Raw genomic sequence first — 57,671 nt, 5'->3', positions numbered from 1 at the left:
ACAAAAAGCTGGCGGAAATACCATTTCCCTTCCTTCACATCCGGGATGTCGATGACCCATGCACGTTTACCCGCTATCGCCGCCTCCTTGAAACCCGTAAGCATGCGTCCGCCGCTTATGACCGCCGTTTCATTCGGTGCCGAACGCCATATCACCGGTGCGTTCGCCGTGCCGCTGTCCTCCGGTGTAAAGAGGAGTGTTTCCGTCTGAAAATACATACCACCCTGCAATTCAACGACCGCAGGCGCATCGCCCTTTTTCGGTGCTGTGCGGAAAGCATCGCGCGCTTTCTGCGCTGTTGCGAACGGCTTTTCTTTCGTCCCGGGATTCGCATCGGAACCGGTGGGCGATACGTAGAATATCCCCGCAGTGGTATCGACGGGTACAGCCGCGGATCCGTCCATCGCTGCTGCGATCTCGCTGTCGGACAATGCGCGTGTGAAGAACTGCATCTCATCCATGCGCCCTTTGAAGAATCCCGGCTTTGTCGCCGATTCCGGATCGCCGCCCCAGGCATCCATGCCGATCCATATCCCTTCCTGATTGAAAGCAAGCGGCACGTTCACCGCATGTGTCTTGACGAGCGATCCGTTGATATAGAGCCGTACCGCTTTGGCGCTTTCTATGACCGCAGCGCAATGCGTCCATGTGCCGGGGTTGATCTGTGTCTTGTCCGAATTGCAGATGTACGACCATTTTCCGCTTTTATCGCATGCTTCGAAGACAAGGAGCTTTCCGCGTATCGTGAGTGCCATGCTCGTTGCATTGTTCGAGGTCCGTTTTACCACGAGCGGACGCCTGCCGGTGACCGAATCCGGATTGACCCAGAGCATGACGGTGAACGAATCGCGATTGAAGACGGCCTGTTCGCCTGGGGCAAGTGCAATGACGGCGTGTGCGGATGTGCCCTCAAAGGAGAGGGCCTTGCCGAATTTTCCTTCGGCAAGCGTTACTCCGTTCGCTTTCGTTACAAATGCCCCGATGCTCGAGCGCACCTTGATCGATGTCCCTGACACTTCATCACCGGTCCAGTGGATATCCGCCGCGCACAGTACCATTCCCGAACAGACTATTACTGCGATGAATGCTTTCATACTACCCTCCCTATGTTTCACTATTGCTAACGGGAATATCCCCGATGTTCCATCTCTGCGGTGACCGTTCCGACATCGACTGCACGAAGTGAACGCGCGCCCTTTGCCACCTGCTGAGCGGCAATAGCGGCCGCTTCGCCCATGGCGAAACAATCGGCGATGATGCGGTAACTTGCGAGCGCCTCGTGTTCGCCCCCGATGCATCTGCCGACGACCATGAGATTCTCTATGCCGCGCGGCAGGAGCGATCGGTACGGGATATGATACGGCGTAACCTTTTCAACGATGATGCACGGTTCCGCTTCCGTGCATTTATGTATATCGATCGGCTGGGTTACTGTGAAGAGCCCGTCATCGAAACGCGCGCCGCGCACCGTGTCATCCTTCGTTACGGTGTAATCGCAGGTGATGCGCCTACTCTCGCGTATGCCGGGCAGCGGCATGAACGGGCCGAACTCGATGTCGCGCATGGACGTCGTCTTTTTTAGCGCGTTGAAAACATCGACCGCCTGCGCGCGCAGTGCGATAAGCGCATCCGATATCCCCTCGGCTGAAACGGGGTCATACCCGCACACATGCATGGTGCCGTTCGTCATCGTGCTTTTCGTGCCGGTCTGGTTCTTCCACGTGCCGTGCACATACGGAAGCATGAAATCGGGTGACGTGTCGCGCACTTCTTTCGCAATGTCCTCCATCGATATCGTGCCTGCAGTATAATTGATGAACGTATGGCTGAGCGATATCGCCTGCATGGCGCCGTCCTTCGCGCGCCCCTTGGTGAATTTCGCTCCTGCCTGCGCCGCCGCATCGCCATCGCCGGTTGCATCGATGACGACGCGTGCTTTTACGGCGATGCGCCCTTCCTTCGTTTCTATAAAAACGCCGGAAACCGTTCCGTCGTTCTGTATCACGTTCGCCACCGTTGCGCGGTAAAGTACCCGTACGTTCGCCGCGGCAAGGAATGTGTCGAGATACGGCGTTACACGGAATTGATCGTAATTGCACATGGTCTTATTCCGCACCATGACGCCGTCGCGCTCGAGCAGCTCGAAGAATTCGCGCGTAAAGCCGCCCTTGTTCGTGAAATCGTTCGACCAGCCGAGCTGCGTAACGAGCCCGCCCGGCGCGCATGATTGTTCCACCATCACGGTGCGAAGGCCCATGCGTCCGGCGCACACCGCCGCGGCGACGCCTGCCGTTCCGCCGCCGGCTACGACGACATCGACGTCGTATTTCACCGGGACGTCGCGCTCAGGTTCTTTCACATATGTCATTGCATCGCTCCTCGTATCATTCGATGGACATCTTCAGATTGTCGAAATACGCACTGCCGTCCTTAATCAATCCTGCGGTGATCCCTGCCCAGGACACCGATCTGAAATGAGCGTGCAGGAACGGGAATGACTTGTTCAACTCACCGCCGTCGTACTTGAGCAGAAGTGAAAATTCGCCGCTGCCGATGGTGAATGCAATCTCCACATGCACCCATGTCCCCGGGCGAATGTCCGCCACTTTTGTGTCGCATACGAGCACACCCCCGTCGGCATTGCAGTCAAGCCGCGGCCCTGTCTCATCCACGGAGCCTTTCCCGCGCACTTCGAAGCGATAACTGATCGGCTCATCGGGGCTGATCATCGCATCGAATGACGCGCGGAACACCCCGCGTTCGATATTCCTGTACGCGACGAAAAAATGCGGATTATATGATTTTGAAATATCCTTGCGGTCTATGCATTTGAGCGAGCGTCTCCCGCCGAATGCCGCCTCTTCGCTGACCATGAAGGTAGCCGCCCCTTCCTTTCGTATCGTGAGGTCGGCAGGTTCCGTCCCCGCGGGCATCGATTCGAAATCGAGGTCAATGCGTGGGCGGCGCGACGGTGAATTCGGGTCTTCAACAGGCAGACGCGAGCGAACGGTGAATCTTTTCGCGAGCGAGCGCCACGTCTCATCGCCGTACACGCCTGCTTTTCTAATCTCATCATCGAACGGCACGAAACCGAGCTTTATTGCAGCGGAGGATGTATCGACGGTGAAATCGAATTTTTTCGGATCGCGGCAGCCGGGGTCAGTGATGAGTGAATCGTGCTCGTAGCCGAGCTTCTGGAATTCCGCGAGAGAATATCGCGAGAAGAAGCGCATGTTTGCGTCGCCGTTTATATTCCAGTAGATGTTCTTTGACAGCTCCGGCGGCATCGGACCTGCCTCCCACGACTCGCCGATGGCTGTGGTATTCGATGCGATAAAGATATTGTTCGACGCGGCGAAATGATTGAGCCCGTTCCTGAGTATCGCTCCGCGCCAGATGAAGCCGTTGCGGGTGAATGCACCGATATTGTTGCGGAACACATTGTTCGATCCGCGGTTCTGGAAATACGACGACCAGTCGATATTGTACGCGATATTGTTCTCCACAACGGCAGCGCGCGACTGCTCGTCGAGATAATAGCCTGCGAAACCTGCGTGTATGAACGGATACGCTACCGTATCGTGTGTAATGTTGTGATGCACCCACGTGTCGAGTGGACCGAATTGATAATACCCCGCCGCATCGCCGTGATAGCCAAGGCCGAGATAATGCATGTAATTGTATGCTATCTCATGACCGCCGGAATGATCCTCTCCCTTGTACGTCCACCGCGCATCGGAGGCTATCGCATCCCAGTGCACATCGAATATTTCGTTATGGGTGATCTTCGAGTACGAGGCGAAGCGATTGAGTATCCCGTAGCAGCCGTGCCATATCGTTCCGAGGCGATGCACGATGCTGTTATCGACAATATTCGATTGTACGCGTATGAGTTCCTTTTTTTTCGACTGCTCAAGCATCTGCAGAGTCTTGAGATCGGTGATCCCTATTTGTATACCGCCGGCACCCATGTCCCAGATATGACAGCGGACGATGGTGTTCTCCTGACACCCGGTGTCGAGCTCCATCGCATATTCGCCGAGATGCGCTATCTCGCAGTTGGAGAATATCGAGCGGCGCATATTTTTGGCATAGATAGCTGCGCTCAGGAACATATGTCCCTGCCGGTACACGCCGTTATGCTTTTCCATATCGCCGTCGGTGTGAGCGAACATGAGATCGCGGAATTCCAGATGCGCGACGGGCTTTGCTGCATCGGATGAAACGATCTCCATGATGGTCGTCATGAGTTTCGGCGCGATCACCTCTGCTTTCGACATATCCTCAGTCGCTTCCGGATAATAATAGAGCGTGCCTGACTTCCGGTCGAGATACCATTCTCCGGGCGTGTCGAGCGCTTCGAATACGTTCGCCACGTAGTACCTGAAATTCTTCTCCCAGAAATCAACGGGGCGACCGTGCGTGCTCTCAAATTTTACGATGCCCTTCTCTGTGTCAACGGACGCTATCGCATGAATCGTCGGTGTCCATGAGCCGATGAGAACGATGTCCGCATCGGCAAGATTCCTCCACTGCGCGTCGATATCCCCGGGGTAGAACACGAACGCTTTGTTGGATGCTTCCCCGTATGCGCGTCCTTTGGCGCGAAGCATCACCTGGTCCTCATTGGGCTTGCGCGCGCGTGTTTTCCCCACACCGTTCACGTACAATGAATTGAAAAACCATTTTCCGGAAGCAACATCGGGTACGGATATCTCATAGAACGGTTTGCCCGCGATCTTCTTCCATGTCCCGGTGATCGGCATGCCGCCGCTTACGACGGCGCGTTCTCCCGCAAGCGATCGATACACTACCGGCGCGTTCTCAGAGCCGGCATCTTCCGCCGTGAACACGAGTTTTTCAAGAAGACGATAGGTGCCCCCGGAAAGCCATACGGTTACCGCCTCGCTCCGATTCTTATGCTTTTCGGCGCGTGCTGCCGTCTGCGCGCGCACAATCCCGGCGAACGGTTTTTCCCGCGTGCCGGGGTTAGCATCGCTGCCGGTCGGTGCAACGAAGATATCGGCGGCGAACGCCGCTGCGGATGCGATGGTGATGAACACGATCAGTTCTTTTTTCATGCCGCTGCTCCGTTTCACATTGTTGCCCCTTCGAAAATATGGGATGCAAGTTCTATCGTTTTCGGGCGGGGCGTTGTCTCGAAGAACGATATTATCGCATCGATCATTTCCTTTGTTCTCACGCCGACGCGGCTTACCTCGGGGAAATACACACGTTCCGCGTACATGGCGCCATCCATGAGGAATCCGATATCCTCGGGTATACGGATGCCGACGGCGCACATGCGGCGATAGAGCAGTTCGCAGTACGTCGAAAGTCCGAGTATGACATCCGATGAACGCACGATGCGGCGTATCATATCATCGGTGATGCTGTTGTACAATGAGCGGGCCATATCATAGGTATAGAGCTGACGGTCGACGGCCGCTATCGATGTGCAGCTGAACGTGATCGCGAGGAATTCCTTCGCGATGCGTTCGTAGATATCCTGACGGTGCTTCTGCACATCGGTCGCGTACAGGAATACGCCGGTCACCCGCCGCCGGCCCTTTTCTGCGCAGTAGGAGAACGTGGTGCGTGCCGCCGCTTCCTCGTCGCGGAGAAGATAGTGCCGGTGCTTCGACGGTATGCGGTAATTGATCTGCAGTGTCGGGATATGCGCCGCGAGCGATTCTATCTCATTGTACTTCTCATTCCCGAGGACGATAAGCCCCGCATAGAGCGAGCTGTCGATGTTCTTGAGAATATGCCCCTTGGTCACGTGCGAGTAGAAGTGGAAGGAGAGCGTCCTGCCCTCGCGGCTCAACACATCCTGAAGACCCGCTATGATCTCCTGATAGTAGGGGTAATAGATCATTTCCTGATCCTCTGCGCAGATGATGACGGCAAGCCGCTTAAGCCCCCGGCGCATGTTCGACGCGAGTATGTTCCCGCGGTACCCGAGCGTCCGCGCGGTCCTGAGGATGGCGCGGCGTGTTTTTTCCGACGCCCGCGATGTATTATTGTCCCGAAGCACGGTAGCCACCGTGGTGTAATGCACGCCGACGCGGCGCGCGATATCCTTGACTGTCACCGATTCCCTGTGCATGTGTTAGTCTAACGTTAGACTAAATGAGTATACGCCATCCGGGCTGCTTTTGTCAAGGCGCATCCCGCCAAAACTTCTATTGACACGCTCGGGGTGTAGGATATAGTTTCCGTATGGATCTCGAAAAAATAAGCCGTATATTCCGTTCGATGGCGCGTGCGGCAAAACTCGTATTCGACGCGTCACCCGCCCTTGCACTTCTTGCGCTTGTCACGAACATGGTCATCGGTCTCGTGCCGCTCGTAACCGTCTATTCGACGAAGCTCTTCATCGATCATATCATGCTCCTCGTGAACAACCCGCAGGGGATACGCTCCCTTGCCGACCTTGTTCCCTATCTTATCGTGCTCTCCGCCGCCTGGTTCACCGGGCGATGGCTGGATGCGGCGAATAATCTTCTCACCGCGCTCATTCGTTCCCGCGTCGATATACACTGCAATTTCCTCATCATGCGCAAATGTGCCTCGTTCGATATGGCGTTCTTCGAGAACCCGGAGCATTTCGACATACTGCAGAACGCGCAGCGCGGCGCCTCATCGAGCGCATGGTCGATACTGCAGTACCTCATCAGCATTGTCCGGCAGACGCTCACGCTCACGTCATTCCTGTTCGTGCTGTTCAGGCTCCACTGGGCGGCCGTCATCCTCGTGGTGGTGATAACCCTTCCCCAGGCGTTCCTCGGCGGATATTTCGCGCGCCTGCGCTGGAAGATGCAGCGCGACCGTACGCCTGATGAACGTCTGCGCTGGTATTACTCCCATATACTTACCGACCGCGGTATTGCCAAAGAGATACGCACCCTCGGGCTTGCCGAGCTCTTTCTCGGCCGCTATCAGGAAAGCGCCACCCGCTTCTGGAAACAGGAGACCGAGCTCAGTATACGCGAACGCCTCGTCGATTCCGCGTTCACGCTCATCGAGGTCGCGGGCTCGGCACTCGTGTGGGCGTACATAGCCATGCGTGTCATATCGCATACGCTCACCATCGGTGATATCGTCCTCTTCACGAGCGCCGTGGAAAGCTGCCGCGGTAATGCGCGCGGTATATTCACTTCAGGCGGGAATATCTACGGGCAAAGTCTTTTCCTCGATAACCTCTATGCGCTCCTCGACATCACCAATGAAAAAATAGGCGGTGCGCTCCGCGGACCGAAGGGGAAGCCGCGATGGGGAACGCTCATCGCTCCTGAAACGCTCGTGAAGGGCGTTGAATTCCGCAACGTCTCGTTCCGTTATCCGGGAAGCGAACGTATGGTGTTCTCGAACCTCAACTTCCGTCTGCTCCCGGGGCAATCGACCGCACTTGTCGGGAAGAACGGCGCAGGAAAAACGTCGCTCGTGAAACTGCTTGCGCGGCTATACGACCCTGCCGAGGGCGTCATCCTTCTCGAAGGGAAAGACCTCCGTACCTACAGCATCGAAAGCGTTCGGAAATTCTTTTCCGTCGTATTCCAGGATTATGTCCGCTACAGCCTCACCCTGCGCGAGAACATCGCCCTCGGCGATCTATCGCACGCGGACGACAGCGCGCGTATCGAACATGCCGCATCGCATGCGGGCATCGCCTCGCTCGTAGGGCGCCTGCCGAAGGGATATGATACCTGGCTCGGGCGGCTCTTCGGCACAACGGGGAATTCGGCCGACCTTTCCGGCGGGGAATGGCAGAAGATAGCGCTCGCTCGCGGCTATATGCGCCAAAGCCCGGCACTTGTGCTCGATGAGCCGACCGCATCGCTCGATGTGTTCGCCGAGGCGGAGATCTTCAAGGGATTATCGCATGTCTCCGAGGGGAGGATGACCGTCATCGTGTCGCATCGCTTTTCCACCGTGCGCACCGTGGACAATATACTCGTCTTCGATGAGGGGCGCATCGTGGAAGCGGGGAGTCATGATCGTCTCATGAAGAAGAAAGGCGTGTATGCATCGATGTTCACTGCGCAGGCATCGCAGTATCGCTGACGGTATTGGTGCTTAAGGACGGAGCCACTTCGTCCTTGTGATATGCCGCAAGCGTACCTTCCATCCATCGAGCAGCCTTTTCCATCATGGCATCGAGCTCTTCTTTGGGGAAAGCACCGTCGGGACGGAGCGGCGGCGGGCATATCGGTTCGCCGAACACCTGACGTATCCGCGGGCGATGCTTCTTCTCAACACCGTTCTTCTCGCGTTTCGTGAGAACATAGACCATCGGCAGTATCGGCGCCTGATGCATGTATGACATGTAGAATGCACCGGGTTTGAATTTGAATATCTCCTGGCTCATATAGCAGAGATCCCCCTCGGGGAGAACCAATATGCTATGCCTTCTCCTGAGCGCTTCGCCGACCGAATTAGCTATCATCTTGAATCCGAGGGAATGGTTCGGAATGGGAAAAGCCCTGAGGAGGCGCAGTATCCGCCGGACTATGGGAACCTCGAAATTCCTCTGGGCTACCGAGGTATAGAGATGCCGCGGGAAGAACGTATAGCTCGCGAATACCGTATCGAAGTAGTGGCAGTGATTGGAAATGACTACGCATCCTTTTTTCTTGAGTATGCGCAGATTCTCCCTGCCGCTCACCGTGAGCCCGAAGTAGAGAGCGCTCAGTGTCGCGAGCACATAACAAAATAGAAAACACGGCAGTACAAGAAGCTCGAACCACCAGTCGAAATAGATGTAGGTGAACTTCTGCGCAAAGTCAATCTTCATCTTGTTGTTCTTTACGACGAAGAGCTTTTCTTTCGGTATCGAGCGCCGCTGGCTGTTGTCTTTCATCGCCCCTTTTTCCCGCCCCGTGTCGTATGGTGGAATTGCTGTGTACCCGCTTCCGGGGCAAGTACGCCGGCCCCGCCGCTGTTCGGAAGCTGCTTTGCATATTTGCTTGTCCGCAGGACTTCCGCGTACATCGCTTCCATCTCATCAAGACATTTTTCGAAGCGATACTTTTCCGCCATTTCCAGTGCTTTTTTCCGCGAGGTCTTAAGCTCACCACGGTGCTCATACCAATAGTCGATCTTCGCGGCGAGGCTGTCCGCATCATCGAACGTAAAGATGAAGCGTTTGTCAAGTGCGAATTGCGGCGCAGCGCTGTACCTGGAATCGCCGATAAGGCAGGGAAGCCCGCAGCCGATGGCCTCGAGGCAGGAAAGGCTCTCGAGCTCCACCATGGAAGCGTGGACGTACAGATCGGCAGTGTTCAGATACTCAAGCTTCTCTTCATGCGTTACATACTGAACGAACGGTTTTACCGGGAGTTCCGCGCCGTTCTTGATCAGTGTTTCAGACATCTCTCCCTTGCCGCAGAGCAAGAGCTGTATCTTGTCGGCGTATTTCGAGCGCTTCACTCCTTCGACCAGGAGCGTTTGCCTTTTTTCAAGCGCATGGCGGCCGACATTCATGAGCACAAGCTTATCGCCGAACCATTTCGGGCGGGCGTGTTTCTTTGCGGCATAATCCGCCGGTATGCCGTTGGACACCACTTTCAGTGTTTTCCTGCAACCGCTTTTCCTCAGATGATCGGCCGCGAACTGCGACGGGCATTGCGTGAGGGGCACCCGATTAAAAAGGAAAAAGTTGAAAAGCTTCCCGATCACGAATTCAAAGAACCTGCTTTCTTTGCCCATGGCCCCGAGAATGTTCTGCGGCTGCACGTGGTAGGCGCCGATGACGTTTTTCTTCATTGATCTCGCGATCTTGGCAGCGCCGTGCCCGAGAAAGAACGGGAACTGTATCTGGACCAGATCAACATCTGAAAATGCTTTTCTAAGGACATTTTTATCGGCGAGGCCGAACTGAAAGTCCATGTTCGCCTGCGATTCCTCGGTGCCGGGCATGTAAAATCCCTTCACCGGGAAAAAGTTCTTTTTTTCAAGGGATTTTGTCGCGACAATATTGAATTCATGCCCTCGCTTTTTGAGCCCTTCGACCAGGCGCATCGTGGCGACGCATCCGCCGTTCCCCTTATTATACGCATCAACAACCATTGCGATCTTCATGATTTCTTCCTCGGAATTCCGTTCCATTTGACCGGCATTCCCATGAGATGATTTTATACCTATTCCATGCTATGCCGGCCATGGTATCTGATTCTGAAAAGTGGACAATACCCCAAAGGGGGTAGTTTTCATCTATCCCTGATGGGGTAGGACATTCCTCACTGCTTCTCGTCGGGTGAGAAATCGAGGAATTTCGTGATGATCTTGAGGCGGGTGTTCACACCCATTTTTTTATAGATATTCTTCGTATGCGTTTTGATCGTGCCGGCGGCTATCGGAAAGCGAGCGGCGATCTCCTTCGTCGAGTATCCGGTGAGTATCTCCTCGACGATCTGCTCTTCGCGAGGGGTGAGATTGAAGCTCGCGAAGAATCGCTTCTTCTCCTTCGGGGAGATGGCCGACAATCTGTTCTCGCGGCGCACTTCCATGAAATAGTACACCGAATAGATGTAGAGGAATGTGACGCCGGCGGCGAATATGAGCGCCTCGGGACGGAACGGATCACGGACGATAAGGTTCCAGTAGAGCGCATGCCCGCAATAGGCGATGCCGGGCGTCAGGAGCGAGAGCACACGCATCCACCGCTTATTATTGTGATACATGCGTACGATGAGGAATGAAATGCTCGGCGCTATCCAGATGAACGAGGTGAACGTCCTTGAAAAAACAAGGAGCAGTATCGGTATCACGATGAACGATGTCGTCGCATTGAAGAAATACGCTGCATGCGCTACCCGATGCGACGCACCGAGCGCCTTCACGATAGCCAGCGGGATAAGGAATGTGACAAGTCCGAACGCTGCGATCGATGCCGGGAACCATGCCGGGTACATGAGTTGGTCGTTCAGCCCGGGAAAAAAATGGAACAGGAGCAGGCTCAAAATAGAAAGGAAGAGCGCGGCAAAGAGCGTGCGAAAACGGAAATTCTTGTGTATGCTTTCTTCAATGCTGAACACGGTCGGCATCCTTGCCGGCACTTGCAGGAAGTACCGGCATGAGCGAATCAGCTATCGTCGTCCCCGTAAGCTCGGTACGCGTCCAGCCGATGAACGGGAGATAGAGCTCGAGCAGTATGGGTATATCGACGCGCGTCATAACGGTCACCCGCTGCGAGAGGAAGCCCGACCGCATGGATAATTCGTATATCTCCTCTTTCTTCCCGCCGATAAATTTCGTGTAGTTGGTTACGAACGAAAAATCGGCTGGATAGACATCGATGCTGTCCAGATCAAGAAAGCGCAGTGTTGCGTTCGTGCGTTCCGGCCCGATCTTATCGGCATACCGTCCGCCGGTCAGATAATCGTATGCATCGGCGTTCACCACCCGTGTTTCAGTGGATGTGCCGCGTATGATATGAATGACGACATTGGAACCGAAATTCGTCGCGTACATATCGTATTCATATCCCGGGAATGTGGTACGCGATACATTGCTGTAGGTGACGAGCATGTGTTTCTTATCGAGCGTGAAATATGATGTGCGGTCCAGCGTGAAGGTGAGGAACAATATCGGCATAACGGCATTTATCTTCACGATATAATCAGCCTCGCCCCCCGGGCGATGGGTGATGCGCACATGGTTGGAACCGATAATGCTGCCATTATATGCGATCTTCATCCGATATTCTTCGCCCGTACCGAAGGCGGACATACCGGTGAAAAGCAGCACGGCAGGCACCGCGAGACGACTGAAGATCAAGGCGAGCTGACGATACATACGGCCGTTTCTCCTCATCAACAGGGTGCGCCAGTATACCCCGATTGGATATATCGTCAATACCGGGGCATGCCGATTATGATGTTCTTCCATAATAAGGCCGCAGAAAAAGCGCTTAAGCTGCCGGTGTGCAGGCCGATAATCGACAGTGTAGTCGTTCTCGGAGGGTAGTTATGCGTCGGCTTTGCCTTATCATCATTCTCACGATAATACCAGCATACGTTTTTGCGCTCACGCTCACGCTCAGGCAGCATATCTCCGTTTCCGGCGATGTCAGACTTCTCGATGCATTCCATTCCGACGGCGACATCGCGAACCCGGTGCTCATGCCGAGGCCGACGACAACGACGACGGTAACACTTGCATTCCTGCTTGCACAGGTCAATCGCGAGCTTTCCGGCATCGACCTTGATGCGGTCGGGTCCCGTATCGTGATCTCACCCGGTGCATCACGAGCCTCAGGGTCCGAGACGCCGCCCGCAGCAGCTTCCGCCGCACCCCGCAGCATATCGACAGGAACGGATATGCCGACGCGTGACGATGCGAACACAACAGATACCGATCCCTGGAGAGCATTCGTTGCCGATAAACTCCTCGATGCTATCGTCCCGGGTGGCGCGAAGAAAAGCGAGTTCCGCGTCAAATTCCTCTATAAGCTCCCCGTGATAACGATGCGCAACGATAATACGCTCTCGTTCGTGTTCGGTCAGGGAAAAATGGTCGGCACACAGCGCATACGTGTGGACGTGCTTTCGCGCGACGGCAAACGCGAGAACTGGTTCGAAACGCTCGTGGAAGTGTATACCGTCAAGACCGTGCTCACGGCAAAGGCGTATATCGATAAGAACACGGCGATGACGAGCGACCTCTGCGAGGCCAGGGAATATCGCTCTGACCGCATACCGGCGGACAGCGTGACCGATGCGGCCGAGCTTGCAAATCGCATGACGAAGTATTATATTAAACGTGATAATATCGTGCGCCGCTTCCACCTCGCAGATACGATCGCGGTGCACAAAGGGGATACGGTTGACGTGCACATGAACGACGGCGCGATAATGCTTTCCGTGAAAGCGACCGCGCTCGCCGACGCCGGCGAGAACATGCGCGTGAAGCTCATGAACCCGACGACGAAACGCGAGTTCGCCGGCATCGTGCGAAAGGGCATCGTCTACGTCAGCAGATAGTCCGCATGAAAGATGTTCTCATCATCGAGGATGAATCGTTCGCCGGCAACCTCCTCGCACCGCTCAAGGCTGCGGGGTTCGTCGCCGTAGAGAAGAACGACCCGCGCGAAGCGGTGCATGAACTTGAAAAGAACCGCTACGCCGTCATCATAGCCGATGTGAACCGCATATCCGAGCTTTCCGATTTCTGGCGGGAGAAGCTCGTTGAGGCGGCGCATGTGCCCATCGTGCTTACCTGTGACGTATCGCGCATCGAGGATACGCTTTTTCCCATAAAGCAGAATGTGTACGACCTCATCGTCAAGCCTTACGATTTCGACGAGGTCAAGCGCGTCGTTGCCGCGGCGCGCGATATCTATCTCAAGCGCGAACAGAAAAAGGACATCTTCCCCTACCTCACCGCGAGCTTCAGTTTCGACTTCCCCTCGCGCGTGAAGAGCGTGGGGCTTTTCTCCACCTATGCGGCGGATATGTTCGCCCTCCACGGCCTCGGGCGTGCCGGGAGCGGTTTCTCCGTCGCCTGCGAAGAGGCCATGATGAACGCGCACTTGCACGGCAATAAAAGCGATGAAAAGAACCACATACGCGCGAACATCGCCATCGATGCGGTGCGCGTAACGGTGACGATAGAGGATGACGGTGAAGGTTTTCAATACGCCTCACGCGCGGCGGACGAACGGAAAGCGCCGGATATCTATCGCGGGAGCGGTCGGGGCATCGCCCTCATCGAGATGTACACCGACGAATACCGCTATGAGAACGGCGGGCGGCGCATCGTATTGATAAAAAACAGGAAGTGAGCTAGAATATGCCCCGTTCGAGGAGTGCGCAATGATAACGGTGATTTCGGTGAACGGGATATCGGTCGTCGCGCTGGGCGGGAATGTCCTTATCGACGATGTGGATATCCTTGAGGCAAAGCTCAATGACGCCTTCGACAACGGTTCGCGAAAGTACATTGTGGATTTCAGCGATACGGACTATATCTGTTCCTATGGGCTCGGCGTCATCGCGCAGCTTCTGAAAAAGGTCTTTGAACAGGGCGGCGTGGTGCGCTTCTGCGCCGTCGGCGGCAAGCTCAAGGGCGTGTTCGAGACCATGCAGTTCACCTCCATCGTCGGCATCGATGCGACACGCGATGCCTCATTCGCTGAAATGAAATAACAGGAATTCCCGTGGGCATCATCATCACCATCATCGATATCGTACAGTACATCGTCATCGGGGGGCTCTATCTCTATTCGCTCCTCTGGCTCGCATGGATAATCATGAGCTGGCTTCAGGCCTTCGGCGTCGTGCAGATCAATCCCGACAATACGCTCATACGCATCGTGAGCGCGGCTACCGACGGCGTCATCGACCGCGTGTTCGGCAGCATTCGTGAGAAGCTCATCATCGGCGTGATAGATATATCGCCCTTCATATTCCTCTTCGTCGTTGCGAACATACTGCCGCAGGTGCTTACCTGGCTGTTCATGCTCCTGAAGCGCGCTATCATCTCCGGCGGTTTCGGCGGCTGATAACAGCATTCCGAATCGCCGCACCTTAAACATTGAGACTGTCGCGAAAAGAGAGAACAAGGGGTCATGACCTTGTTCTGTTCCTTTCTCTCGCTTTGTTACACCATTTCTACATATACTCGTGCGTACGCCATTTTCGCAATACTCTCCGTTTTCGATCATTTCGCGCTTGACATTATTTTTTTACAATAGTATACTCGAATACCCTTTTCAGGGGCACCTCAATACCGCGGGGTGGAGCAGTTGGTAGCTCGTTGGGCTCATAACCCAAAGGTCGTAGGTTCAAGTCCTACCCCCGCTAATCGGTCGTGGTCTGGAAGCGTTCGGGCCACGGCCGTTGTTCCCGTGAATGCGGCGGGGTAGCTCAGTCGGTAGAGCATCGCTCTCATAAGGCGAGTGTCAAGGGTTCGAGTCCCTTCTCCGCTAATAACCTTAAAAAAAGCAGGTGATTTACAGTGGCCAAAGTCGTCATCAACGAAGGCGAGTCGGTCGAATCAGCGGTCAAGCGCTTTCGCCGTCAGTGCGAGAACGAAGGCATTCTCCAGGACATCAAGGAGAAGCAGTTCTACAAGAAACCCTCGCTCGAGCGCAAGATGAAACGCGAGAAGGCGGAAAAACGCCTGAAGCGCAAGATCAAGAAAGAGCGCCGGTTGGGTCTCTCGTAGTTGCCCCTCGGCTCCCACCTCGACATGCTCGGGGCAACGGCTCGGGGCACGGTTCAATTCCGCTCCGGGCACACAGCTTGACGTTCTCTGAAACAAAAGAAGAAGCAGGATGCATGAACGCGGCGGGCCAATGGTCCGCTGAGGAAAGTCCGCACCTCAAAAGGGATGGGCGCAGGCTAACGGCCTGACGGCGTGAGCCGATGGAAAGTGCAACAGAAAACAGACCGCCGGAAACGGTAAGGGTGCAATGGTGCGGTAAGAGCGCACCGCGCACGGAGCGATCCGTTGCGGCATGGTAAACCCCGCCCGAGGCAAGGTTAAACAGGACGTTCGGTATCCTTTCCGTAAGTCCGGGTAGACCGCATAGATAAATGTTCATGCGCGACAGAATGCGGCTTACAGTCCTGCTTCTTCTTTTTATTTATCGTGATATCGGCACCGCCGCCTATCGCTTTTATCTCGAATGTCCGGCCGGCGTTCGTGCCGCTGAATAGTTTTTTTTCCTTCGGGCCGGGGAGCTCAATGCCCTTGAATATCTCCCCGCCGGGAAGACGTGTTATCGATTCGAATACGGCGCCGATGACTTGTTCTTTTGGGAGACCGACGAATTTTATGAATGCATTGTTGCAGTAATCGACGAAGCCCTCGCGGCTGACGTGGAGCATCATCGTGTTGACAACGAATGATATCTCTTCCGGCATTGCCCACCCCTGTCTCAACTCAACATAGAACACGGCAGCCGATCGCGACGGAACAACTGTTCTCAGTATACTCCCCGGGAGCACCCCGTCAATGGCTTACGACACGAGTGAAAGGATTCAGCCCCGCTTGCGCCACTCGCGCGGTGTCATTCCCATAATGCTTCGGAATAACGACGAAAAACGCGCTGCGGCCGGAAAGCCGTATCGACGCGCAATTTCCTGCACCGTGGCCCCCCCATAGCGCAGATCTATTTTCGCGAGCTCCATCTTCTGCCTGATGATGTGGTCATAGGGCGATGTCTTCAGACGTTCACGGAATACGCGGCTTAAATGCTCGCGGGACACCGACAGCCGCGCTGCCAGTTCGGACGATGTAAAAAGCCGTCCGGCATCCGCATTGAGCAATTCGAGCGCACGCCGGATGAGTATATCGCCGGCGTCGTGTGCGAGCGACGCCCCGGTGGATGCGGCGAGTGCGATGAGCAGATCGAAAGCGATGCGCGCACTTTCCGATGCGCTCTGCTGTATCGTACGTACCGCCCCGGGATTATACGTGCGCATACTGCGTATTATCGGGGACGTTCTCGGGAGGGAGAACACGCGGCCGAAAGCGCGATTAAGCCCGGCGACCATATCGCGATAACCGCCGCCCTCGAACGAGGCCCAGAGCACTACCCACGGCGTGCGGAATTCCTTCGGATACCAGTACACATACGAGGGGTCGTTATGATTGACGAGGAATCCTTCACCTTCGGACAATGATCGCTCGCCCCGCTCATCTGAGAACATGCCGCTGCCGGATATCGTATACTGGAAAAGCGAAATTGTATCGCTTCTATCTTTGCCCGCGTATCGATACGGGGTACCGGTCACCGTGCTTTCATAGATAAGCCGGGTGCGGGGAAGCGCTATATCCCCCGCGGTCGCTATATGTACGCCCCAGTGATGAATGACCATATCACATATCCATACATATTATCACGATATGCACCTATTATTCGATAAATATAAAGCTATTATATATCACATATCAAGAATTTCAAGGAGTTCCCCATGCAAGCAGCAGCGGAACGAACAAGTATGTTCACCATAACCGAAAGTGAACGCGTGTATCTGCGCGATCTGGCGAAAAAGTACCGCGACTATGCCGCGCTTCCCGTGATGGCCGAACGTGAAAAGCGCTGGTATGCGCATAATTCACTATCGGCCGGCAGCCCCATGATAGTCATGGAAGTCGGTTCTTTTGCCGCCGATTTCCTGCCTGCGCTCCGCTGTGAAAGCCCCGAGGCAGCGCGTATCGAGCGTAAGCTCATCGAACCGATACTCAATCACGAGCTCATCGACGATGATAAGGTCATCTCGCCATGGCTCGCCATTGATGAAGCGGATATTTCGTTCAAAGAATTCGATCTGAACATATCGCGCTCACGGGTAAAAGACGCGCGCGGACTCGAACTCGGCTATCACGATGAAAGTCCCATCACCGACCTTATCCGCGACTTTCACATCCTCAAGCCGTCCGTTTTCTCAGTGAACCGAGAAATGGCGGCACAGCGTATGGCCTTCGCTGAAGACGTTCTCGGCGATATACTCCCCCTTCGGCGTACCAATCGCATACTTGACTGGTATCTGGGGATTTCCGCGAAGTGTATACGGCTCATGGGCATGGAGCGCTATTGCATGGCGCTCATAGACACGCCCGATGCCGTACGCGATCTCTATCGCTTCCTTCGCGACGATGCGCGGCGCTTCATTCGCTGGCTCGAGTATGAGGGCCTCCTTACGCTCAACAACGGCAATCAGTACGCGGGTGCCGGGAGCTACGGCTTCACCGATGAACTCCCGAAAGACGATGTATCAGCCGGGGTGAAACTTTCTGACCTCTGGGTGAACATGAACTCCCAGGAAACGATATCCGTGTCGCCGTCCATGTACGCTGATCTCATCTTCCCCACATACCGCGAGCTTGCCGCCGAATGCGGGCTTGTCTATTACGGCTGCTGCGAGCCGGTGCACACCATCTGGGACGATTGTCTTTCAAAGCTCCCGAATCTCCGCAAAGTATCGATATCGGCATGGTGCAACGAGAACTTCATGGGCGAGCGGCTTCGCGGTTCACGCATCATCTACTCACGGAAACCCGACCCGACGCTCATCGGTGTCGGTGCCTTTGACGAAGCGCGATATCGTGAGCATATGGCGAAAACACTGACCGCGGCCAAGGGCGGTACGCTTGAGGTTGTATTCCGCGATGTGTATTCCATCTCCGGAGAGAAAAGCCGCCCGGGAAAAGCGGTGCGCATACTCCGCGAGCTTATTGAGAAGCACTGGCGCTGAAGTATATCCGACCTTGACATCGGCCCAGATGAAGTCTCGTTGTTCATGGGCGTACAGGGAATATCGCATGTTGTTTTCGCGGCATTCGCCATGCGCGTTTTGACATAAATTCATATTAATGCTATCATGCCGATAGTATTAATTCGTTTTTTATGTTCGGGGCGATGCAGAAATGCGTATGCAATTGCACGCCGTTGCGTTACGACGCGCCACAATGGGTGCAAGGAGCATATCGCATGAATGCTGCGGCAAAAAAAATGCTGGACTCGTTTGACTTCAAGAAGCTTGTCAAAAGCAGATGGATGGTGGCCTTCACGCTGACCGTCCTCGAATTCATCCTGTACTACGGCTACATTATCCTCATCTCGGTAAATAAACCGCTGATGTCTCAGAAGATAGCCAAGTTCACCACTATCGGCATACCCATCGGCATCGGCGTTATTGTGCTGTCATGGATATTCACGTTCATCTATATCATTTGGGCGAACAATGCCCATGACCCCGAAGTCAAACGTTTGAAAACCAAGCTTGTCAAAGGATAACACTATGAAAAAGGCATTCTTCGTCATACTTGCCGGCATATCATCGCTTTCTCTGTTCGCAGATGCCGCCGCCGCCGCCGCACCAGCGGCGAAAGCTACCACGCTCGGCTCTCCCACGCTCCCCTCCATTCTGTTCTTTTTCGGTATCGTTGCCATTACACTTGTGATAACCTATTGGGCGGCGAAGAAAACGAAAACATCCTCCGAATATTATGCCGCGGGCAGAAGCGTAAGCGCCCTCCAGAACGGGCTCGCATTGTCAGGCGACTATATGAGCGCCGCATCGTTCCTCGGCATCGCCGGTCTTGTCGCCCTCAAGGGATATGACGGCATGATATACGCTGTCGGCTGGCTTGTCGGCTGGCCCGCGCTCATGTTCCTCATTGCCGAGCCGCTCCGCAATCTCGGCAAATTCACGTTCACCGATGTCGTAGCATTCCGCCTGAAGAACACCCCCATTCGCATAGCCGCGGCTTTCGGCGGCATTCTGACCGTCCTCTTCTACACCATCGCACAGATGGTCGGCTCGGGCAATCTCATCAAGCTCATGTTCGGTATTCCGTATGAGATAGCCGCCGTCATCGTCGGCATCATCATGCTTGCGTATGTGCTCTTCGGCGGCATGATCGCCACCACCTGGGTACAGATAATCAAGGCGGTGCTCCTCGTCCTCGGTGTATCGGTGCTCGCTTTCATCGTTCTCGCGAAATTCCATTTCAATCCCGGCGAGCTCTATGGCGCCGTAGCGACACAGTACGGCCAGGCGGCACTTGAGCCCGGCGGATTGATATCAAATCCGATCGATGCGATATCGCTCGGGCTCGCGCTCATGTTCGGACTGCTCGGGCTTCCGCATATTCTCATGCGCTTTTACACCGTTCCCGATGCGAAGGCCGCCCGCAAGTCGGTGCTCTACGCTACCGGCTTCATCGGGTACTTCTATATAATCATCCCTATCGTCGGATTCGGCGCTGCTGCGCTTGTCGGAAGGGATATCATCTCGAAGATAGACAAGGGCGGCAACATGGCGGCACCGCTTGTGGCTGAACTTCTCGGCGGCACACCGTTCCTCGGCTTCATCGCCGCAGTAGCGTTCGCAACGATACTTGCCGTCGTTGCCGGACTTACCCTCGCAGGCGCATCGGCGTTCTCACATGACATCTACGTCAATGTGATAAAAAAAGGGAAGGCGACCGAAAAAGAGCAGGTCAGGGTAGCGCGTATAGCCACCTGTATCTTCGGCATCATCGCGGTGCTCCTCGGTATCCTCTTCAAAGGGCAGAACGTCGCGTTCATGGTGGGTCTCGCGTTCGCCATCGCCTGCAGCGCGAATTTCCCGGCGCTTCTCATGTCGATACTCTGGAAAAAGTTCACCACCGCCGGGGCGGTCTGGTCGATACTGACCGGTGCGATACTCTCGGTCGGGCTCATCATACTGAGCCCCACGGTATGGGTCGATATCATGAAGAACCCATCGCCGATATTCCCGCTCAAGAACCCGGCCATCATCTCAATGACGGCGGCGTTCATCGCGGGCATCGTCGCGTCGCTCGTGACGAAGGAAAAGAAGGCGGAGGAAAAGTTCGAGGATGAAAAGTTAAGGACATACCTCGGACACGGGGCGGAATAGCCCCGCGCGCTTGCTGACGACATTGCTATTTCGTTCCGAAGGCGTATACTTTTTCGTATCATGAAGGCCGTGCGCAATCATCAGTATCGCAGGACCGTCTCCGATCTGCGTATCTTTGTCGCCGTACAAAGCATCGATCAGTTCGATCCCTACTATTTCGACGAGCATGGCGTCGGTGTCGAGATACAGGACCTTCTGCACTTTAACCTGGACGATGACGCCGCCGCATCGATAACGGAACGGTATCGTGAACGGCTTCTACGCTTTCACGGCCCTGTTGCGTTCCATGCCTGCGTCCCGCCGAGAGCGGACAGCATCAGCGAGCAGACGCTTCTCGACCGTTACCGCCGTATGACCGCGGCAGCGAAGACGCTCGGCGCTTCGACCATTATCTTTCACAGCGGTATCGATCCTGCGGCTTCCACGCCCGGCGACATCGAACGGCTTACCGAGTTCTGGCGCGGCATCCGCACCGACATCGAATCGGCAGGGATCACCGCCGCGCTTGAGAACGTGCTTGAGGACGATTATCGGCCGCTCCTCTCGCTCATACGCGCGGTCGATTCCCCGCGCATCGGCATCTGTCTTGACCTCGGCCATCATCACCTTAATTCAAAACAGGTCATCGAGGAATGGCTTCTCAATCTGTCGCATCATATCCGTCACATCCATATCCACACGAATGACGGTGCCGATGATGCGCATGACCCGATCGGTGATGCAGCACTGCGCCGCTTCATCGGGCTCTGTGCCGATCACGATCTTGTCCCGGCGATCTCCTTCGAGTATCGCGAGATGTCCGCCGAGCTCATACGCCGAGAGGCGGGGCGGCTGCGCGCGGCGCTCGGTAACGTGTCATCATCAGCGAACACAGGGACGCTCAAGCAGCTTCGCACGTTCCTGATGCAGATAGCGCTCCCCGCCGCTTTGGCGTTGTCGCTCTTCAGCGCGCTCATATTCGGTTTCATCATACCGAAATACGAGGACATCATCATGGACCGAAAACGGGAGATGATACGCGAGCTTGTGCGTTCTGCGGTGAGCGTGGCGACACGCCTTGAAAAGGATGCACGCGCCGGGCGCATGACAGACGATGACGCCCGCCGTGAAGCGGCGAAGCTCATAGGACAGATGCGCTATGGACCGGAAGTGAAGGATTATTTCTGGATAACGGATATGCACCCGCGCATGATCATCCATCCCTACCGCACCGACCTTAACGACACCGATCTTGCCGGCTTCACCGATCCCGGCGGGAAAAAGCTTTTCAATGTTTTTGTCGCGGTCGTTCGTTCCAACGGCGGCGGGTATGTCGACTACCGCTGGCAATGGAAGGATGACCCGGCGAACGTTGTGCCCAAGCTCTCGTATGTCGAAGGGTTCGCTCCCTGGGGCTGGATAATCGGCACCGGCATGTACATCGAGGATGTGAAGGCCGAGATCGCGCGGATAGAACAGCGGCTGATATTCATCTCGTTCGGCATTACCATTATCGTCGCGCTGATACTCGCCTATCTTGCGCGCGTCGGGTTCAGATTGGACCGCCGAAGGATGCTTACCGAGGAGAGCCTCCGTGCAGCACGGGAAAAATATCGCCTCCTCGTCGAAGCGTCCACCGAAGGCATACTCATGTGCTCGGGGAAGAGCATCATATTCTCGAACGCGCAGGCGCGTACCATGCTCGGGTGGAGCGAGGAGGAATTCGCCGCGCTCGATCCCGATGGTCTCTTCACGGCTGATGCGGCATCCGCCTGGGCGGCAGCGGGGAAACGCATGCCGGCACGGTTCGAATCCCCCGTACGCACAAAAAGCGGCATACCGTTCGACGCGCTTGTCATCGCAACACCGGTGTCGTTCGCGGACCGCGACGGCGTCATCATCATCCTCAGGAGCACGGCGGCCGGCGATGCCCCGGCGCGTACCGCGTATGATCACTCGCCGACAGGCCACGACGGTCCCGCGGGCGATGATCGTACGGTATCTGCGTGCATGCCGGTCGCAGCAAGTGCGCAGGCGCTTTTCGTCCGATATACCGACCGCGTTAAGGATATTGTCCGGCAGATGGATGCGTCCGATTTCGGCGTGGTCATCGTGGCCGGCGAAGAACAGGCAATGCTCGGCATCATCACCGATCGTACTATACGAGAATGGGCCGCTCGCGGCGGGGATGATGCGGCTGCGTATGAGATCATGCGCGCGCCGGTGGCCGTCGTGCCGGAGGGAGCGCTTGCGTTCGAGGCCGATATCGCAGCGGACAGGGGGCGTACGGATTGGGTCGCCCTCCGCAGTGCACAGGGCGTCACCGGCTTGTCCTATCGAGATCCGTCGCGGCGGAACACATCACCCGGAGGATTGATACAGGCGATACGGGAAGCAAGGAGCGCTGAAGAGATACGTTCGCTCCATGACCGTTTACCGCTCATCGCCGGAGAGCAGTGTGATGCCGGCATCGCACCGCGCATGCTCGTCCGCATCTGTACCGCTGTTGCCTGTACGATAATCGAACGGTACTGCGCGCTCGCAGAAGCCGATGTCGGCGCTCCTCCCTGCGCGTACTCGTTCATAACGCTCGGCAGCGTTGCGCGCGGGGAGCAGACGCTCGTGAGCGATCAGGATAATGCGATAATATATCAGGACGGCGGAAGCGGCGGCTATTTCCAGGAGCTCGGTCAGCGCGTGTGCGTGCTCCTTAACAGAACGGGATATGCCTATTGCGACGGGCGCATCATGGCCAAGAGCGAACGATGGTGCGCACCGCTTTCCCGCTGGAAGGAATATTATTCCGCGTGGGCGGCGACCGGCGACCCCGAGGATATCCTTGATCTCAGCATTTTCTTCGATCTCCGCGCCGTGAGCGCTGAGAGCGCCCTTGCCGATGATCTGCGTGCGCATATACTGCGTGTCCTGCCCGGAAAAAAACCGCTCATGCATCACCTCGCGCGCATCGCACATGGGCGGCGGCTTCCTGTCGGTGGGCTCGGTGCGCTCTTGTCGGAGACCGTTGACGGTATCGATGTCATCGATCTCAAGAAGATCATGCTCGCAGCGGTGGATACGGCGCGTGTGTTCGCGCTTGATGCGGGGCTATCCGCTATGGACACGCGTACACGCATCGCGTGGATGAAGGACAACGGCATCTGTGCGCCCTCCGATGGTGAGGCCATCATCGATGCATACGACGCGCTCATGGACATGCGCATCCGTCATCAGATGCGATGCATACGAGAACGCCGCGAGCCGGATAATCGTATCGCGGTAAAGGGCATGAACGAATTCGAGCATGATACGCTCCGCTCGGCGATAGCCCGTATCGCATTGCTGCAGCGGCTGCTCGAGAAGGAATTTTCGATCTCCTGACATCCAGTGTTTTTCCGCTGCTGACATTTCCCGCAATAGAAATTTACGTGTCGCAAAACACACTCACCCCATTCCCGCATAAGTGTACGCGTTTTACCGCATGCGCTTTTCGATACGCTTTTCGAGACTGCTCGTTTGACAAAACCCCCCGTTTCGATACAATTGCCGGACTTTCGCAAGGAGTTGAGCAATGGCATCGATAGACACCACGCGTACAAAACAAGCCGGCGATTATATCCGCTATCTCGCGCTTTTCGGCGTTGAGAACGCCAAATCGGGCCACCCGGGACTCCCGCTCGGCTGCGCGGATCTCGGCGCGATACTCTATCGCTATGTGCTCCGCTATCATACGGGAAGCCCCAAGTGGATAAACCGCGACCGCTTCATACTCTCGGCCGGTCACGGGTCCATGCTCCTGTACTCGCTTCTCCATACGGCGGGATATAAGATCGCGTTGAACGATCTCGCCAATTTCCGGCAGCTCGAAAGTCTCACGCCCGGCCACCCTGAATACGATATCAATCTCGGTATAGAGACGACGACCGGCCCGCTCGGGCAGGGTTTCGCGAACGCGGTCGGCATCGCCATTGAAGGGAAAATGCTCGCGGCGAAATTCAATCGCGAGCTCTTCCCGCTCTTCACCTACAATGTGATAACCCTCATGGGTGACGGCTGCAATATGGAAGGCGTCAGTTACGAAGCGGCTTCCGTTGCGGGGCATCTCGGGCTCGATAACCTTATCGCCATTTATGATTCCAACAGCATAACCATCGACGGCAAGACCGATATCACGTTCACCGAGGACGTGGGCCGCCGCTATGAAGCGCTCGGCTGGCACGTCGAACGCTGTGCCGCGGACGATCTCAACTGCCTCTACACGACCATCGAGAAGATCCGCAACGTCAAGGGCAAGCCGAAGCTCTGCATCGTCACCACGGTCATCGGCGAGGGGCTCGCGAAGCTCCGCGGTTCGAACAAGGTGCACGGCGCGCCTGCCGGTGTGGACGAGATCGTACACTTCATACAGACATCGACGGTGCGGAGGCTCTTCGAGAAGACGTTCGGCAAGAATATCGTCGACGATGCCGCGAAGCTCAAGGAAGTATGTGAGAAGGCCGTCAATGAGAAAAAGCTTCCCGTCGAAGGCGCGGATGAATACGCGTTCCTGAAGGAGCGTGCGCAGGAGAATAAAAAGTCCTACGATGCATGGGAAGTGATGCTCGCCTCGTACAAGACGAAGTTCCCCAAGGATTTCGATGCGCTCTCAAAGTACATGGACTTTTCGATACCGGCGGACCTCAGAGAAAAGCTTCTTTCCTACAGGGAAGAGAAGCCGGATGCGACACGCAATATAAGCGGCCGTGTGCTCAATCTCTGCGCGGAAGCGATACCGCAGATCATCGGCGGCTCGGCCGACCTCATCGAATCGACGAAAGCGACGGTAAAGGGCTCTCCCTATCTTACGAAGAACGATTTTACCGGACGCAATATCGCCTTCGGTGTGCGCGAACACGCGATGGGTTCCATCGGCAACGGGCTGGCGCTGAACGGCTCGCTCATACCGTTCACGTCGACGTTCTTCACGTTCTTCGATTATATGAAGCCGCCGGTGCGCCTCGCGGCGATAATGAAATTGAAGCATCTGTTCATCTTCACGCATGATTCCATCTATGTCGGCGAGGACGGCCCGACGCATCAGCCGATAGAGCATCTCAATGCGCTTCGGCTCATTCCTGATCTTACCGTCTTCCGCCCGGGCAACGATGCCGAGACCGCGCTTTCCTATCTCTATTTTCTTGAAGAGGCGAAGGGCCCGGTGACCATTCTCTGTACACGGCAGAACATCGAGCCGTCGGCGTATCCGGTCATCAAGGACCACGCGAAGTTCTACGAGGATTTCAAGAAGGGTGCGTATGTATTCCACGAGACGAAGCCCAATGACAAGCCGGATATGATACTCGCGGCGTCGGGCTCCGAACTTTCGCTCGCCATGGGCGCGGGTGCGCTCCTTGAAACGCGCGACAATAAGAAGGTCCGCGTGGTGAGCGTTCCGTCGCTCGAGCTTTTCGCCGAAAGCGATGCGAATTATCGTTCATTCGTTCTCGGCGACGGCACCATACCGGTGGTGTATATCGAAGCGGCATCCCATCGCGGTGTCCGCGCGCTCTACGGCAATAATGTCACGCTTATCGGCATAGAAACGTTCGGCCATTCCGGCCCTGCAAAGAAGGTCGCCGATAAGATGGGACTCACCGCGGAGAGCGTGTACGCAAAGATAAAACGATAGGCCTTTTCAGATCCTGACCGCTCAGATCCGTACCGTGCGTCCGCGTCCGTCCTCTTTCGCCGCATAGAGCGCTTTATCCACTCTGGCAAGGGCCGATTCGGGCGTATCGCCGGGCATAAGCTCGGTCACACCGGCGCTTACATCGACCTTTTCATGTGCGGGTATCTCTCGGATGAATTTCCTGAGCTTTTCCATGAGCCCGAGCGCGCGCTTATCGTCGCTCCCCGATGAAATGATGACGAATTCATCGCCGCCGAAACGACCGAAGACATCCCCCTTGCGGATGCGGGTGCGTACCGTGTTCGCAATGGACTTAAGGACGGCGTCGCCTGCGGGGTGCCCCTCCGTGTCGTTAATGCTCTTGAAGCGGTCTATGTCGAACAGAATGAGCGCCGAACGGTAGCCCTCGCGGTTCTGGCGTTCGCAGATGCGTATCTCGTTCTCAAGGAATTGTTCGAAGATGCGGCGGTTGTAGATGCCCGTCAGATGGTCATGCGTCGCGGAATGCTCAAGCCTGTCGGTCACACGTATCTTTATCCAGATGACGGCGCCCGAAAGCGCTGCGGCATTGAACGCCATGAGCAGGATGGAGAACACGAGCGTCCGCCTGGAGTTCTCCGCCATTGCCTGCGCCTCGAACGACAGCCCGCGGGCCGCATCCGTATACGATTCGCTCTCCCTGAGAAGGGCCTCGCGGTTCGCCGCCGTGGGGCTTTCCCGGAACGCATGGATAGCGGTGCGCATCCGCTCCCATGCCTCTTTGAGCTCGGTGGTATGACGATCGATCGCGGGGTTCGACGCCCCGAGCGATCGCTTTTCCGATGCTATCGTTTCGAGCAGGGTATCGACCGCCGTAAGGAGCGCATCATCACGGGTGCCGCTCATCTCAAGCTTGGCACTTCGCTGCATGCCGGCGCGCAGCCTGCCGATCGCGGTGATGAATTCGGGATAATGCTTCGTGTCGTTGAGATACCGTACGAGCATCATGCCGTTCAGGAGAGCGAACACGACCGCAAGAACGGCGATGATGACGATATGTACGGAACGGGACTTCATGTTCACACTCATTTCAGCACCGTCTTATTGCCGGAGTCCCGCTGTGCTTCCGAGAGCGCCTTGTGCACACGCGACAGCGCGGAGGCGGAGGTGTCATCCGCCTTAAGCTCGCTCACGCCTACGCTCATGGTGACCGCACGCCCGACGGAAAATGAATGTTCCTGGACCATGGCGCGGAGTTTTTCGCCGAGCGCGCATGCCCGCTCGCCGTCGCTTCCGAGAGAAACGAGCACGAAGCGGTCATCGGTGAATCGGGAAAAGATGTCCGTGCGGCGTATATGCGCCCGTATGACGGCGGTGAAATCCTTGAGAAGCCGCTCGGCGGCATCCCGCCCGGCGGATTTTACGATCGGCAGATAACAGTCAAGATCGAGCATGATGAGCGATGAGCGGTGCGCCGGATACCGGTCGCCGTGGCCGCTTATCTCGCGGTCGAGGAGCTGCTCGAAGGAGACGCGGTTGAGTATTCCCGTGAGCTGATCATGCGTGAGGAAATGGGTGACATGATCGATGATGCGCAGGCGCAGCCGCCAGATGACGATGTACATGAGGAACGAGTTGACGATGATAAGCGCGCCGAGGAGCATGATGGTCACCGAGATGCGGCCCGACAACGCGCGCGACACCGGAACGTTCGAGAGCGTCGATGGATATTCTTCGCTCGCCTGCATGAGCGCATCGCGTGCCGTGTCCGTCCTCTTTTCGCGGTACTCGGCGGCAGCACCCTTGATGTCGATCCACATCTTCTTCACTTCGAGCGCACGCTCATGCGTCTCATCGGTGGCGGCGGAACGGATGCGGCGCAGGTCCTCGAGGATGACGGAGAGGCGTTCATCGATGTCCTTTTCGAGCGTTTCATCGTGCAGCCCCGCGAGCTCCAATTTCGCCGCACGCTGCACCCGGGCCGAGATGGTCGAGAGCGACGTTACGAGCGACGGATAGCGGTGCGCGTTCTCCGAATAGAGGTAGAGGAACACGCCGTTAAGCGCCGCGAACACGATGCCGGCGACCGCGACGATGGTGATCGTTATGACATGCCTACGCATACCGCCTCCCCATGGATGCGACGAACGTTGTCCGCCGTACGGAATTCTCCGGCGCGTTCGTCCGCTGGTATTCCTTGGGCGAAACGCCGAACGTTCTCTTGAAAAGCCGTGTGAACTGCGCCGGGTCATCGATGCCGATGGCCGACGCTATCTCGTATACCTTGAAGTGCATGCACAGAAGATGCGCCGCGTGATTGATCTTCCGCTCGTTGATGATATCGATGACACGTTTGCCGAGCGATCGCCTGAAAAGGTAGCGGAGATTGCGTTCGGACGTTCCCGCGGCGAGGGCGACCTCTTTCACGGAGATGTGTCGGCGGACGTTCCCGCTGATGAAATCGACCGCACGCTGCACTGCGTGGTCCGTCTGCGTATTACCGGGGCGCACGCGCGAAGGAGTGAGCGCATCGATGAGCGCGAGCACTATGGTGCGTATGACGGTGTTCTGTATCTGGCCGCCGCTCCCGCCGCGCACGGATACGCCGGCCGCGGGGAGGAGCCGCATGATGTCGTCGCGCCCGTGTATGACGATCGTATGCGCGGCAAAGAACGAATCGAGGAGCATGTCCTCGAAGCGCTCGGATACTGCGACTTCGATGGGCGTCACGGTGAACGTGAAGAACACGAGGTAGAGGTCTTTCGTCCTGTGCGAAGTGATCTCATGTACGATGCCCGGATCGGCGATGAACACATCGCCTGCCTGAAGCGGATAGTGGTCGTTGCCGTAATAGTAATCACCCTGCCCGGATATCACATAGCAGATCTCGTGATATGCGGAATGAAGATGGGGTGAATTCGTCGTGCGCTCGGAGAATGAGCAGTAGGCGCCGGTGCTCACCCGGACCCGGTATTTCCCGTACAATTCGTCGAATGACGCAGGGATAAGGCAATCACGGTGCTTCTCATGCTTCACGGGGGTAGTATACGCCCATTGCCGAATTTGTCAATTTTATTTCCTTTCCCGTCATGGCCTTTTCTGACCCGCATGTATATCGTATCATCATTCCCTAAGGAGTTCCCCATGACACGACGCGAACGGGTACTTGCCTCGCTCTCGTTCAGAAAACCGGACCGGCTTCCGAAGGACCTCGGCGGGATGCGCTCTACCGGGGTGAGCTGTTTCGCGTATCCTTCGCTCGTCAAAGCGTTGGGGCTCCCGTATCGAGCGCCTGTCATTCACGATGCAAGCCAGATGCTCGCGCTGCCGGACGCCGATGTCCTCGATGCACTTGACTGCGATGTGGCCGAAGTGACCATGGATACGGATACCAATGCGTTCGATGACAGTGCCTCCTGGAAACCGTACGATTTCAACGGCCGGCTGAAAGCTCGCGTAAAGGACCCGTTGGCTTATTCGATATCGGGGACAACGGTCGTGCTCGGGCGCGAACCGAACACGCTCACGATGCCGGAGGGTGCGCATGTTTTCGATGCCGCGCACGGCGGTCAGCCGCTCGATCTCATGGGGGAGCTCCCCCGCATCGATCTTGCTCAAGCGCGAACATACCGGGGGCATCTCCTTTCCGATGAACGGATACGGAGCATCGCGGCATATTGTAAGCGCGCACGGTCATCGACCGATCGCGCCATTTTCTTCAACGGATTATCGTTCGGTCTCGGGTTTCCGCACGGCATGGCTGCGTGGTCAATGCTCTGCCTCACCGACCCGGATTATGTTAAGGAGTATTTCGATATCATGACCGAGCGCAATGTTGAGAACGCAAAGCGCCTTCTCCCCGAAATAGCGCCGCATATCGATGTCATCATGCTTGCCTCCGATGATCAGGGTACGCAGAACGCGCCGATACTGCCGCCACGGGTATTCCGCGAGCTCTATGTACCGTTCTATCGCCGGGCGAATGAGATCGTCCATGCACTGGCGCCGAACGTGAAGACATTCCTTCATTCCTGCGGCGCGATCTACGATATACTCGATGATATCATCAGCACCGGTTTCGATGCGCTCAATCCCGTGCAGTGGTCTGCCGGCGGACGGAGCTTTCGCGAGTGGAAGGACAAATGCCGCGGGCGCATCGCGCTCTGGGGCGGCGGCGTCAATACGCAGGTAACGCTCCCCCTCGGGTCGGTTGCCGATGTCGAGCGGGAATCACGCGAAGTGGCCGGATATCTGTCACAGGACAGCGGCTTTGTGTTCTGCGCGATACACAATGTACTCGCCGAGATACCGCCGGAGAAGATAATAGCCATGTATCGGAGCGCTTCATAAATTAGATCGGCTGAGTGACAGAAAGGCTCTTGAACAGCTTCGTATCACCTTCGTTCCAGCTCCGTTCCGGAATAATGATCTGTCTTTATCGAGCTATCGACGGAATTTGACTTCCGATGGATTTGCAGTATATTACTACTACATCGTTTCCGGTAACGATGTAGTTATTCAAAAAACGAGGTATTTTATGTTCAAGATCACCGAAAATGAGTACAAAAGACGCCTTACTGAGGTCCAGAAACGTGTAAAAGAAAGCGGGCTGGATGCGATCCTTGTCCACAGCAATGAAGCGGATTTTGCCAATATCCGATATTTCTGCAATTATTGGCCTATCTTTGAGACTGCCGGCATGTTCATTCCGAAAAGCGGTGAACCGGTGCTCATTATCGGCCCGGAATCGGAAACATTCGCTATGGGACGTACGACCACCACAAAGAACATCGCCAAGATCCTCGAGTACCGCGAATCTGCAGATCCGAATTATCCCGGCCTCGAACTGGACACCTTTGCGAGCATTGCCGGGAAACTCGGCGGCGTAAGCGCATTCAAGAAGATCGGCGTCTGCGGCTATTCGATACTGCCGATCACCATATATGAAGCGCTTAAAAAGTCATTCCCGAACGCTGAGATAGCACGCTCCGGCATAGTATCAGAGATGCGGAAGATAAAAAGCGCCGAAGAGATAGCGGCGCTCAAAGAGGGATTCGCCGTTTCGGAAAAGGTGTTCGAGAAAGTACTCGGCATCATCAAGCCCGGCATGCGCGAGACCGAGGTCGTCGGTCATGTACAGCGCTACATCTACGAGTTCGGCGGCGAGTATGAAGCGCATCCGGTCTATGTGCTTTCCGGAAAGAACAGCAATAATGCGATAGGACGTCCCACGCATAAGGTCATCGAAAAGGGCGATCTTGTGCAGTTCAATCTCGGTGCGCGCATCGACGGCTATTCGCCGTCCATCGGACGCCCTATCGTCATGGGCAAAGCGACACCCGAAATGAGAAAGCTCCTTGAGGTGGGCCTGGAAGCGCATTTCAAATCGTATGAATGGATAAAGGGCGGCGGATCGCCGAGCGAAATGACGGCAAAGTTCTACGATTTCGTCAAAGCGAAGGGCTGCGAGAAGAACTATCTCTACGGTCCTGCGCACGGTCTCGGCATGATAGAGGTCGAAGAACCGTGGGTGGAAGCATCATCGACATATACGTTCCAGGCGAATATGACGTTCCAAGTGGACACGTTCCTTCTTTCTGAGGATTTCGGTTTGCGCTGGGAGAACGGTGTTCGGATAACGGAGAACGGCAATGAGATGCTCTCGAAGTACAGGACGGAGCTTATCGAACTCGCGTAACACGTATGCACACATGGATGAGGAGCGAGTATGCGTTACGAAATGATGTATCCCGATCAGCTGAGAAAAGCCATCGATGAGCGCTGGCCGCTCGTATGGCCTATCGGCGTGCTCGAGTATCATGCATCGCATTGCTGTAACGGCGTCGATACGCTCGTAGTGATACGCGCATTCGAGGAGCTTGAGCGGGAGATGAACATCGTCATATTCCCGCCGTTCTATTTCGGCGCGGCAAGCTATGCCGTCGGAGCACCGGAGCGCAACGGCACCGTGCACGTACGCCCCGAAACGATAATGCCGTTCGCCAAGGAAGTGTTCACGGATCTCCTGCGCATCGGTTTCACGAACATACACGGCTTCGTTCATCATCAAAGCGAGAATTTCTCCGTCGGCATGCCTACCGATCTCGCGTTCAAGACAGCAAGCCGTCAGGCGGTGTTCGAGTACATCGAGAAGGAGCGCGGGGAAGGATGGTGGGGCAAGGATGAGATGCGTGATTACTACTCTCAGCACGACGCAGGGAGCGATCCGTTCAGCTGGATACAGATGCACCCGTTCATGGCGGACGACGTGCAGAAAAAGTATCCTGTCGATCATGCGGGCAAACAGGAAACGTCGCTCATGATGGCGTTCTGTCCTGAGGGCGTTGATATGAAGCGCTATAAAGGCGAGCACTGGTTCGTGGAAAGCGCGAAGGATGCGAACATCGGCTATGGGAATGCGGCGAAACGTGATACACTTGAGTCGCTTCGAATGATCCTCCGCCCGTAAGGAGAAAGTGATATTTATGAAAACAGCATCATGCATACTCATCGCAGCGATACTGGCTGCTGCAAGTCTTGTTGGCGAAAGGGGCTCGTTCTTTGCGCTTTCGTGGGCTGCAGCAAGCAATTATCGGTGCGATAATATCATCCCGTTTTACTGGCTCAAAAATAATTCGACACCTGAGCAGGCAAAGGAATTCCTTGACCGTTATCCGGCGCAGAATCGGGCGATATTCGACAGTGAGTATTACCGCACAATACTCGTTCATCCGAAAGACCGTTTGACGACATCCACCGGTTCCAATGCTCGGGGGATATGGTGCGAGAACGGGATCTCTGAAGCGAAGGAACGATATAAGAAATTCTTTGCGGAGTATAAGCGCATCGGCGGAGCGCTTAACTATTATATTATGGACATTGAAGAAGGGTTCACGATCTGGGATCTGAAGCGCGATGAGAAAACATTTGAGGCAATATATGGGGACCCCCGTTTTTCTGCCGAGGGACTCAATGTAATGCTTCCGCATTATCGAACATTTATTCAGAGCTATGACTTGGCGGCGCATGCCGCATGGAACGCCGCCATGTGGGAGCGCCGTACGCATATTCTCACGAAAGCTATCGTTGAACCAGTTGCATCGGTATTTTCCGGCGTACGTATGGGGAATTACAATGACTTTTTCCTGCTTACGGGCATGACCGGTGAGCTCGAGCATCTGATACACCACACCAAAGGCACGCTTCTTGGGACGCATCAATCACGCGAATGCTATGGACGTCTGCAGTATATGAAGGGGAGAAAGATCGACGGCGAGCGGCCATTCCCTGATTCGCCATTCGCTTCGTTCATTTTCAGCGTCAACCAAGCCCGGGCAATGCGGTTATCGTCCGATGTCCCCTTCATGCCATGGATAGCATATCGTGGTTTTGGGAAGGGTTGGGCAAAGATCTGCGACACGATGATAAAAGATACTGATTATTATCAGGAATCGATCTTCCATAATGGACTGTGCAGGCCTGAATTATTTCTCTACTGGAACCCGAGGTTAAAGTCGGGTTCAAAACCCGATGAAATGGCGGACGATGATCAAGACGCGCTGGTGAGTGCGGTATTACACGAGCTCGATGAGATCGCAGGAGACCCCGGTCGTGTCTCGCTTGTTAAAACGCTTGCCGACTGGTACGGTTCGTTCGTGCTGACTGGCATGAACGCTTTCGGCAGATCTGTCTGGCGTTACACGCCTGATCTTACACCGGGGGGCGATGCGATGTCAACGGTAACGAAGAATGAGCCGCTTACATTCATGGTGCACGATGTGTCGATCGTTATTCCGGGAGGGAAGATCTTTCAGCCGGGGAAATCAACATCGAAGGCCGGTGTGTGGATCCTTGCACCGACAGGGACTGAGCCTCTCGTCTCCAAGCGGCGATGAGATGCATGCCGCTATCTACTGTTGAGTTATTGCCATGATAAAAGAGTTCGCGAAAAGGATGGGATCGATGAAGGCACGAGTGCAATTCAATATGTACAATCTCCACATTGCGATTGGAATATTCCTTACCGCAGCACTTTTTGCTGTCGATGAGAACGTGCTGTTCTATATCCCTTTCAATGGGAGTGCAAAGGCAATAGCCGCACAAGGAAATCCAGATGCGATCGAGGGCGCTATCTCTGAATACATCGACGGGAAGAAGGGAAAAGCCGCTGTCGTTAATGGGTCGAGTTGGCTGCGATTCAATGCGGCGGGCAATATCAGCGTCAAACAGGGAACGGTCACATTCTGGATGAAAATGATCGACTGGGATGCTGCCGACGGATTTTATCACTATTTTTTTGAGGCGGCGGGTACTGCGGGAAAAGAGGAGGGGCGGCTTCTCCTGTATAAATATTACAACGCGCGTTCGCTTATGGCGCTCGCAGGGAAGAGCAGCAGTAAAGACAAGTTTGTGGTCGCACCGGCGGACTTTTCCTCTTGGAAGCGCGGCGAATGGCACTTTGTCACGCTTGTCTGGCGCGATGATACGATCGAACTGTATTTAGACGGCGAACAGAAAAGTTCCGCAGCCATGAAAAGCAGCATCCGTCCGGAGTCATTTGCAACGATACTCATCGGCGGGGACCTCAGCTTTGCAAAAGGCGGCGAGGAAGCAAAGACCGCGATCGATGAACTTACCATCTATGGCAGGGCGCTCTCTCCTGCCGAGATAAAGTCGATGTTCAAGCAGGCGGCGGGTATCACCACCGAGGGATACAAGACGCCGAAGATAGCAGTAATTCGCTGCGCGGCCCCGCCGGTGATCGACGGTGCTTTTTCCGAAGACGAGTGGAAGAATACATCTGGCATATCGGGGTTCCTGCGCTCAACGGACGGTGAGCCTGCGACAGAACAGACGAAAGTGTACATCACGTTCGACAATAATAATATCTACTGTTGTTTCCGATCGCTCGTCGACGTGCCGCTTGTCGCTCTGGTGCAGGAACGCGATGGACCGGTGTGGGAAGATGACGCGGTTGAAGTTTTTTTATGCCCCGGCAAGAACGCAAGCGCATATTATCAGTTCATCGGTAATGTAAAGGACACCATATTCGACGGCAGGGGAAAGGACAAATCGTGGAACGGTGCATGGAAGTACCGGTGCGGTGTTTCGAACAATGTGTGGACAGCGGAATTAAGCATGCCATTCTCCGCACTCGGGATGCCGACTCCAAAAGACGGAGAGGTATGGGGCGCCAATTTCTGCCGCGACTGGAAGAAAAGCACGCCGGTCGTTTGGACGTCCTGGTCACATGCCAAGAATTTTCATAATCCTGCCGAGTTCGGCGAATTGACATTTCTTAATGACGCACCCTCGGTACGATTTAACAGCTTCGGTAATCTACGGGCCGGGGAGCTGCGATTTACGGGCAGTATTGCCGGTCGTGCGGAAAAGCCCGGCACGGTTCAATTCTCCTGCCAATTCGAATCGAAAAACAAGATCATCGACAAGGATGTTCGGGAACTTGCAGTAAAGCCGGGTGAGCGGATAATGCTGACGAAAGAGCAGGAAATACGTGACCAAAAGACCGATTTCATAACGTTCGAGGTCCGGGATGGGGTGAACGGCGGCATGCTCTGCTATTCGCGTATTCCCGTGACTATATCACCGCCGGTAATGATCACGGCGTACGACTACGCGGATGAACTTAAAACACTGAAGGTCTCGCTTGATACGATCGGACTGCCCTCAGGATTTCGTGACGGGGCGAAAGTGAGTGCAGTACTCGCCGATGCATCGGGGGTGATCATCGCTGAAAAGACTTCCGCAGTTGCCGCACACGTGATCAAAATGGGATTGCCGATCAATGATCTCGCGCCCGGCGATTACCAGCTTTCTGCTGCGGTTATAGATAAAAATGGTGAAAAAATATCCGGGACAACTAAGATGCTGCACAAGCCCGACGAGTCGATTTGGCTCGGGAATACGATCGGCTGCAGCGAGAAGGTGCCCTCACCGTGGACGCCCATCGTTGTTGAGGGGAATTCGGTGAAATGCATCGGACGGGAATATCGTCTCAGCGGTTTCGGCCTCCCCGCAAGTATCGTGACGCGCGGGGCCGAGGTGTTGGCTTCGCCGGTAATGCTTTCCGTCGTAAAAGACGGCGCGGAAATCGCATTGAAGAGCACGGCCGGCTCTTTTATCGGAAAGAAGGATATCGAAGCCGTATATGAATCAACGGATGCGTCAGGTGAACTGAAGCTCCATTCCCGAGTGGTCGTTGAATACGACGGGATGATGCGTGTGGACGTAACGCTTACTCCGGCGAAACCGCTGAGGCTGGACAGACTATCTCTTTCCATTGTCGTTAAAGAGCCGTTCGCAAAATATTTGATCCTTGCGCAGGGATTTGGGGGGAAATCGTACTACGGCGGATTTCAGGAGACAAATTTCAAGTTTCGCCCATTTGTCTGGTTCGGCGACGATGAACGCGGGCTTACGTGGTTTTGCGAGTCCGCAAAGGATTGGAAACTCAAAAATAAATCACGGGGTATCGAAATATTCCGCAAAGATGGAAATGCAGCCCTTACCGTCAATATGATCGATGCGGGGGCAGAAATATCAAAACCCGTCACCTATACATTCGGTCTTATGGCGACGCCGATGCGGCCGATGCCGTCCGATTGGAGGCAGTGGCGCATATCCCCGGGAAAGAACGAGACGATCAAGATCGTCTGGCCGAGCGGTATACAAAAGTGGTACGGCTATATGCCCGCAGTGCGTGATGAGGACGTGTTCAAGAAATCGCTTAAGCAGTATCACGAAAAGGGCGTGCGCGCGGTGCCGTATACGATACTCAACATGCTGTCGTCGGGTGTGCCCGAGTATAAATATTTTGTCGGGGCGAACTGCTGGAACCCACAGCACTACGATGCTGCCAGTTCTGATGTCATGGCCATCGGTGATGTTGTCATGGGAATGTGCGTCAATACCCGTTCGTGGCGTGATTTTGTAATGCATTCGTACAAGCAGACGCTCGACAAATTCGACATCGACGGCGTTTACTACGATATCGGCTGGGTGGAGCCATGCACGAATATCGCGCATGGCTGCGGGTTCATCGACGATGATGATACGATACAGCCGACATTCCCTGTTTTCGCACATCGTGAACTTGCTAAGCGCATGTATACGCTCACGAGGGAACGGTGTCGTAACCCGTTCATCATTTTTCATATGTCCGGATGCATTGAGCCGCCGATCCATTCTTTTTCAGATGCAGTGCTCGACGGAGAGCAGTTCGCGCTCAGCGTGAAGGACGACTACACCGAGTTCCTGCCCCTGGATATGATGCGTGCGCAGTTCACGATGCGGCAATTCGGTCTTGTTCCTGTATTTCTCCCGGGGCGTGATCTTCATTTTTCCGGCAATGACAAAACGGAAGCACCGACCGTCGGCATGCTCGCGCGCCTATACCTTCATGACATGCATGTGTGGGCGATCTGGTGCAACGGACAGGCGGTCGAAAAGTATCGCGCGGTGAAGGACGCTTTCGGCATGGATGCCACAGTTGAATTCATTCCGTACTGGTCCAACGGAAATGTTTTTATGACGAAAAGCGTGGATATTAAGATAAGCGCATGGGTGAAAAAAAGCGGCTCATGTCTGCTGGCGGTCGCCAATCTCGGATCGAACAATACCGATGCAACTGTCATCGTCGATCTCGAAAAGATCGGTTTCGCTAGGGCGACAGGGCTTATAGACGGCGTTACCGGGGAGCGGTTCAAGCCGAATGGGAGCTCTTTTTCGGTACCGATGAAGAAGAAATGGCTTCGTTTAATGCGCGTCGAAATGGGTAATCATTGATGATAAAGGAAATCGCAAAACGCGCGAACGTATCCGTCAGTACGGTGCGCCGCGCGCTCAATGACTTCCCGGACATCGGTGCGGACACGAAAGCGCGCATACGCACGCTTGCTAACGAGCTTGGCTATCGCCCCAACGCGCTTGCCGCCGCGATGATAACGGGAAAGACAAATCTCATCGGCGTCATCGTACCTGAACTGTCCAACAGCTTTTTCCCGGAGATAATTGACGGACTTGAAACGGCAGCGCATGCGGCGGGATATCATATACTCATCGCGAAGCACGATATGCGCGATGCCAAGCTTGCCGAACTCATCGGGTTATACAATCAATATCAGGTGGAAGGCCTCTGCGTGGTGCCTGCCGGGTGTGTCGCCGCCGAAACTGTGCTTAAGGAAATGGAAAGATTCGATCGTCCCTTGATATGCTTTGACGAACACATGTCCCTTGCGGATAACGGCGAATTACCGTGGGTCGGTATCGATGACGAACGCGCGGGATACGATGCGGGGAAGTATCTCATCGATCAAGGGATGAAAAAGATAGCGTTCGCCGGGTACGACGAGAAGAACGGCTGCTCCGTGCTCCGCTGTAAAGGGCTTACTCGCGCGATCACTGATGTGAAGCTGACGCAGCCGCAGGTGTTCTCATCCGCGATCACTGAGGATGGCGGGCGTGCATGTGCCGCGCATATCATCGCGGAACGTCCCGATGCCGTCCTCTGCATCAATGATCAGGTCGCCGCAGGCGTAGAGCTCTCGCTCATTGAAAGCGGCGTGAAGATACCCGATGCTATATCCATCATGGGCTTTGGAAATCTCGCGCTTGGGCGCATGCTTGCCGTGCCTCTCACTACCGTCGATCAATCGACACGCCAGCTTGGGGAACGCATCATGTCGCTCATGCTTGCGAGCATTGCGGGCGGAACCATCGATGAGAAGACATATCTCCCGGCAAAGATCATCGAGCGGTCTTCGGTAACACGCAGGACCGAGGCTGGTTGACAGTGCACCTTCGATGTACTACTATATGGTGTAACGTTACATTATGGAGAACACAATGAAACAGATCATCGCTTCATTATGCTTTGCCGCCGTCGCCCTCGGGGGAGAATCCGACCGCATGAGCATCACTGTCGATGCGGTCTCAAGCAGTGAGCCGCTCCCGGTCATTGTCACTATAGATATTTCCGACATACGGGATGCATTGGGGATACGCAACGAGATAAGAACGGAGACTGTCGCCGCTGCGTGGGTCGATACTTCCGGGAAGACAAGTGTTCCCGTGCAGTTCAGTCCCGTCGGTTCAGAGCGCGGGATACTTGCGCTCATGCCGCCGAGCGGCAGCATTGCAGGGAAGTTCTCGATCGATCTCGTGAGCCAGGCTGCGGCGATGCAGTTCACGGGTACGCCGGTCCGCGTCACCGCGGGCGACGGGACAATTGTTGTCGAAAATGAATTCTTCATCGTCACCCATACTGCACGCATGGGCGGCATGCCCACGGAAATATCCTTCCCGAAGAGCGGGAAGAGACTGACGAATTTCCAGATCAATGACCGTGTGTTCCAGAAAGAAAAGGGCGGCGTCTACTGGCTGCGCTGTGACAAGGACGCGGCAGTGCAGATGATAGCACAGGGACCCATCGTTGCCATCATCGAAACATCGGCGCAGTATATGAATGAACGGGGCGTTGCCGCACCGGGCGGCCCCCGCGCGAAATACCGCTTCACCTACTGTGCGAACTCGCCCTATATACGCGTGTCCTCGCAGGTGGGCGGCAATTCGTCGGGGCCATGGAAAGAGATACATTTCATGGAGATCAATGTCGCCGATGACAGTGTTTCCGAATGGCAGGGCGGCGGGATGGTGGAACGGAAAAAACTGCTTGCGGATAAAAAGGTGAACATGACGAGCCGCTGGGCCGGTCTTATCACGGACAGCAATGTCATTGCGCTCAAAGGGAGCAGGCAGATCATGTACGACGGACGCGGCGGCTACGGGACATACATCAAGGACGGCGGCATTACTATGTGGAGCGGCGGCGATCTGTCCTATGATACGATCCTCTATATCGGCGCGACCGATGATGCGGCTTTCTCCCGCATTGATACCTCGGTAGTCGCACCGCCCTCGGCGCGGATATCGCTTGACAGCATCGATGAAAAGATACAAGGATGTTTGCGCGTCGCGGAAAAAGACGGGCAGCGCGGATGGGTGCTTTCGCTTGTACGCGCACAGGCCGCTGTCGGCGATTATCGCGGCGCTATCGACACGCTATCGAAGATACAGGCTATCGATGCGAAGCGCGCGCCCCTTCGATCGCTGCCATGGTTCTCCGTTTCGTCAGACGACATCGTCCTTATCGATGACGGGAAGATCGGTATCGGTATCCGTAAAACGAACGGCACGGCAAGCATTGTAAGCATATTCGATCTTCTCGCGCAGCGCGAACTGCTTTCGCGGCCGACGCCGATATGGGCGCTGCAATGCACCGCCGGCAAGGAGACCCGTTCTCTGGATGCAATGTCACCTGCGGTACGCTGCGCTGTCGCGGCAACGCCCGAAAAAAAAGGACTTGTGCTGACCTGGACGTACGATCAATGGCCGCTTACGGTACGATCCGAAATAACACCTTCCGACGGAAAGTTGCTGCTCGGGCTTTCGGTGCAGGGTGTTGCGGATGCGGTGCTTTCGGAGGTCGTGTTCCCGCGTTGGAGTTTCCGCGCGCTTGACGGCGCCGATGACGATGTGCTCGCGCTCCCGCAGCGGTCAGGCACGCTCTCCCGTTCACCGTCGATACAGCCCGTGTCGTTCGGTGTAACACATTCCTACCCCACCGGCGAGATAAATATGGCCTTCGCAGCGCTCTATGATGCGAAAAGCGGCATCTATTTTGCAGCCGAGGACCCGAAGGGTTCGTTCAAATATTTTGAGGTGCAGACCGGGAATGGAGAGATACGTCATTCCGTGCGATGGACCATCGGCGGCATGTCGGCAGGCAACAGCTTTGCCATGCCCGGCAAGGCGGCGCTCGCCGTTTTTACCGGCGACTGGTTCGACGCCGCGCGGATGTACAGATCCTGGGTGCGGCGCGAAGCGCAGTGGATGCCCCCCATGAATGAGAATGGACGCGCCGATACACCGCAATGGTTCAAGGATATCAGCATATGGGCGCTCGGAAACACATCGGATACGCTCGCCTCGAACACCGCACGCATGGCGGAATACGCACAAGTACCCGCAGCGATACATTGGTACAGCTGGCATAACGCTCCGTTCGACAATGATTATCCGAACTATTTTCCGCCGAAGCCTCTGTTTACCGCAGGGCTTGCGCGATTGCATGCGTCGAAAGTACGTGTGATGCCCTACATCAACGGACGCCTGTGGGATACACGGGATAAGGAATCAGAGGACTTTTCTTTCACGTCGAAGGGATTGGCGGGCGCGGCGAAAGATGCTACGAACGGCATCTACGCTGAATCGTACAGCTCCAAGGAAAAGGACGGAAGTCCTGTGCGCCTCGCCGTGATGTGTCCCGCATCGAAGATATGGCAGGATACGATGTACAATACCGTGAAAAAACTCGTGGACGAGGTGGGCGTTGACGGCGTTTATATGGACCAGATAGCAGCAGCCCGGCCGGTACACTGCTTCGATGCATCACACGGCCATCCCGTCGGCGGAGGTTCATGGTGGACAGAGCAGGGCTATTGGCCGCTCATAAAACGTATCCGTGATGAGTTAGCGCCGAAGGGCGGCATACTGACATCGGAAGACAATGCGGAAGTGTATGCAAAATGCTTCGACGGCGCCCTCGGGTGGGCGTTCCAAAAAGAGAATGCGATACCCCTCTTCGCTGCGGTCTATGCGGGCGCGGTAGAGGTTTTCGGGCGCGCCTATTACGGCAAGGATGTGAACGGGCATTTCGCAAAAGCGGGACAGTCCCTCGTGTTCGGCGAACAGATCGGCTGGCTCGATCCGAAGATAGTGCTTGAGAACGAAGCGGGGCCGTTCATCGCCATGGCGGCGCGCATCCGTTATAAATATCGGGAATATTTCAGCGCAGGAGAGATGCAGCATCCCCCCGTGATCACATCACCCATACCGACGATGACCGCCGACTGGGGCTGGCAGAAGCAGCCGCCGGTGACCGCTGATGCGCTTATGACCGGTGCATGGAAGTCAAAGCAGGGATCGCTCATTCTGTTCGTCAATGTCTCGCCGAATGCTGTCACGGCGGTTTATCCGTTCTCAGCCGCACGCTATGGCATGCAGAAAAAAGAGCTCGAACTTATCGTAACGGAGAACGAGTCGGGCACAAAGAGAGAAAAGATCCCGGCGAATGTGACGCGAACGTTCACTGTGCCGCCGCGTTCGGTTACTGTGTGGGAGGTGCGATGATGAAGCGCTTGAAGGAATGCCGGTGGACGGAGAGCATTGTCGCATCTGATGTTTGTCGGGAAGCATCTCTACCGCAGAGGATCACGAGCCGTATCATTATCGCGATAGTCATAGCATGCTGCACAGGCGCGATCGTACTGGGGCAGAGATCGGTATCGCTCGATCCGGCAAAGCCCGGGGTAATATTCATCGAAGCCGAATCAGGTGTTATCGAATCGCCGATGATCGTAGAGAACGATGAAGACGCTTCCGGGGGAAGATATATCGTCGTCCCGAATGAGACGGGTCTGAACACAGGGGGATGTACGTTCACATTCGATATAAAGGACGCGGGTGATCATATTATATTTGCGCGGCTTATCGCAGAAGACAGCAGGGATGACTCTATCTTCGTGTCTATGGATAATTCCGCTCCCGCCGTCTGGGACGTTCAGAATTCTCACACATGGTCGTACGACTGCGTCCGCGAGCGTATCGGCGAAGCGGTCGATTACAAACAGCGGCGTACATTCACCCTCGGAAAGGGAAGACATTCGCTGACGCTTAAGAGCCGGGAAGACGGGCTTAAGATCGATGCTGTCCTCATCGTGAGAAAAGATCCCGGATATGAACCGTCGACGGTGTTCTCCATCGTGTCGATGCCGCTGCCGCTTGGACAGCCGTACGAATTCGGGAATACACCGCCGTATGTTCCCGAAACGAATCTCCCCGGCGTGAGCGAAGAGAAGGCGTTCAGCGTTCTGAACATACGGGATTTCGGCGCAGTGGGAGACGGAACATCGCATCCCCTGCGTGAGAAATACAAAAGCCAGAACGAGTTGGATGCGCGGTACGGGAAAGGCAATTATCTCCTCGACGATGAACGCGATCTTCTCGGGCTCTGCGAGGCGATCCGTTATGCCCGGGCGTACCGCTACATCGGAAAAGCGACGGATGAAAAAGTCTCCGCAGATCTGTCGTGGAAAAAAGAATATCAATACGGCTCAAGCTCGGTGTATATGCCGAGCGGCCAGTATATCATCAACCGTACCGTGAAGATCCAGGACTTCCGTGGATTCACCTTGTCCGGCGCAGGCCGCGGCTGGCTCACGGTGCTCTATTTCACGAAGCCCGAGCCGCTCTTCTGGGTGCAGTACGCCGGCACGCTCGCATTCCGCGATTTTACCATCACCGCCGGTACCGAGCATCGCCGCGACAACAGATCGACCGGTTTCTATATTGTCAATTCATTCTTGAAAGACCCGAACAGCAAAGGCCGACCATCGGCGTTCCAGATACGATACGATAATATCGGCATTGTCGGATTCTATCAGGCAGTCGATGTCGCCGGCACCGACATGGGAGACACGCAGCAGTTCTATTCGTGCCGTTTCATCCATAACGCGATCGCGCTCCATCTGCGAAATGCGCAGGCTATGAGCCTCGACTTTTTCGGCTGCGACTGGTGGGGAATGCCGCGCCCTGAGAACACCGGCCGTGCTACCGCATTCCTTGTTGAGGCGGGCGGCCATATCAGCGTATTCGGCGGTGCGATGATCGGCATGGGGTCGGCACTGAAGTTGAGGCCGAACAGGATATACAGCGACGGTGCCGGCGGCGGGCCGTCGATAAACAGAAGCAACGGAAAGTTCAATATCAATAATGTCCGGTTCGAATGGGATAAGGATGAGCCGCTCCTTTTTGACGCCGTCGATGACGGTACGCTCAACGCGCAGATAAACATCGAGAATTGTGTCGTATGGAAAAAAACGTCCGCAACGAAACTCGAGTCGCCGCTCGGCGTGCTCTGCAGCGGCATGAATGTGAATATTCGGAATATTTCCATACCGAACAATACGAATGCCGTTATTCTTGGGAATATTCAGGGATTTACTGAACAGCGGCGCGGGGTTCTTATCATCGACAATGTATTCGGCGATCAGATCTCGTATGCAGAGACCGATGGCATCGAGAAGCTGAAAACACCGGATCTCTGGCGGCTCGTTCGCAGTTCGCTCATTACCGCACCGGGGGAGTGGAAGCATGCTGTCGATCTCCGCGCGCTTCGAAAATAGAATACGGGGGATACGAATGAAGCGATACATCATGCCTGATCGTGCAGTCGTCGTTCTTGCTGTACTTGTTTCGGCGGCGTTCGCATTCTGTTCGGATGCAGCGGCTGTTTTTGTAAAAGTCCATCCTGAAGGACCGTCGCTCATCGTCTCGGCGGGCGATTACAAAATGCGATTTGCGCAGAAAACGGGCTGGACATTCCGCGAAACATCCTACCGCGGCAAATGCATTTTTGTGCCGTCGGGCTTCATGCAGCCGGTGCTCAATGAAAAGGTCGTCCCCAAAGGCATCGATCCCTTTCTCGGCACCGGTCATAGGCCGGAAGAGGTCGATGCCATTGATTGTATCGTTTCGAATAACGGCATGGCGGCCGTGCATCCCGTACAGGAAGGATTGCGCATCGAGGGTGATGCGTTCACGATCAGAAAAAAAAGCCGATTCGTATCTGCGATCAGCGGCTTTCTCTATTCACATGAATCGAGGGTAACGATATCGCCGAGCGGCATCCATGAGGAGTACTCGTTCACCGCAGCGTCGGACGGCTGCTCGAATGTGAACTATATGTATATGTTCATGCATATATTCACGAACACGACACGCGCATGGATCGTGCTCGATGACAAAGGCGCGTACGTCCGCGGGGAATTCGGCGATGACAATTCGTTCTCGCTCAGGAAGAACATCCGCTATGCGCTCGTCCATGATCCGATCGAGAACATCGGGATAGCATTGGTGTATCCCCGCGTGTATGAAGGCCGTGCCGGTTTCTGGAATTCATTCTGGAATCGCACGTACGACAATAAGCTGTATCTGCAGATTGACCCGGCACGCACACCCGGTGCGTCATTCTCTTACGAGATAGACGTACGGGCGTTCGATGCGCCGGCAGAGACATGGGAAGCGGCAGGATCGAATGTCGTGTCCGCCATGCTCGGTGAAAAGGTCTTGTCGGCGGCGAAGGCTGACGCGCCCGCATCATTCCGCTTTTCTTTTGATACCGCGGAGGGTATGAAACTCGGCACGGGTGAATCGATAGCGAAAGACGCGTTCAAAGGTGCGGGATGTCTTATGCTTGCCGGTGACGGTTCGTATAAATATAAAAAATTCCCGCTCACGCTTGTTCCCGGTGTCCGGTATTCGATATCAGGCGCGATCAAAAAAGGCGTCGGTGCATCCGCAGTACCGACCCATGCGATGGTGTCGGTCATGAATTACACGCCGAACAATGTGCTCGAAACGTTCGGGCGTATCGGCGATACAGCGCCCTGCGACGGGCAATGGCATGCGTACAACAGCACATTCACGGCGAGCACGAATCTTACCGAGCGTGCCGGACTTGTCCTCTACAATGTGAATTCCAAAGACAGCGTCTGTTTCGATGAGATAGTCATACAGCAGGAATAGAACCGCGGGGGCATGCAGTGAAAACGATACCGTTCTTTGCCGATCTTCGAGAATCGATGACGGCGGACACCCCTCGCTTCCGAAAGGCAATGCCGAAGAAGGGTGAGATCCGCCTTTCCGGCACATGGGGGATATTCACCGAAAGTACATCCCCGCAGGTGAACGCGGCGGTCAAAGGATGGCGAGAGTTCATGAAAGCGTCCGGAGTGACCATACGGCAGCGGCGCACCGATGCGAAGTACACGATATCGCTTGTGCAGGAGAACGGAGAAAAACCGGAAGCATATACGAGAACCATCACGGACGATGCGATACGCATTGCGGGCGATGACAGCGGCATCATGTATGCTCTCTTCCATCTCGAAGACATTATGCGAGGACGCGAGGCCCCGATACTGCCGATCGGCACAATAGCGAAAAGCCCGTCGCTCACGACACGCATTCTCCGCTCCCCCATGGCGTTCTTCTACGCGGATGAATTCACGCGCGTACGAACCGCATATCCGGACAATTATCTCAGGAAGATAGCGCATCAGGGATTCAACGGCGTGTGGCTCCGCGGCAAATTGGCCGATCTTGCAAAGGTCGATGTCTTCCCCGAATTCGGCGCGGGCTCGGATGAAAAGATCGCCGGGCTCAATGATCTTGTCCAGCGGGCGGCACGGTACGGCATCAAGGTCTTTATCTATTTCAACGAACCGCTCTTTAAGCGAGAAGATGATCCATTCTTTCAGAAATATCCGCAGGTGAAGGGTGAGCACCATGCGCCCGAGAAGGCGGCGGCGCTCTGCACGAGCACGCCGGAGGTGAAGTCATTCCTTCGCGAAGGGATGAAGTATGTGTTCTCGAACGTTGCCGATCTCGGCGGCGTCATACTCATCACCGCGTCGGAGCATCATACCCATTGCTATTCACATTTTTCAACGCGCGCTACACAATTCGAAGGGAAGAACGATCGGATGCAGTGCCCGCGCTGCCGCGATCGGAAGCCTGAGGAAGTCATCGGTGAACTGGTATCGCTCATCAATGAAGGAGTGAGATCAGCAAATCCCAACGCGCGGGTCATTGTCTGGAACTGGAGCTGGAGCATGTTCTATCCGGACCCGCAGTCGGAGATGATACGCGCTCTCCCAAAGGACGTCATCGTTATGGGCGATTTCGACCGCGGTTCGAAACGTGTGACGGATGGGTTCGAGCATCTTATCGATGAATACAGCCTTACCTTCGTCGGACCCGCTGACCGCTTCATCGGGACGGCGCGCGAAGCGAAGAGCGGCGGGCGCGAGATATTCGCGAAGCTGCAGATAGGCACGACGCATGAGATAGGCTCGGTGCCGTATTTCCCGCTCTACCGCAATCTTGCGGAGAAGTTCCTGCGCGCGAAGGAGCACGGCGTCACCGGTGCGATGGAATGCTGGAATTTCGGGAATATACTCTCCCCGAACACCGAGCTTGCAAACGCATTCTCATGGGATCCCCTCCCGGCAAGCATCGATGGCTATCTGTCATCGTTCGCGGCAAAGGAATTCGGGGCGAAGGCGGCAGTATCGTTCGTGAAAGCTTGGGATCATTTCAACCGCGCGGCGACGCATTATCCGTTCAGCATTCCCTTCCTCTACTGGGGACCGATGCATTTCGGGCCGGCATATCCGCTCATGTTCGAAAAGAACAGCAAGCCGACACCGGTGGCGTGGCTGCTTCCGGCCGAAGTGAAATATGACATGGATCATACGCTCATGGAGCGCGTTGATTTCGGCGATGACATCAAGGGTTATCTTGGACCGTTCACGGCGGAGAAGCTCGTTTCATGCCTGAGGAATTTCTGCGCGGACTGGGCGAAGGGGCTTGCGCTTATCAGGAAGGCAGTAGAGAAAGTTCCTGCCGCGCTCAAGACGAACTATATCCGCGAATACACGGTATCGGCTGCGGTGCACTCGCAGATACTGACGGCGGCGAACGTTACTGAGTTCATCGATACAAGGAATGCGTATCTCGAAGCAAAGGATACCAAGACCAAGCGCGGGCTTCTATCGCGGATGGCCGTTATCGCACGCGATGAGATAGCGAACGCGAAGTTATGCAGGACGCTCGCGGTGAAGAATCCCATGCTTGGTTTCCACGGCGAGGCATATGGGTATGATTATACGGTGAAGAAGATAGATGATAAAATAGCGGTAACGAGATCAACGCTGATAAAAGTTGTTAAGGCACTGAAGGAGATCGCCCAATGAAATCATTACGAAGTATCGTGCTGATGATCGGTTTCGGAAGTCTTGCCGTATCCAGTATCGACGGACAGACGAAGATCGCAGTGGAGCCGTACCAGAAACCCGATGAAAGCAGCTACGACCGCTCACAGTTATCCGGGATAAGGGACTATGCCGCATTTCAGCAGGGGAAGAACGTTATCGTCCTTGCGGAGAACGGTTCGACACGATACGTTATCCATGTCGATGCCAAAGCGACGCCGGCGGAACAGTATGCTGCGAACACGCTCGCCGACTATCTGAAACAGATAACGAAGGCGGAGTTCAGGGTCGTGAAAGTCCGGCCCGCGAATACGCCGGTCATCGCCGTCGGTCCGGATGCGGCGATGCATGTGTTCCCGTCGATACCCGACTTTGAAACGCTCGGTCATGACGGCATTGCACTGCGTACCGAGGGTGCGGACCTTCTCCTTACCGGCGCCCCGACATCGCGGCGCGGAACGGTGTATGCGGTCATTACATTCCTTGAGAACATCGGCTGCCGCTGGTGGACTGATACCGAATCGTTCGTGCCGCAGAGATCCAAACTAACTATTCCATTCTACAAACTCAAATATCGCCCGGCACTGGATATGCGCGATGTTCATTCATATTTCATGAACAATTTTGCCGTATATAACAAGCTCAACGGCAATGAATACAAGATCCCCGAGGATCGCGGCGGCAGGGTCGAGTACAAGGGGCCATTTTTCGTTCACACGTTCGGCCAGATCGTTTCCTGCAAGGAATATGCGGCGACACATCCGCAATGGTTCGCCGAGGTGAACGGCAAGCGTCAATTCGGAAAATGGGATGGGAAGAGCGCCGGTCATGTCGATAACAGTCAGCTCTGCATGAGCACGAATCACACCGATCTCATCGAGCTTATCATCAGCAAAGTGAGAGGATACTTGAAGGATGCTCCGCCGGATTCCATCGTGAGCCTTTCGCAGAACGATGGTGACGGTTCGGGAAAATGCGAATGTGTCGACTGTGCTGCTGTTGAAAAGGAGGAGGGAAGTCCGTCTGGGCCGATACTGCGATTCGTGAACATCATCGCTGCTGACATAGAAAAAGACTTCCCACAGGCGAAGATCGATACGCTTGCATATCAGTACAGCGAAAAACCGCCAGCGATAACCAAACCGCGCGCGAACGTGGTCGTGCGGTTGTGCGCGTGGAACAGGACGATCAATCTTGCGCCGTATGATTCGAAAGTGAACGAGCGTTTCGGGAGTGCGATCATTGGTTGGAGCAAGATAGCCCCGGCGATACATATCTGGGATTATACGACCGATTTTTGGAATTACAGCAAACAATTCCCGAGCATCTTCGCGACGTGTTACAATATGCGTCTGTTCGCCAGGAACGGAGTGAAGTCCGTATTGCTGCAGAGCAGCTTTAATACGCGCGCCGGGGATATGACCGATCTGAAACACTGGATATATGCAAAAATACTCTGGGACCAGCAGCTCGACGAGAAAGCGCTGATAAAGGAATTCATCAGCGGCTATTACGCAGAAGGCGCGCCGTATGTACAACGGTATATCGATATCCTGTATGCATGCGATCCTCTCGGTGATGAATACATCAAGGCCGCTTTCTTGGACAAAGCGTACGCGCTCTATACCGCGGGAAGAATGGCGGTGAAGAACGATGCACAATCACTCAAGCGATTTGAGCTGGCCTTCATGCCGGTGCTGAACGCCGTCATGGTGAACTGGCCTGTGCTCAGACAGGAATGCGAGGGAAAACCCTGGCCGTTCCCGGAAAAAGCAGCCGCTCTCGCGGATGAGTATATACGCATCTGCAGCGAGAATAATGTTGTGAAAGCCAATGAAGCGGGTGAGACCACAAAACAGTGGGGGGAGAAATACCGCGCCGGTCTTCGTGTCGGCAAACCGGGAGAGTCTCTAACAGCGAAAAGAGTGGGAAAACCGGCCGAAGAGTTCAAGCATATCGCTGCGGCGGACAAACGCGAGATACAGGATGACTTGTTCCGGCTGCATCAACCAGGAAAATCTTCTTTTATAGTGAACGATGAGAAGGCATCGGATGGATATGCGGTATCGATGCCTTCAACGCATACAGAATGGGCTGTGCAGGTGCCGCTCGCGATAATGCCTCCGAAGGAAGGGGCTTCCGGCAAGTGGAAGATATATGCTGAGATAAAGATAAAAAAGACGGGCGATGCCGGTTCTGCGTTCGAAGCCGGCGTCTATGACACGTATACGAAGAAGTACCCGGCGAAGGTCACGCTGAACGTTCAGGACGTAAAGGGTGCGGACTATCATTCCTATCTCATCGGATCGATGATCTTCGACGCAGGGGTGTTCATCTATATCGCGCCGACGAAGAACCCGGAGAATGTGAAAGAAGTGATCGTCGACAGGATAATGCTTATTCGCGATGAGTGAACCCGACCGCGAGGGATTTTGGATGAAAAAAACATCAACAAAAGGTTTTATCACGCACTTCATACACAAAAGCGTGTCGACCCGCATCAAGGCTGTCGAATTCATTCCCGGACGATCGCATACCGAGGCGATCGCGGCCGCTATCGCTTCGGCGGAACTATCAGGATCGATTGCAGAGATCGTCTTGGACACACAGGATTGGATAATAGACAGGGCGATACGTCTGCCGTCGAACACGGACCTCACTATCGACGGATGCACGCTCAAGCTCGCCGACGGCGTATTCGACAATATCATACGCGTCGCGGGCATCACGCCGAACCCCAACGACCCCAACGGCATATGCAGATCGATACAGCCGACGGAGAACATCAGGATAATCGGACGCAATGGCGCGGTGATAGAAGGGGCCGATCATCCGTACTCCGCACCGAACCCGAAGACCGGTGTCGTCGAACCGTGGGTGGGCGATTTTTTCGGCTGGCGTACGGTCGGCATACTCCTTTCGGGTGCGCATAACTACGATATCTCCGGTTTTACCATGCAGAAGACGCACTGCTGGGCGATCTCTCAGGACAGCTGCACGCACGGAGCGCTGCATGATATCGTCTTCAACACGGATGTGAAGAACGGCGATGGTATCGACTTCAGGAACGGCTGCGCGCACTGCCTTGTAGAGAACATCTCCGGCACTACCAGCGATGATACGATAGCCCTTACCGCATTGGACGAGAGCGTTGTTTCCGGTCCGGGATCAAGATATATATACCCCATGCAGCCGATGGGAATGAAGCATGCATCCGACGATCCGGACATCCATGATATCGTCGTGCGGAACATTTTCACAGGCGGGCAGCATCACGCGGTGATCTGCCTTGCGACATCACCGTCGGTATATGATATCACGATAGAGAACGTCATTGAAGAAGCGCCGTCATCGCGTGAATCATGCGTGAAGATATATACCGGATATGGCACGGGGTACAGGAAAGAAAATCTGCGGAATATTTCCGTCGCGAATGTGGTCTCCCGCGGTGCCCGCTATGCGGTCATGGTCAAGGCTGATGTCAGTAATGTGCGCTTTGAGAACATCCGTCAGGCAAGACCCGATGGCGAACGCACCCTGTTCGAAGGCGATAACAGGAATAGCATCATAATGGACGCCGCTGCGCATTGAGGATGCGGAAAACTTTGCTGCGCTGTCATTCGTCCGCTCTGCTGCCTGCGACGGCGTTGACGCATTTTCGCTGCGGGAATATACTACGCGTATGAAAACGGAAAAAACGAAAACTCATCCGGTCCGGTACAGCAGCGACAGTTTTTTCGCATCGAAGCGCCGTTTCCATATCGTTCGGAACAGCGCCGATGACAACCGTCCCTGGATGGTCCATGACTTTTTCGCGATGGTGTATATCCTCGAGGGATCGGGCACGTACAAGACATCGAAGCGGCAGAAGTCGGTAAAGAAAGGCGATGTATACTTCCTGAACGCCGGTGAACCGCATCGGTGGCTCGTGAAAAGCGGCGTCAGGAACATCACGTTCTACTTCAAACGATCGTTCGTGACGGGAATATTATCTGCGCTTCCGTTCAAGCCGTTCCTGAAGGACGCATGTCTTCTGGATTTCGCCGAAGGCAGACAAAACGGATTTTTCTCCATACCGCTTCTTGCCGGGCAGTCACTTGAGGTCAGATCGATATTTGAATCCATGCTGTCCGAATATGACGAACAGTCCGACTGTTACGAAATAAGCATACAAGCGCTCTTTACCCGTCTGCTCATAGTGCTCCATCGCTTCCATGCGCGGAAAATCGCGCGCATCGATAATGAATACGGCCGGGAAAAACAGGCGATCATTTCGGCATTGGAATTCATTCAAAGCAACTACACGCGCGACCTCACATTGCAGGAGATAGCAGTACCGCCGCTGCGTCCGGAATATTTCTCGCGTCTTTTCAAAAAGCATACCGGCTATCGTGTCATCGAATACCTCAATGAGATGCGCATCCTCAAAGCATGCGACCTTCTGGAGCACTCGGACAAAATAGTTATCGAGATAGCGCGGGCCGTGGGTTACCAGAACATCACATTCTTCAATAGAATGTTCAAGAAGCTCATGCACACCACGCCGAAGGGGTATCGGTCGGCGAAAATGCGTATGAAAAAAGTGTCATAAAATTACCGTTTTGTGTTAGGAAAAAGCAGTGCCGCAGTTTATACTATGGTGATGAAGATGGTCGAATCGATTCGGAGATTAGGATGCACCGATATGACGTAGCGGCCATATGATGGGAATGTTATGTAAGTGAAAGGAGCTGCTGCATGGTAACGAGAATGTTATTAATCATCACGGTCGTGATCGGGTTTTGTATTCCGATATTCGCAGGGGAGAAGCTGGAAGTCAAAGGCAATTTCACAAAACTGGGTTCAGTTGCCGGCAAAGACGGCATCCCTGTCGGTTGGGTGCCGAACGCACCCGGAAGCTGGGATGATTCGATAGTTCCCTCGCTTGCTGTTATTCCTGATCTCGATAAAAAAATGCTGCGCATGACCTCACAAGCAAAAAAGATGCAGCTTTATTACGGTAAAAAGTGGGCGATCGCTCCTGAAGATAAATGCTTTGTCAAAGCGATCGTCAAAGGCAAAGGGGGCGTTGATCTGGGCGTTTATTTCTATCCGGGCGGCGGGGCGTTGCTGAAGGGATTCCAAGCGACCGAAGTATGGACGGAATATACATCGGAAATTACAATCCCGAAGATCAGCGGTTATGCCGCCGATCCTGTGATCAAGGAAATATTCGTAGTCTTCGGCATTACACCCGGCTCGTCGATCGAGTTCGCGGACGTTACGGCAGAGATAATAAAAAAGGGCGAGCGATGTATTGTCGCTCCCGGGGCGTCGCTGACCGGCGCAGAACCGGTCTGTTCGGTATATGCGTTAGCGCAGTCTCCGGAGATGGACGGCAAATGGGATGAAAGTGTCTGGAAAAATATTCCCGTCACGGCCGGGTTCAGGAATTATAAGAACGGCAGTGCGGTAACCGAGCGGCAGACCGGATTCAAAACGGGGGCGTACGGTGAGAACCTTTACATCGCGGTAAAATGCAAGGAGCCGGAACCGGACAAGATCAAGGTCGATCCGGACAATTACAGCAAAGGCTGGTATCCGGACGATAATCTTGAATTCTTTTTTACTCACGACAGAACCCCGCGTGTTTTTAAGCAATTCGTCGTCAACAGCAGTGCTGCCCGGTGGTGTAATGTTCCCAATGCTGACGGGGCATGGCAGGCTGCAGCATATAGAGGCGACGACTTCTGGAGTGTGGAGATAAAAATTCCATTCTCTCTGCTTAGTATCAGCGGTGATGTTACTTCGGAACTATTCATGTTCAATCTGGCACGTGCCGCATACAGAAATCCGGAAAATGAACAACTTTCAAGTTTCGCCTCGGTGAAAGACGGTTTTGGTGATGTTGACAAATTCGCATTGTTGACGTCCTTCAAAGAGACTGCACCGGATGATCTGGCTGAGATGCAAAAATATCTGAATCCGTTGAGGAATTGGATGTCCTATCGGTTATGGAAGATCGCCAATGTCAAAGAGGGCATTCTCGTTGACCGACAGGTCGATGATAATATCAGGGACATTGCAGCCTTGAAACAGCAGGCGAAAACAATACTTGAAAGTAAAATCACGAACGGGGCATTGCAGCTTATTATGCAGTATGAAAAGCGCATCAGCGAAACCGGCACACTGGTGAAACTGCTTTCTGTTGCGGTCAAGGATCGTGATGCAAAGACAAAAATTTTCGGCAACGGCAAAGAAATTGCGGCGGACGCTTCCGGTAAATGCAGTGTCGGATTGAAAGAAGGCGTAAATGTGATCGGCTTGAAAGTAGTCGCACGCGGAGGAAATCCCGGCGTGCGGCTCAGTATCGCCGGTCAGATGGAGCTGGAAAGCCGCTGGCGTGTCGGTACTGCCGATAATGACGGCTGGCTCACCTCATCCTTTGATGACCGCACTTGGAAGAAAGCCGAGACCGACAAGGACGGTTATCTGCGCGTGCCGGATGGAATAACCGGTGATGTGTGCTTCCGGCAGATCGTTCTTTGGAGCGAAAATCATTACAGCAGTCTTTCCTGCATTCAGCCGAAGGTGCGCGAATGGTGCTTTTCCGAGAAGAGTATGGAAAATCTTATCCACAATCTCTATTCACCGCCGCCGCTAACGTTTGCCCTTGAAGACTATGAGTTCATTCTTGATGTGCCGAAGGGGTTTCGTTTGCTTGAGGATAGATCGACCAACGAGACAAAGAGCGGAAGAGTTACCCGTCGCCCGCAGAAAGTCGCGGCGGAGGAAGTGAAACGTGATGGTCAGCCATATACCCGATATCGGTTGTCGTATAATCCCGAGTTCGTGCAGCCGGATGACACGAACAGCAAAGTGACATGGCAGAGTGGTGAGATCATCGCGATTAACAAGCAGGGCCAGGCATCACTTATTCCGCTGGTATTGAACGAGTACACGGGAGCGGATAAGCAATGCAAATTTTATTTCAGGCGTTCGGCATCCGGAAATCTGACTGAGATCGAACAGACGCTGCCCGTGCGCGTTCTGCCGCCGATCAACGGGCGTGTGCCGAAGAAGGTCGTGATACAGCAGTATATTCTCCCCTGGCTTTTAGGCGGCTTAGGCGGCAGTTCATTTTTTCCGGAACAATTGGATTTTTATATGCGCCAAACGCTTGATAACGGGTTTAATTCATGGATCATTCCCCCGTCTGGTGATGCGTATGTGAAAGATATTTATTCCCGGGTGATCGAGCAAGGCGGGGAGATCGTACTTTGGTCGCCGAACAACTATCCGCTTCACGGAGGTATTAGAACGAACTTTGCCCTTGGTCAATTGATGGAAGGGACGCCGGAGTCGCGTGCCCGATTTTTCAATGAAGCAGAAAGACGTAAAGACAATGCTCAGTTCTGTCGAACGTTCGCTGCCGGTGAAGGTTCGGCGCAGTTCAAAGCGGCGGTTACAAAGGATATTGGTTCTATGCTCAACGGGTCTGCGGAATTGAAATATATCGGATTCCCCAAAGCGGCTGTTTTTTATATCGATTGGGAGCAGAATATCTGGCGCGATAAAAGCTATTGCTTCTGCGACAACTGCAAAAGCGCATTTCGCACCTATGCCTCACTGCCGTCCGCGGCGGATATGTCCGACGGCTCTATTCAAAAGAACTACAATGGTGATTGGAAGTCATTTCGCGAGCAACAGGAAGGGCTCATTAATGGGATCATTCGCGAAGTATGCGGCGAGCTTGGGCTTAAATATATGTTGTACGATGATGTATTCAATAATGGTTATTGGGAAGCAAGTAAGGACAGATTCGATATCGCTTTCCCGGGATGGCCGGGTGACGGCACGGCGGTCGGCAATGGAGGATATTCTACCACGAAAGACTTTCCTGTGACGCAGCAGTCACTTGACGAGCGCATGAGCTTCTTTCGTGAAAAAGCGGGAGCGAATCAAATGCGCGGACAGTTGTTCGCGACGGTATGGGAGATCAGCTTTACGAAACCCGGGAGCAGCTGGATACAACGCTCAGGTTCGACGAAAGACGGGTTCATCGATGCAAAAGGTTTAAAATCTCAAATTCTGCGAATTGTGGCAGCCTTTCACGGCGGCGTTGATCTTGGCTGTGCGGTAAATCGTGTTGCGGGTCAGCTGTATTACATCGGTGAAGCAACGCGGATGATATCTCAATACGAAGACCTTTTCTACGACGGAAAACGGCAGGACGATTTGGCGGAATCTGAGCAGTTGAAATATCCGAATCTTTTGGTTCTCACAAAAGGCGATGATCGATTGGTATTGTTGTTCAATGAATCAGACACGCCACTGGTCGTGCAGCTGAACAACAAAAAGCTGAAAGGGCAAAGTGCTTCGGTGTATGGAAGTCCGGAGAAGATAAGCGCTCCGGAAAAGATGAATGCTCTAGTGCCTGCCGGTGATGTGACGGCCGTATATATCAAATGAGCTCTGATACAATCAAAAAAAGTAAAGGGGACACATGAATACCGATCTTTCCTCCATTAAAATCGAAAATGGTAATGCTCTCATTGTCAATGCAGTGTCCGAATCGATATTCCGTGTGCGGATAAGCGCTGATGGAAAATTCCGCGACAGCGGACTTTCCCGGTACGGAATTCTTAAGACGGATTGGCCGGAATGTACATGCGATACTCGTAAAAAAACGGGGACGATAGAGCTTCAGACCGCAAAGGCAACGCTTGCCGTGTCGCTTGCGGACGGGAGTGTCACGCTCAAAAACGAAAAGGGCATCGTACTTGACCAGAAGGACGCGCCTGTTTCAGATCGTGAAAGCGGATCTCGATTGGCATTCAGGCTGGATGCGACCGAGCGTTTGTTCGGATTGGGTGATGAGAATCGAGAGTGTGTGTCCAAGCGCGGGCATAAGGCGAGAATGGTGGTGACGAACGTTGCTACCTATGAGCCGATGCCGTTCGTGATGAGCACGCGCGGCTGGGGCCTTTTCCTCAACACGACGTGGTATCATTATGCCGATCTCGGCGCGACCGACAGGAATACCGCAGTGTTCAGCTCCGAAAAAGGGACACTGGACTATTTTTTATTTGTCGGCGACAGCCTTCGGGAACTTCTGTCCGTCTACACTGAGATCGCCGGGCGGCCGGCGCTTCTGCCGAAATGGGGCTACGGAATGACGTTCGTCTGCGACGAGCGCGAGTTCAGGGCGCGGGACATGCTCTATGAAGCGTATGAATTCCGGCGGCATGAGGTCCCCTGCGATGTGATCGGCCTTGAACCGGGCTGGATGGAAAAGCATTATGATTTCTCGGTAGATAAAAAATGGAGCGATGATCGTTTCCATATACCGGTGTGGCTCAAGGACCGCAACTTCGGAAAATTCACCGATGCGCTCAGGAATATGGGCTTTAAGATGAGCCTCTGGCTTTGCTGTGATTATGATCTCAGTGAATATGAGGAAATGCTGATAAAAGGAAAAGATACGCCGACATCCGGACCAACAGCGGACGAGTCAGTCAGCATGGAGGATAATCTCATTAAAGATCCGCACTTCGTCCCCCGATACATGGATGATGTAACGAAACGCGGGGAGCCGTGGTTCAAACATCTTGAGAAATTCGTGGACGACGGTGCATCGGCGTTCAAGCTGGACGGCGCGAACAGCGTGTGCTTCCACCCGGACAGGAAATGGATGAACGGCATGGAGGATGCGGAAATGCACAACCTCTATCCGGTGCTCTACGTAAAGCAGATGGCCGATGGATATCAGGC

General features: G+C 54.7%; 38 protein-coding genes, 2 tRNA genes and 1 other RNA gene (1 of these 41 running past the window's edge). 29 read left to right on the top strand and 12 right to left on the bottom strand.

Annotation, left to right across the window (positions count from 1 at the left end):
* The 4 genes from AABZ39_03480 to AABZ39_03465 all read right to left on the bottom strand — a co-directional run.
* Positions 1 to 1,094: part of a LamG-like jellyroll fold domain-containing protein coding region (locus AABZ39_03480; GenBank protein ID MEK6793810.1), annotated on the bottom strand (this coding region is incomplete at its 3' end). Its footprint begins 1,797 nt before the window's first position; the window shows 1,094 of its 2,891 annotated nt.
* 26 nt (positions 1,095 to 1,120) lie between these two features.
* On the bottom strand, positions 1,121 to 2,368 hold the full coding sequence (locus AABZ39_03475) for an FAD-dependent oxidoreductase (protein ID MEK6793809.1): 1,248 nt from the start codon (positions 2,366 to 2,368) through the stop codon (positions 1,121 to 1,123).
* A 16-nt stretch (positions 2,369 to 2,384) separates the two neighbouring features.
* On the bottom strand, positions 2,385 to 5,081 hold the full coding sequence (locus AABZ39_03470) for a right-handed parallel beta-helix repeat-containing protein (protein MEK6793808.1): 2,697 nt from the start codon (positions 5,079 to 5,081) through the stop codon (positions 2,385 to 2,387).
* Between the two features lie 14 nt (positions 5,082 to 5,095).
* Complete coding sequence (locus AABZ39_03465; GenBank protein ID MEK6793807.1) at positions 5,096 to 6,094, bottom strand: LacI family DNA-binding transcriptional regulator; 999 nt, start codon at positions 6,092 to 6,094, stop codon at positions 5,096 to 5,098.
* Positions 6,095 to 6,222: 128 nt separating this feature from the next.
* Here AABZ39_03465 and AABZ39_03460 point away from each other — a divergent pair, with 128 nt between their 5' ends.
* Positions 6,223 to 8,067, top strand: a complete 1,845-nt coding sequence (locus AABZ39_03460) for an ABC transporter ATP-binding protein (protein MEK6793806.1) — start codon at positions 6,223 to 6,225, stop codon at positions 8,065 to 8,067.
* On the opposite strand, the gene AABZ39_03455 is transcribed toward AABZ39_03460, so the two are convergent.
* The 4 genes from AABZ39_03455 to AABZ39_03440 form a co-directional block, all read right to left on the bottom strand.
* Positions 8,039 to 8,863, bottom strand: coding sequence for a lysophospholipid acyltransferase family protein (locus AABZ39_03455; protein MEK6793805.1), 825 nt, complete (start codon positions 8,861 to 8,863; stop codon positions 8,039 to 8,041). The two genes, AABZ39_03460 and AABZ39_03455, sit on opposite strands and share 29 nt — an antisense overlap.
* The gene (locus tag AABZ39_03450; GenBank protein MEK6793804.1) at positions 8,860 to 10,083 is read right to left on the bottom strand and encodes a glycosyltransferase; all 1,224 of its coding nucleotides are present in this window, start codon (positions 10,081 to 10,083) and stop codon (positions 8,860 to 8,862) included. Before AABZ39_03450 ends, AABZ39_03455 begins: the two co-directional genes overlap by 4 nt.
* Before the next feature lie 158 nt (positions 10,084 to 10,241).
* A complete protein-coding gene (locus tag AABZ39_03445) occupies positions 10,242 to 11,039 on the bottom strand; it encodes a helix-turn-helix transcriptional regulator (protein ID MEK6793803.1) in 798 nt (265 codons plus the stop codon).
* Entirely contained in the window at positions 11,026 to 11,799 is a 774-nt protein-coding gene (locus AABZ39_03440; protein ID MEK6793802.1) for a hypothetical protein, read from the bottom strand. The genes AABZ39_03445 and AABZ39_03440 overlap by 14 nt, the downstream gene beginning before the upstream one ends.
* A 173-nt stretch (positions 11,800 to 11,972) precedes the next feature.
* On the opposite strand from AABZ39_03440, the gene flgA reads away from it, so the two are divergent.
* The 8 genes from flgA to rnpB all read left to right on the top strand — a co-directional run bounded on the left by flgA (position 11,973) and on the right by rnpB (position 15,586).
* Positions 11,973 to 12,986 (top strand): flagellar basal body P-ring formation chaperone FlgA, encoded by a 1,014-nt coding sequence (gene flgA, locus AABZ39_03435; protein MEK6793801.1) that lies wholly within the window; start codon positions 11,973 to 11,975, stop codon positions 12,984 to 12,986.
* A 5-nt stretch (positions 12,987 to 12,991) separates the two neighbouring features.
* Positions 12,992 to 13,786 carry an ATP-binding protein gene (locus AABZ39_03430; protein ID MEK6793800.1) on the top strand — a complete coding sequence of 265 codons (795 nt, stop codon included), beginning with the start codon at positions 12,992 to 12,994 and terminating at the stop codon, positions 13,784 to 13,786.
* 31 nt (positions 13,787 to 13,817) lie between these two features.
* Entirely contained in the window at positions 13,818 to 14,150 is a 333-nt protein-coding gene (locus AABZ39_03425; protein MEK6793799.1) for an STAS domain-containing protein, read from the top strand.
* Positions 14,151 to 14,161: 11 nt separating this feature from the next.
* Entirely contained in the window at positions 14,162 to 14,506 is a 345-nt protein-coding gene (locus AABZ39_03420) for a YggT family protein (protein ID MEK6793798.1), read from the top strand.
* A 228-nt stretch (positions 14,507 to 14,734) separates the two neighbouring features.
* Positions 14,735 to 14,807 (top strand) — tRNA-Met (locus AABZ39_03415).
* Between the two features lie 52 nt (positions 14,808 to 14,859).
* Positions 14,860 to 14,932: transfer RNA gene (locus AABZ39_03410), tRNA-Met, on the top strand.
* Between the two features lie 29 nt (positions 14,933 to 14,961).
* The gene (gene rpsU, locus AABZ39_03405; protein MEK6793797.1) at positions 14,962 to 15,171 is read left to right on the top strand and encodes a 30S ribosomal protein S21; all 210 of its coding nucleotides are present in this window, start codon (positions 14,962 to 14,964) and stop codon (positions 15,169 to 15,171) included.
* A 101-nt stretch (positions 15,172 to 15,272) separates the two neighbouring features.
* Positions 15,273 to 15,586: RNase P RNA component class A (gene rnpB / locus AABZ39_03400), an RNA gene on the top strand.
* A 403-nt stretch (positions 15,587 to 15,989) separates the two neighbouring features.
* Here the strand turns inward: rnpB and AABZ39_03395 are convergent.
* Entirely contained in the window at positions 15,990 to 16,829 is an 840-nt protein-coding gene (locus AABZ39_03395; GenBank protein ID MEK6793796.1) for an AraC family transcriptional regulator, read from the bottom strand.
* Positions 16,830 to 16,925: 96 nt separating this feature from the next.
* Between AABZ39_03395 and AABZ39_03390 the strand changes: the two genes are divergently transcribed.
* From AABZ39_03390 to AABZ39_03370, 5 genes are all read left to right on the top strand, one after another.
* Positions 16,926 to 18,209: a hypothetical protein gene (locus tag AABZ39_03390; protein MEK6793795.1), complete on the top strand. Its 1,284-nt coding sequence runs from the start codon at positions 16,926 to 16,928 to the stop codon at positions 18,207 to 18,209.
* Between the two features lie 236 nt (positions 18,210 to 18,445).
* A complete protein-coding gene (locus AABZ39_03385) occupies positions 18,446 to 18,751 on the top strand; it encodes a DUF485 domain-containing protein (protein ID MEK6793794.1) in 306 nt (101 codons plus the stop codon).
* 4 nt (positions 18,752 to 18,755) lie between these two features.
* A complete protein-coding gene (locus tag AABZ39_03380; GenBank protein ID MEK6793793.1) occupies positions 18,756 to 20,381 on the top strand; it encodes a sodium/solute symporter in 1,626 nt (541 codons plus the stop codon).
* Positions 20,382 to 20,441: 60 nt separating this feature from the next.
* On the top strand, positions 20,442 to 23,738 hold the full coding sequence (locus AABZ39_03375) for a DUF294 nucleotidyltransferase-like domain-containing protein (GenBank protein MEK6793792.1): 3,297 nt from the start codon (positions 20,442 to 20,444) through the stop codon (positions 23,736 to 23,738).
* Between the two features lie 190 nt (positions 23,739 to 23,928).
* On the top strand, positions 23,929 to 26,025 hold the full coding sequence (locus AABZ39_03370; GenBank protein ID MEK6793791.1) for a transketolase: 2,097 nt from the start codon (positions 23,929 to 23,931) through the stop codon (positions 26,023 to 26,025).
* A 21-nt stretch (positions 26,026 to 26,046) separates the two neighbouring features.
* Here the strand turns inward: AABZ39_03370 and AABZ39_03365 are convergent, their stop codons facing one another.
* From AABZ39_03365 to AABZ39_03355, 3 genes are read right to left on the bottom strand one after another with little or no spacing between them, the layout of a single operon-like run.
* Positions 26,047 to 27,081 carry a GGDEF domain-containing protein gene (locus AABZ39_03365; protein MEK6793790.1) on the bottom strand — a complete coding sequence of 345 codons (1,035 nt, stop codon included), beginning with the start codon at positions 27,079 to 27,081 and terminating at the stop codon, positions 26,047 to 26,049.
* Between the two features lie 8 nt (positions 27,082 to 27,089).
* Complete coding sequence (locus tag AABZ39_03360; protein ID MEK6793789.1) at positions 27,090 to 28,127, bottom strand: GGDEF domain-containing protein; 1,038 nt, start codon at positions 28,125 to 28,127, stop codon at positions 27,090 to 27,092.
* Complete coding sequence (locus AABZ39_03355; GenBank protein ID MEK6793788.1) at positions 28,120 to 29,040, bottom strand: AraC family transcriptional regulator; 921 nt, start codon at positions 29,038 to 29,040, stop codon at positions 28,120 to 28,122. Before AABZ39_03355 ends, AABZ39_03360 begins: the two co-directional genes overlap by 8 nt.
* Before the next feature lie 108 nt (positions 29,041 to 29,148).
* Here AABZ39_03355 and AABZ39_03350 point away from each other — a divergent pair, with 108 nt between their 5' ends.
* The 15 genes from AABZ39_03350 to AABZ39_03280 form a co-directional block, all read left to right on the top strand.
* Positions 29,149 to 30,354: a uroporphyrinogen decarboxylase family protein gene (locus AABZ39_03350; GenBank protein ID MEK6793787.1), complete on the top strand. Its 1,206-nt coding sequence runs from the start codon at positions 29,149 to 29,151 to the stop codon at positions 30,352 to 30,354.
* Positions 30,355 to 30,541: 187 nt separating this feature from the next.
* Entirely contained in the window at positions 30,542 to 31,702 is a 1,161-nt protein-coding gene (locus AABZ39_03345) for a Xaa-Pro peptidase family protein (protein ID MEK6793786.1), read from the top strand.
* A gap of 30 nt (positions 31,703 to 31,732) precedes the next feature.
* The gene (locus AABZ39_03340; GenBank protein MEK6793785.1) at positions 31,733 to 32,473 is read left to right on the top strand and encodes a creatininase family protein; all 741 of its coding nucleotides are present in this window, start codon (positions 31,733 to 31,735) and stop codon (positions 32,471 to 32,473) included.
* Between the two features lie 16 nt (positions 32,474 to 32,489).
* The gene (locus AABZ39_03335; GenBank protein ID MEK6793784.1) at positions 32,490 to 33,899 is read left to right on the top strand and encodes a hypothetical protein; all 1,410 of its coding nucleotides are present in this window, start codon (positions 32,490 to 32,492) and stop codon (positions 33,897 to 33,899) included.
* Positions 33,900 to 33,966: 67 nt separating this feature from the next.
* Positions 33,967 to 37,809, top strand: coding sequence for a glycoside hydrolase domain-containing protein (locus AABZ39_03330; protein MEK6793783.1), 3,843 nt, complete (start codon positions 33,967 to 33,969; stop codon positions 37,807 to 37,809).
* A complete protein-coding gene (locus tag AABZ39_03325; GenBank protein ID MEK6793782.1) occupies positions 37,809 to 38,813 on the top strand; it encodes a LacI family DNA-binding transcriptional regulator in 1,005 nt (334 codons plus the stop codon). Before AABZ39_03330 ends, AABZ39_03325 begins: the two co-directional genes overlap by 1 nt.
* A 55-nt stretch (positions 38,814 to 38,868) precedes the next feature.
* Complete coding sequence (locus AABZ39_03320; protein MEK6793781.1) at positions 38,869 to 42,213, top strand: DUF6259 domain-containing protein; 3,345 nt, start codon at positions 38,869 to 38,871, stop codon at positions 42,211 to 42,213.
* On the top strand, positions 42,210 to 44,267 hold the full coding sequence (locus AABZ39_03315; protein ID MEK6793780.1) for a hypothetical protein: 2,058 nt from the start codon (positions 42,210 to 42,212) through the stop codon (positions 44,265 to 44,267). The genes AABZ39_03320 and AABZ39_03315 overlap by 4 nt, the downstream gene beginning before the upstream one ends.
* A gap of 16 nt (positions 44,268 to 44,283) precedes the next feature.
* Positions 44,284 to 45,669 (top strand): hypothetical protein, encoded by a 1,386-nt coding sequence (locus tag AABZ39_03310; protein ID MEK6793779.1) that lies wholly within the window; start codon positions 44,284 to 44,286, stop codon positions 45,667 to 45,669.
* Between the two features lie 17 nt (positions 45,670 to 45,686).
* On the top strand, positions 45,687 to 47,900 hold the full coding sequence (locus tag AABZ39_03305; GenBank protein ID MEK6793778.1) for a hypothetical protein: 2,214 nt from the start codon (positions 45,687 to 45,689) through the stop codon (positions 47,898 to 47,900).
* Positions 47,897 to 50,332: a DUF4838 domain-containing protein gene (locus tag AABZ39_03300; protein MEK6793777.1), complete on the top strand. Its 2,436-nt coding sequence runs from the start codon at positions 47,897 to 47,899 to the stop codon at positions 50,330 to 50,332. Before AABZ39_03305 ends, AABZ39_03300 begins: the two co-directional genes overlap by 4 nt.
* A gap of 22 nt (positions 50,333 to 50,354) precedes the next feature.
* The gene (locus AABZ39_03295) at positions 50,355 to 51,509 is read left to right on the top strand and encodes a hypothetical protein (GenBank protein ID MEK6793776.1); all 1,155 of its coding nucleotides are present in this window, start codon (positions 50,355 to 50,357) and stop codon (positions 51,507 to 51,509) included.
* 91 nt (positions 51,510 to 51,600) lie between these two features.
* On the top strand, positions 51,601 to 52,509 hold the full coding sequence (locus tag AABZ39_03290; protein ID MEK6793775.1) for an AraC family transcriptional regulator: 909 nt from the start codon (positions 51,601 to 51,603) through the stop codon (positions 52,507 to 52,509).
* Positions 52,510 to 52,655: 146 nt separating this feature from the next.
* On the top strand, positions 52,656 to 56,369 hold the full coding sequence (locus AABZ39_03285) for a hypothetical protein (GenBank protein ID MEK6793774.1): 3,714 nt from the start codon (positions 52,656 to 52,658) through the stop codon (positions 56,367 to 56,369).
* A gap of 34 nt (positions 56,370 to 56,403) precedes the next feature.
* Positions 56,404 to 57,671: TIM-barrel domain-containing protein (locus AABZ39_03280; protein MEK6793773.1), on the top strand; the 1,268-nt coding region annotated here is incomplete at its 3' end.

Source organism: Spirochaetota bacterium, from assembly GCA_038043445.1.
Lineage (GTDB): Bacteria > Spirochaetota > Brachyspiria > Brachyspirales > JACRPF01 > JBBTBY01.
This window is presented reverse-complemented; position numbering and strand designations above follow the sequence as displayed.

Bases quoted from the DNA above. Each gene is read 5' to 3' on its own strand.
- AABZ39_03395 (MEK6793796.1), bottom strand. From the start codon at position 16,829: ATGGTCATTCATCACTGGGGCGTACATATAGCGACCGCGGGGGATATA.
- AABZ39_03290 (MEK6793775.1), top strand. From the start codon at position 51,601: ATGAAAACGGAAAAAACGAAAACTCATCCGGTCCGGTACAGCAGCGAC.
- AABZ39_03330 (MEK6793783.1), top strand. From the start codon at position 33,967: ATGAAGGCACGAGTGCAATTCAATATGTACAATCTCCACATTGCGATT.
- AABZ39_03375 (MEK6793792.1), top strand. From the start codon at position 20,442: ATGAAGGCCGTGCGCAATCATCAGTATCGCAGGACCGTCTCCGATCTG.
- AABZ39_03295 (MEK6793776.1), top strand. From the start codon at position 50,355: ATGAAAAAAACATCAACAAAAGGTTTTATCACGCACTTCATACACAAA.
- AABZ39_03475 (MEK6793809.1), bottom strand. From the start codon at position 2,368: ATGACATATGTGAAAGAACCTGAGCGCGACGTCCCGGTGAAATACGAC.
- flgA (MEK6793801.1), top strand. From the start codon at position 11,973: ATGCGTCGGCTTTGCCTTATCATCATTCTCACGATAATACCAGCATAC.
- AABZ39_03390 (MEK6793795.1), top strand. From the start codon at position 16,926: ATGCAAGCAGCAGCGGAACGAACAAGTATGTTCACCATAACCGAAAGT.
- AABZ39_03450 (MEK6793804.1), bottom strand. From the start codon at position 10,083: ATGAAGATCGCAATGGTTGTTGATGCGTATAATAAGGGGAACGGCGGA.
- AABZ39_03285 (MEK6793774.1), top strand. From the start codon at position 52,656: ATGGTAACGAGAATGTTATTAATCATCACGGTCGTGATCGGGTTTTGT.
- AABZ39_03335 (MEK6793784.1), top strand. From the start codon at position 32,490: ATGAAAACAGCATCATGCATACTCATCGCAGCGATACTGGCTGCTGCA.
- AABZ39_03325 (MEK6793782.1), top strand. From the start codon at position 37,809: ATGATAAAGGAAATCGCAAAACGCGCGAACGTATCCGTCAGTACGGTG.
- AABZ39_03340 (MEK6793785.1), top strand. From the start codon at position 31,733: ATGCGTTACGAAATGATGTATCCCGATCAGCTGAGAAAAGCCATCGAT.
- AABZ39_03455 (MEK6793805.1), bottom strand. From the start codon at position 8,863: ATGAAAGACAACAGCCAGCGGCGCTCGATACCGAAAGAAAAGCTCTTC.
- AABZ39_03365 (MEK6793790.1), bottom strand. From the start codon at position 27,081: ATGAAGTCCCGTTCCGTACATATCGTCATCATCGCCGTTCTTGCGGTC.
- AABZ39_03320 (MEK6793781.1), top strand. From the start codon at position 38,869: ATGAAACAGATCATCGCTTCATTATGCTTTGCCGCCGTCGCCCTCGGG.
- AABZ39_03425 (MEK6793799.1), top strand. From the start codon at position 13,818: ATGATAACGGTGATTTCGGTGAACGGGATATCGGTCGTCGCGCTGGGC.
- AABZ39_03380 (MEK6793793.1), top strand. From the start codon at position 18,756: ATGAAAAAGGCATTCTTCGTCATACTTGCCGGCATATCATCGCTTTCT.
- AABZ39_03300 (MEK6793777.1), top strand. From the start codon at position 47,897: ATGAAATCATTACGAAGTATCGTGCTGATGATCGGTTTCGGAAGTCTT.
- AABZ39_03460 (MEK6793806.1), top strand. From the start codon at position 6,223: ATGGATCTCGAAAAAATAAGCCGTATATTCCGTTCGATGGCGCGTGCG.
- AABZ39_03430 (MEK6793800.1), top strand. From the start codon at position 12,992: ATGAAAGATGTTCTCATCATCGAGGATGAATCGTTCGCCGGCAACCTC.
- AABZ39_03350 (MEK6793787.1), top strand. From the start codon at position 29,149: ATGACACGACGCGAACGGGTACTTGCCTCGCTCTCGTTCAGAAAACCG.
- AABZ39_03315 (MEK6793780.1), top strand. From the start codon at position 42,210: ATGATGAAGCGCTTGAAGGAATGCCGGTGGACGGAGAGCATTGTCGCA.
- AABZ39_03310 (MEK6793779.1), top strand. From the start codon at position 44,284: ATGAAGCGATACATCATGCCTGATCGTGCAGTCGTCGTTCTTGCTGTA.
- AABZ39_03385 (MEK6793794.1), top strand. From the start codon at position 18,446: ATGAATGCTGCGGCAAAAAAAATGCTGGACTCGTTTGACTTCAAGAAG.
- AABZ39_03440 (MEK6793802.1), bottom strand. From the start codon at position 11,799: ATGTATCGTCAGCTCGCCTTGATCTTCAGTCGTCTCGCGGTGCCTGCC.
- AABZ39_03370 (MEK6793791.1), top strand. From the start codon at position 23,929: ATGGCATCGATAGACACCACGCGTACAAAACAAGCCGGCGATTATATC.
- AABZ39_03470 (MEK6793808.1), bottom strand. From the start codon at position 5,081: ATGAAAAAAGAACTGATCGTGTTCATCACCATCGCATCCGCAGCGGCG.
- AABZ39_03345 (MEK6793786.1), top strand. From the start codon at position 30,542: ATGTTCAAGATCACCGAAAATGAGTACAAAAGACGCCTTACTGAGGTC.
- AABZ39_03360 (MEK6793789.1), bottom strand. From the start codon at position 28,127: ATGCGTAGGCATGTCATAACGATCACCATCGTCGCGGTCGCCGGCATC.